Annotated in this window: 52 protein-coding genes (1 of these 52 running past the window's edge); 31 read left to right on the forward strand and 21 right to left on the reverse strand. The window is 71.0% G+C overall.

The window, feature by feature from the left end; all coding sequences use genetic code 11:
- Nucleotides 1–2,717: non-ribosomal peptide synthetase (locus IE267_RS22750; RefSeq protein ID WP_229861377.1), on the reverse strand; the 2,717-nt coding region annotated here is incomplete at its 3' end.
- Nucleotides 2,718–3,373: 656 nt separating this feature from the next.
- Here IE267_RS22750 and coaD point away from each other — a divergent pair.
- From coaD to IE267_RS22780, 6 genes are all read left to right on the forward strand, one after another.
- Complete coding sequence (gene coaD / locus IE267_RS22755; RefSeq protein ID WP_167159887.1) at nucleotides 3,374–3,841, forward strand: pantetheine-phosphate adenylyltransferase; 468 nt, start codon at nucleotides 3,374–3,376, stop codon at nucleotides 3,839–3,841.
- A 41-nt stretch (nucleotides 3,842–3,882) separates the two neighbouring features.
- Nucleotides 3,883–4,809 carry an ornithine carbamoyltransferase gene (locus IE267_RS22760; protein WP_189764492.1) on the forward strand — a complete coding sequence of 309 codons (927 nt, stop codon included), beginning with the start codon at nucleotides 3,883–3,885 and terminating at the stop codon, nucleotides 4,807–4,809.
- A gap of 59 nt (nucleotides 4,810–4,868) precedes the next feature.
- Nucleotides 4,869–5,018, forward strand: coding sequence for a hypothetical protein (locus IE267_RS22765; RefSeq protein ID WP_189764493.1), 150 nt, complete (start codon nucleotides 4,869–4,871; stop codon nucleotides 5,016–5,018).
- Entirely contained in the window at nucleotides 5,008–6,513 is a 1,506-nt protein-coding gene (locus IE267_RS22770; protein WP_189764494.1) for an argininosuccinate lyase, read from the forward strand. The genes IE267_RS22765 and IE267_RS22770 overlap by 11 nt, the downstream gene beginning before the upstream one ends.
- 139 nt (nucleotides 6,514–6,652) lie before the next feature.
- Entirely contained in the window at nucleotides 6,653–7,444 is a 792-nt protein-coding gene (locus IE267_RS22775; RefSeq protein ID WP_229861378.1) for a GHMP family kinase ATP-binding protein, read from the forward strand.
- Nucleotides 7,445–7,446: 2 nt separating this feature from the next.
- Entirely contained in the window at nucleotides 7,447–9,744 is a 2,298-nt protein-coding gene (locus tag IE267_RS22780) for a pyridoxal-phosphate dependent enzyme (RefSeq protein WP_167159882.1), read from the forward strand.
- A gap of 220 nt (nucleotides 9,745–9,964) precedes the next feature.
- Here IE267_RS22780 and IE267_RS22785 read toward each other — a convergent pair whose 3' ends face one another.
- On the reverse strand, nucleotides 9,965–11,194 hold the full coding sequence (locus IE267_RS22785; protein WP_167159879.1) for an MFS transporter: 1,230 nt from the start codon (nucleotides 11,192–11,194) through the stop codon (nucleotides 9,965–9,967).
- A 289-nt stretch (nucleotides 11,195–11,483) separates the two neighbouring features.
- Here IE267_RS22785 and recA point away from each other — a divergent pair, with 289 nt between their 5' ends.
- Together recA and IE267_RS22795 are read left to right on the forward strand one after the other, a co-directional pair.
- Nucleotides 11,484–12,560, forward strand: coding sequence for a recombinase RecA (gene recA, locus IE267_RS22790; RefSeq protein WP_189764495.1), 1,077 nt, complete (start codon nucleotides 11,484–11,486; stop codon nucleotides 12,558–12,560).
- Between the two features lie 436 nt (nucleotides 12,561–12,996).
- Nucleotides 12,997–14,460 carry an NHL repeat-containing protein gene (locus IE267_RS22795; RefSeq protein ID WP_189764496.1) on the forward strand — a complete coding sequence of 488 codons (1,464 nt, stop codon included), beginning with the start codon at nucleotides 12,997–12,999 and terminating at the stop codon, nucleotides 14,458–14,460.
- Nucleotides 14,461–14,490: 30 nt separating this feature from the next.
- On the opposite strand, the gene IE267_RS22800 is transcribed toward IE267_RS22795, so the two are convergent.
- Complete coding sequence (locus tag IE267_RS22800; RefSeq protein WP_189764497.1) at nucleotides 14,491–14,901, reverse strand: winged helix-turn-helix transcriptional regulator; 411 nt, start codon at nucleotides 14,899–14,901, stop codon at nucleotides 14,491–14,493.
- 99 nt (nucleotides 14,902–15,000) lie between these two features.
- On the opposite strand from IE267_RS22800, the gene IE267_RS22805 reads away from it, so the two are divergent.
- The gene (locus tag IE267_RS22805; protein WP_229861380.1) at nucleotides 15,001–15,858 is read left to right on the forward strand and encodes an alpha/beta fold hydrolase; all 858 of its coding nucleotides are present in this window, start codon (nucleotides 15,001–15,003) and stop codon (nucleotides 15,856–15,858) included.
- 306 nt (nucleotides 15,859–16,164) lie between these two features.
- On the forward strand, nucleotides 16,165–16,599 hold the full coding sequence (locus tag IE267_RS22810) for a MarR family transcriptional regulator (protein ID WP_229861381.1): 435 nt from the start codon (nucleotides 16,165–16,167) through the stop codon (nucleotides 16,597–16,599).
- A gap of 83 nt (nucleotides 16,600–16,682) precedes the next feature.
- Here the strand turns inward: IE267_RS22810 and IE267_RS22815 are convergent, their stop codons facing one another.
- The gene (locus IE267_RS22815) at nucleotides 16,683–17,882 is read right to left on the reverse strand and encodes a PP2C family protein-serine/threonine phosphatase (RefSeq protein ID WP_189764499.1); all 1,200 of its coding nucleotides are present in this window, start codon (nucleotides 17,880–17,882) and stop codon (nucleotides 16,683–16,685) included.
- 196 nt (nucleotides 17,883–18,078) lie between these two features.
- A complete protein-coding gene (locus IE267_RS22820) occupies nucleotides 18,079–19,341 on the reverse strand; it encodes a PP2C family protein-serine/threonine phosphatase (protein WP_189764500.1) in 1,263 nt (420 codons plus the stop codon).
- A gap of 824 nt (nucleotides 19,342–20,165) precedes the next feature.
- On the opposite strand from IE267_RS22820, the gene IE267_RS22825 reads away from it, so the two are divergent.
- On the forward strand, nucleotides 20,166–20,372 hold the full coding sequence (locus IE267_RS22825; RefSeq protein ID WP_167155733.1) for a hypothetical protein: 207 nt from the start codon (nucleotides 20,166–20,168) through the stop codon (nucleotides 20,370–20,372).
- A gap of 328 nt (nucleotides 20,373–20,700) precedes the next feature.
- Here IE267_RS22825 and IE267_RS22830 read toward each other — a convergent pair whose 3' ends face one another.
- The gene (locus IE267_RS22830) at nucleotides 20,701–21,204 is read right to left on the reverse strand and encodes a MarR family winged helix-turn-helix transcriptional regulator (RefSeq protein WP_229861382.1); all 504 of its coding nucleotides are present in this window, start codon (nucleotides 21,202–21,204) and stop codon (nucleotides 20,701–20,703) included.
- Between the two features lie 90 nt (nucleotides 21,205–21,294).
- Here IE267_RS22830 and IE267_RS22835 point away from each other — a divergent pair, with 90 nt between their 5' ends.
- The 5 genes from IE267_RS22835 (at nucleotide 21,295) to IE267_RS22855 (ending at nucleotide 25,820) form a co-directional block, all read left to right on the forward strand.
- A complete protein-coding gene (locus IE267_RS22835) occupies nucleotides 21,295–22,467 on the forward strand; it encodes a PP2C family protein-serine/threonine phosphatase (RefSeq protein WP_167155725.1) in 1,173 nt (390 codons plus the stop codon).
- A gap of 135 nt (nucleotides 22,468–22,602) precedes the next feature.
- Complete coding sequence (locus IE267_RS22840) at nucleotides 22,603–22,968, forward strand: VOC family protein (protein WP_189764502.1); 366 nt, start codon at nucleotides 22,603–22,605, stop codon at nucleotides 22,966–22,968.
- Nucleotides 22,969–23,481: 513 nt separating this feature from the next.
- Nucleotides 23,482–23,871, forward strand: a complete 390-nt coding sequence (locus IE267_RS22845; RefSeq protein WP_189764503.1) for an ATP-binding protein — start codon at nucleotides 23,482–23,484, stop codon at nucleotides 23,869–23,871.
- 195 nt (nucleotides 23,872–24,066) lie between these two features.
- Nucleotides 24,067–24,228 (forward strand): hydrophobic protein, encoded by a 162-nt coding sequence (locus tag IE267_RS22850; protein WP_100575597.1) that lies wholly within the window; start codon nucleotides 24,067–24,069, stop codon nucleotides 24,226–24,228.
- A gap of 200 nt (nucleotides 24,229–24,428) precedes the next feature.
- The gene (locus IE267_RS22855) at nucleotides 24,429–25,820 is read left to right on the forward strand and encodes an MFS transporter (RefSeq protein WP_189764504.1); all 1,392 of its coding nucleotides are present in this window, start codon (nucleotides 24,429–24,431) and stop codon (nucleotides 25,818–25,820) included.
- An 89-nt stretch (nucleotides 25,821–25,909) separates the two neighbouring features.
- Here the strand turns inward: IE267_RS22855 and IE267_RS22860 are convergent, their stop codons facing one another.
- From IE267_RS22860 to IE267_RS22885, 6 genes are all read right to left on the reverse strand, one after another.
- On the reverse strand, nucleotides 25,910–27,826 hold the full coding sequence (locus tag IE267_RS22860) for a helix-turn-helix domain-containing protein (RefSeq protein ID WP_189764505.1): 1,917 nt from the start codon (nucleotides 27,824–27,826) through the stop codon (nucleotides 25,910–25,912).
- A gap of 372 nt (nucleotides 27,827–28,198) precedes the next feature.
- Nucleotides 28,199–29,002, reverse strand: a complete 804-nt coding sequence (locus IE267_RS22865) for a 3-hydroxybutyrate dehydrogenase (protein WP_189764506.1) — start codon at nucleotides 29,000–29,002, stop codon at nucleotides 28,199–28,201.
- 56 nt (nucleotides 29,003–29,058) lie between these two features.
- Nucleotides 29,059–29,541, reverse strand: a complete 483-nt coding sequence (locus tag IE267_RS22870) for an NUDIX hydrolase (RefSeq protein ID WP_189764507.1) — start codon at nucleotides 29,539–29,541, stop codon at nucleotides 29,059–29,061.
- A 34-nt stretch (nucleotides 29,542–29,575) separates the two neighbouring features.
- Nucleotides 29,576–31,192 (reverse strand): apolipoprotein N-acyltransferase, encoded by a 1,617-nt coding sequence (lnt, locus tag IE267_RS22875; protein ID WP_189764508.1) that lies wholly within the window; start codon nucleotides 31,190–31,192, stop codon nucleotides 29,576–29,578.
- A 134-nt stretch (nucleotides 31,193–31,326) separates the two neighbouring features.
- Nucleotides 31,327–31,914 carry a hypothetical protein gene (locus tag IE267_RS22880; RefSeq protein WP_189764509.1) on the reverse strand — a complete coding sequence of 196 codons (588 nt, stop codon included), beginning with the start codon at nucleotides 31,912–31,914 and terminating at the stop codon, nucleotides 31,327–31,329.
- Between the two features lie 46 nt (nucleotides 31,915–31,960).
- Complete coding sequence (locus IE267_RS22885; protein WP_189764510.1) at nucleotides 31,961–32,743, reverse strand: glutamate racemase; 783 nt, start codon at nucleotides 32,741–32,743, stop codon at nucleotides 31,961–31,963.
- Between the two features lie 80 nt (nucleotides 32,744–32,823).
- Between IE267_RS22885 and IE267_RS22890 the strand changes: the two genes are divergently transcribed.
- Complete coding sequence (locus IE267_RS22890) at nucleotides 32,824–33,999, forward strand: glycosyltransferase (RefSeq protein ID WP_189764511.1); 1,176 nt, start codon at nucleotides 32,824–32,826, stop codon at nucleotides 33,997–33,999.
- 6 nt (nucleotides 34,000–34,005) lie between these two features.
- Here the strand turns inward: IE267_RS22890 and IE267_RS22895 are convergent, their stop codons facing one another.
- Complete coding sequence (locus IE267_RS22895; RefSeq protein WP_189764512.1) at nucleotides 34,006–35,334, reverse strand: TerD family protein; 1,329 nt, start codon at nucleotides 35,332–35,334, stop codon at nucleotides 34,006–34,008.
- A gap of 280 nt (nucleotides 35,335–35,614) precedes the next feature.
- Between IE267_RS22895 and IE267_RS22900 the strand changes: the two genes are divergently transcribed.
- The 5 genes from IE267_RS22900 (at nucleotide 35,615) to IE267_RS22920 (ending at nucleotide 41,034) form a co-directional block, all read left to right on the forward strand.
- Nucleotides 35,615–35,956 (forward strand): nuclear transport factor 2 family protein, encoded by a 342-nt coding sequence (locus IE267_RS22900; protein WP_205380387.1) that lies wholly within the window; start codon nucleotides 35,615–35,617, stop codon nucleotides 35,954–35,956.
- A 464-nt stretch (nucleotides 35,957–36,420) separates the two neighbouring features.
- Nucleotides 36,421–36,873, forward strand: coding sequence for a DUF6643 family protein (locus IE267_RS22905; protein WP_189764513.1), 453 nt, complete (start codon nucleotides 36,421–36,423; stop codon nucleotides 36,871–36,873).
- A 56-nt stretch (nucleotides 36,874–36,929) separates the two neighbouring features.
- Nucleotides 36,930–37,763 carry an MOSC domain-containing protein gene (locus tag IE267_RS22910; RefSeq protein ID WP_189764514.1) on the forward strand — a complete coding sequence of 278 codons (834 nt, stop codon included), beginning with the start codon at nucleotides 36,930–36,932 and terminating at the stop codon, nucleotides 37,761–37,763.
- A 149-nt stretch (nucleotides 37,764–37,912) separates the two neighbouring features.
- Nucleotides 37,913–38,518 (forward strand): Rv1733c family protein, encoded by a 606-nt coding sequence (locus tag IE267_RS22915; protein WP_189764515.1) that lies wholly within the window; start codon nucleotides 37,913–37,915, stop codon nucleotides 38,516–38,518.
- Nucleotides 38,519–38,631: 113 nt separating this feature from the next.
- A complete protein-coding gene (locus tag IE267_RS22920; RefSeq protein WP_161246358.1) occupies nucleotides 38,632–41,034 on the forward strand; it encodes a right-handed parallel beta-helix repeat-containing protein in 2,403 nt (800 codons plus the stop codon).
- On the opposite strand, the gene IE267_RS22925 is transcribed toward IE267_RS22920, so the two are convergent.
- Complete coding sequence (locus IE267_RS22925) at nucleotides 41,004–43,394, reverse strand: hypothetical protein (RefSeq protein ID WP_373304583.1); 2,391 nt, start codon at nucleotides 43,392–43,394, stop codon at nucleotides 41,004–41,006. The two genes, IE267_RS22920 and IE267_RS22925, sit on opposite strands and share 31 nt — an antisense overlap.
- Before the next feature lie 133 nt (nucleotides 43,395–43,527).
- On the opposite strand from IE267_RS22925, the gene IE267_RS22930 reads away from it, so the two are divergent.
- Nucleotides 43,528–44,388, forward strand: a complete 861-nt coding sequence (locus IE267_RS22930; RefSeq protein WP_189764517.1) for a DeoR/GlpR family DNA-binding transcription regulator — start codon at nucleotides 43,528–43,530, stop codon at nucleotides 44,386–44,388.
- 86 nt (nucleotides 44,389–44,474) lie between these two features.
- On the forward strand, nucleotides 44,475–44,957 hold the full coding sequence (locus tag IE267_RS22935; RefSeq protein WP_189764518.1) for an SRPBCC family protein: 483 nt from the start codon (nucleotides 44,475–44,477) through the stop codon (nucleotides 44,955–44,957).
- Nucleotides 44,958–44,978: 21 nt separating this feature from the next.
- On the opposite strand, the gene IE267_RS22940 is transcribed toward IE267_RS22935, so the two are convergent.
- The 3 genes from IE267_RS22940 to cds1 form a co-directional block, all read right to left on the reverse strand.
- Nucleotides 44,979–46,718: an FAD-dependent monooxygenase gene (locus IE267_RS22940; protein WP_189764519.1), complete on the reverse strand. Its 1,740-nt coding sequence runs from the start codon at nucleotides 46,716–46,718 to the stop codon at nucleotides 44,979–44,981.
- 187 nt (nucleotides 46,719–46,905) lie between these two features.
- The gene (locus IE267_RS22945; RefSeq protein ID WP_189764520.1) at nucleotides 46,906–47,811 is read right to left on the reverse strand and encodes a universal stress protein; all 906 of its coding nucleotides are present in this window, start codon (nucleotides 47,809–47,811) and stop codon (nucleotides 46,906–46,908) included.
- A 61-nt stretch (nucleotides 47,812–47,872) separates the two neighbouring features.
- Nucleotides 47,873–48,973 carry an L-cysteine desulfhydrase Cds1 gene (gene cds1 / locus IE267_RS22950; protein WP_167155666.1) on the reverse strand — a complete coding sequence of 367 codons (1,101 nt, stop codon included), beginning with the start codon at nucleotides 48,971–48,973 and terminating at the stop codon, nucleotides 47,873–47,875.
- A 218-nt stretch (nucleotides 48,974–49,191) separates the two neighbouring features.
- On the opposite strand from cds1, the gene IE267_RS22955 reads away from it, so the two are divergent.
- Together IE267_RS22955 and IE267_RS22960 are read left to right on the forward strand one after the other, a co-directional pair.
- The gene (locus tag IE267_RS22955; protein WP_167155663.1) at nucleotides 49,192–49,521 is read left to right on the forward strand and encodes a hypothetical protein; all 330 of its coding nucleotides are present in this window, start codon (nucleotides 49,192–49,194) and stop codon (nucleotides 49,519–49,521) included.
- A 163-nt stretch (nucleotides 49,522–49,684) separates the two neighbouring features.
- Complete coding sequence (locus tag IE267_RS22960; protein WP_167155660.1) at nucleotides 49,685–50,203, forward strand: ATP-binding protein; 519 nt, start codon at nucleotides 49,685–49,687, stop codon at nucleotides 50,201–50,203.
- A gap of 23 nt (nucleotides 50,204–50,226) precedes the next feature.
- Here IE267_RS22960 and IE267_RS22965 read toward each other — a convergent pair whose 3' ends face one another.
- Nucleotides 50,227–50,529 carry an SHOCT domain-containing protein gene (locus tag IE267_RS22965; RefSeq protein WP_189764521.1) on the reverse strand — a complete coding sequence of 101 codons (303 nt, stop codon included), beginning with the start codon at nucleotides 50,527–50,529 and terminating at the stop codon, nucleotides 50,227–50,229.
- A gap of 153 nt (nucleotides 50,530–50,682) precedes the next feature.
- Between IE267_RS22965 and IE267_RS22970 the strand changes: the two genes are divergently transcribed.
- The 3 genes from IE267_RS22970 to IE267_RS22980 all read left to right on the forward strand — a co-directional run bounded on the left by IE267_RS22970 (nucleotide 50,683) and on the right by IE267_RS22980 (nucleotide 52,817).
- Nucleotides 50,683–51,267, forward strand: a complete 585-nt coding sequence (locus tag IE267_RS22970) for a TetR/AcrR family transcriptional regulator (protein WP_189764522.1) — start codon at nucleotides 50,683–50,685, stop codon at nucleotides 51,265–51,267.
- Between the two features lie 102 nt (nucleotides 51,268–51,369).
- Nucleotides 51,370–51,939 carry a DUF4865 family protein gene (locus tag IE267_RS22975; RefSeq protein ID WP_167155651.1) on the forward strand — a complete coding sequence of 190 codons (570 nt, stop codon included), beginning with the start codon at nucleotides 51,370–51,372 and terminating at the stop codon, nucleotides 51,937–51,939.
- Entirely contained in the window at nucleotides 51,933–52,817 is an 885-nt protein-coding gene (locus IE267_RS22980; protein WP_189764761.1) for a phosphotriesterase family protein, read from the forward strand. Before IE267_RS22975 ends, IE267_RS22980 begins: the two co-directional genes overlap by 7 nt.
- Here the strand turns inward: IE267_RS22980 and IE267_RS22985 are convergent.
- The gene (locus tag IE267_RS22985; protein ID WP_167155648.1) at nucleotides 52,805–54,025 is read right to left on the reverse strand and encodes an ROK family protein; all 1,221 of its coding nucleotides are present in this window, start codon (nucleotides 54,023–54,025) and stop codon (nucleotides 52,805–52,807) included. The genes IE267_RS22980 and IE267_RS22985 overlap by 13 nt on opposite strands.
- Nucleotides 54,026–54,389: 364 nt before the next feature.
- Here IE267_RS22985 and IE267_RS22990 point away from each other — a divergent pair, with 364 nt between their 5' ends.
- Entirely contained in the window at nucleotides 54,390–55,604 is a 1,215-nt protein-coding gene (locus IE267_RS22990; protein WP_189764523.1) for an MFS transporter, read from the forward strand.
- A gap of 58 nt (nucleotides 55,605–55,662) precedes the next feature.
- On the opposite strand, the gene IE267_RS22995 is transcribed toward IE267_RS22990, so the two are convergent.
- Entirely contained in the window at nucleotides 55,663–56,067 is a 405-nt protein-coding gene (locus IE267_RS22995) for a MarR family winged helix-turn-helix transcriptional regulator (RefSeq protein WP_161257170.1), read from the reverse strand.
- A gap of 160 nt (nucleotides 56,068–56,227) precedes the next feature.
- On the opposite strand from IE267_RS22995, the gene IE267_RS23000 reads away from it, so the two are divergent.
- On the forward strand, nucleotides 56,228–56,515 hold the full coding sequence (locus tag IE267_RS23000; protein WP_189764524.1) for a DUF6332 family protein: 288 nt from the start codon (nucleotides 56,228–56,230) through the stop codon (nucleotides 56,513–56,515).
- On the opposite strand, the gene IE267_RS23005 is transcribed toward IE267_RS23000, so the two are convergent.
- Nucleotides 56,476–56,822: the 3' portion of a response regulator gene (locus IE267_RS23005; RefSeq protein ID WP_189764525.1), read on the reverse strand. 319 nt of this gene lie beyond the right edge of the window; the window shows 347 of its 666 coding nt (coding positions 320–666); the start codon falls outside the window, past its right edge; the stop codon is at nucleotides 56,476–56,478. The two genes, IE267_RS23000 and IE267_RS23005, sit on opposite strands and share 40 nt — an antisense overlap.

Raw genomic sequence — 56,822 nt, forward strand, 5'->3', positions numbered from 1 at the left:
ACCTGCGGCGTCACATACGCCACCAAACGCCTGTCCCCCGGCCGATCCTCACGGACCAGCACCACAACCCGCCCCACCCCCACATGCGCCACCAGCGCCGCCTCGACCTCACCCAACTCGATACGGAAACCCCGCACCTTCACCTGGTCATCGACACGGCCCGCGAACACCAACTGCCCGTAACGGTTCCACCGGACCAGGTCACCGGTGCGGTACATCCGCTCCCCAGGCGCCCCGAACGGACAGGCCACGAAGCGCTCGGCCGTCATGCCCGGCCAGTTCAGGTAACCCCGCGCCAGACCCTCGCCCGCCACGTAGAGCTCGCCCGTCACGCCCACCGGCACCGGACGCAGGCCTTCGTCGAGCACGAAGACGCGCTTGTTCACCAACGGCCGCCCCACCGGAACGACGCCGCACTCCACGTCGCGCCGCGTGGCCAGGTGGGTCGTGGAGAGCCCCATGTTCTCAACAGGGCCGTACCCGTTGAGAACCTGCAGTCCCGCGTTCTCCCGCAGTGCCGCGGCCACATGGGCCACGGACGCGGCTTCGCCGGCCGTCATGATGTAACTGAGCTTGTGAAGGACTTCCGGTTGGTGTTCGACCAGAAGGTTGAAGAAGCTGGCCGACACCTGCACGGCAGTCACGCCGTGTCTGTCGACCGCGTCGACGATGCCGGGAACGTCCAGCTTCGGTTGTGGGTAGAGGACGACCGTGGCACCGGCGAGCAGTGGCGCGAGCAGCTCCACGGCGAAGCCGTCCCAGGACACCGGTGAGGTCTGCAGCCACACCTGATCCGGCCGGAAGTCCACATAGTCCTGACCGATGAACGTGCCCACCAGGGCCCGGTGGGGCGTGAGCACTCCCTTGGGCCGGCCGGTCGAGCCCGACGTGAACATCACACACGCCGCGGACTCCGGGCCCCCGGTCGTCACCGGATCGCAGTCCGCCCGCTGCCCGATCCGCTCCGACTCGGAGTCCACCCGGACAAAGCTCACTGCCGGCCAGGCAGCCTGTGCGGCCAGTGCCGAGTCGGCGATCACCACACGGGCACCGGCGTTCTCGGCGACCGAAAGCAACCGGTCGACAGGGAACCCGGTGTCCAGCATCGTGTATGCGGCGCCGGCCTTGAGCACGGCCAGCACCGCGACCACCATCTCCACGCCACGGTTCAGGTGGATGCCCACCACCTCGTCCGGGCCCACTCCGTGGTCGATGAGGTGGTGTGCCAGACGGTTGGCGCGTGTGTTGAGTTCTCCGTAGGAGATCTCCATGTCCTCGAAGACCACGGCGGTGGCCGTGGGAGCACGGCGAACCCGGGCCTCGAACAGTTCGTGGACGCGCTGTCGCGGTACCTGGACCGCGGTGCCGTTCCACTCGACGAGGGTCGTGTGGCGTTCCGTGTCGGACAGCAGGTCGAATCCGGTGATCCGGGACCGTGGTTCGGCCGCCACCAGCTGCAGGACACGCGCCAGATGGTCCCCAAAGGAGTCCGCGGTGGTCTGGTCGAAGACGTCGGTGGCGTACTCGATCTGACCGGTGAGCCCCGCGGGCGCGCCAGTGGTGTCGAACACCTCGCTGAAACTGACCACGAGGTCGAACTTCGCGACCTCTGTGCGGATCTGTTCCCGGGACACGGCCAGATCGGCGGACTGCGGCCAGGCGATCGAGTCGGACTGCAGCACCAGCATCACCTGGAACAGCGGCTGCCGGGCTGCCGACCGGTCCGGAGCCAGATCCTCCACCAACAGGTCGAACGGGACGTCCTCGTTGCGGTACGCGCCGAGATTCGTCTCACGGACCCTGCGCAGCAACTCCTCGAAGGAGGGGTCTCCCGACAGGTCGGTCCGCAACACCAACGTGTTCACGAAGAATCCGACCAGGTCTTCCAGCGCCTCATCGGTACGCCCCGCCACCGCGGTGCCGACCACGACGTCGTCCCCCGCGCCGTGCCGCTGCAGCCAGACCGCCAGCGCGGCCTGCAGCACCATGAACAAGCTGGCGCCCTGCGCTTGCCCCAGGCGCGTCAACGCCCTGTGCAGCTCGGCGTCGAGAGCGAAATGGGCCAGCCCGCCGTGGTGCGTCGGTTCAGCCGGGTACGGCCTGTCGACCGGCAACGTCAACTCCGGTGGCGCTCCCGCCAGCGTGTCGCGCCAGTACGCCAGCTGTTCCGGCCCGACCTGCGCCACCAACTCCTCGTGCCACGCCGTGTAATCGCTGTACTGCACCGGCAACGGCACCCACTCCGGGGCGTTTCCCCTGCACCGCGCCTGGTACGCCTGCCCCAAGTCCCGCGTCAACGGCGCAAGCGACCAGCCATCACAAGCGATGTGATGCATGACCAGCACCAGTACGTGCACCTGGGGCGCCAGCCGGAACAGCCACGCCCGCACCGGGATGTCGCGCTCCAGATCGAAGGGACGCGCCGCCACCTCGCTCATCACCCGCGCCAGCTCTTCGGCGGTCACATCGCTCAGCCGCAACTCGACCCGCGCCTGATCCGGCCGCAGCACTTCCTGTCGCGGCACCCCGTCCCGCTCCGGGAAAACGCACCGCAAGGCCTCGTGCCGCTCCACCACGTCGTTCAGCGCCGCCTGCAGGGCCGGCACGTCCAGGCCCCCGACAAAGCGCAGCCCGAACGGCACGTTGTATGTCGCCCCGGGCCCTTCCAACTGGCCGAGAAACCAAAGCCGCCGCTGAGCGAATGACAACGGGAACACAACAAACCCCCAGATATTCGGCCCAGCCGCGGCCGCGCCGACCCGGCCACGCCCGGCGTGCTGTCCACACCGTTGCGCCAGTGTCGATCTCGAGTAAAGTCGGACAAATTTGCAATGCGTGACGGCTACGCCTCGGGAATCCCTGTCACCCCGGAGGCGTGCATCGGCTGCACGAGGCTGTCCGCAACTCCTCCGGCGCGTGAAAACCCCGTCAGCCGCACCGCGTCATGATGGGAAGGCGCACATTCCAGCGCTACCGTTTCGCAGGATGCCAATCATCGACGGCTCTGTCCAGGCATAAAATGATGCGCCTGTCGAACGCGGCGGAAGAATGCCGTAAAGCGCGCGAACGTTCCCCGGTCGCCCATCCGGCTCAAGCCGTCGTCGACGGACTCCGTGAATGGCCCGGTATCGCGGTATCGCGTGGGCGAGATGCCGCGCGTGAGCGCTGTGCATACACAGCGAAATCGCCGACCGCAAGCTGCAGCCGGCCCGTAACACCCCCCGTTCCCTGCGGAACATTAATCACAAGCAAGTGAAATCTTTTTACGCCGAGCTCGATGGCGAGCACAAGCAAGTCTCACGTGACTTGGGTCACTCCGGCCTCCAGGGGGGTCCAGTCCACAGGCGCATCGCCTTTGATATCGTCCGGCACCATGAAACGTGTGGTCTACCCAGGGTCATTCGATCCAGTCACAAATGGACATCTCGACATAATCGGGCGGGCAGCTGCCACATACGACCATGTCGTGGTGAGCGTGCTGGTCAACATCAACAAGAAGTGCCGGTTCACGTCGGAAGAACGCTTGGACATGCTCCGCGAAGTGACCGCGGACCTGGACAATGTGAGTGTGGACTCATTTTCTGGACTTCTCGTGGATTACTGTGAGAGAGAGAAGTTCGCCCTGGTCGTCAGGGGGCTGCGCACAATTAACGACTTCCAAAGTGAGTTGCAGATGGCGCAGATGAACTATAGTCTCGCCGCGGTGGACACTGCATTTTTCATGATGAATCAGAAATACAGCGTCTCATCCACCCTGGTCAGGGAAATCCTTGAACTGGGTGGGGATGTGTCCAGCCTGATCCCGCCGAAGCTGCTGGAAAGGATGCAGCACAGCGGGTGAATGCGTGGCATGACGCTTCTCTAGGGGGACGAAACACCGTAATGCGCAATCTGATCTCTCTGTCCGATCTCGCCCCGGACGACCTGGCGCGCATCGTCGGACGCGCTGTGCAATTCGGTCGCGACGGTGTCGCAGAGCCGACGCTCACCGGGCGCAGGGTCGGCATCTATTTCAGCAAGTCGTCGACCCGCACCCGGACGTCCTTCTGGTCGGGGGCGACCCGCCTCGGCGCGGACACCATCACCTACGGCCCGGACGACCTTCAACTGGTCACCGGAGAGACCCCCGAGGACACGGCGCGGGTGCTCGGTCAGTACCTTGACGCCCTGGTCGTCCGAACCAACGGCCCGCTCGACGAGATGCGCAGACTCGGTTCGAGCAACCGCCTCGCCGTCGTCAACGCGCTCAGCATCGAAGAGCACCCCACGCAGGCCATCGCCGATCTCGCCACGCTCACCGAGGAATTCGGTGACCTGGAGGGACGCCATGTCCTGTGCGTCGGCGAGGGCAACAGCTCCGGCTCGGCCCTGGCACTCGCCGCCGCTCTCACGCCGGGATTGCGACTCACCTTGCTGTGCCCTCCCGGATACGAGGTTCCGGACGAGGTCTTCGCCACCGTCGACCGGCTCGGCAAGGGGTCCGCCAAGGTCGAACAGATCACCGAGCCGGCAGACGTGAAGGGGCCGGTCGACGCCGTCTACACCAGCCGCTGGCAAACCATGGGGGTGGCCAAGAAGGACCCGAATTGGCTCGCCGCATTCGACGGCTTCCGCATCGACGGCGAATTCCTGGACCGGGTCGGTGCGCGGCACACCGTTTTCCTGCACGACCTTCCCGCCGTGCGCGGTCAGGAGGTCACCGACGAGGTCCTCGACGGCGCCCAGAGCCGGGCGTGGCGCCAGGCACATCACAAGATGACCGCGGCCATGGCCGTACTGGAATGGTGCATGACGAGCGACGTTCGCTGAACCCGTTCGAATGATCGCCCAGGAGTGATCCAGGGGGCCGGTGCCGGTGAGGTCGACCCGTGCAGCCGATGGGCGTCGTGAACGGCCCGGCGGGAGTGTTCTCCGGGACCGAGATCGTCGACATGGCGTTGAGGAACTCGGCCGCCGGCCGGCTTCCCGCAATCGCGGCCATCGAGATCGAGGTAGGAATGGACCGCCATGCCTGTTGAAAAAGCACGGCCGACTCGACTGAGCGGGCGCGTGAGTTCGGGGCCGAGTCATCTGCTGCGCGCAGAGGTGCTGGACCCGCAGTTCGACGCAGAGGTGAACACTCTGCTGCCGCACTACGTGGCGATTGAGAAAGCCCTGGTCGCGGAGTATGTCCGCATGGGACTTCTCGCCGAGGGAAGTGCCCACGAGATCAACGCCCTCCTGGACTCGGTCGATCGGGACTCGATGATCGAGCGGAGCGCGACGGCCATGAGTGACATGGCCTTCACCCTGGAACAGCACGTCGAGGCCGGTCTCGGCGAACCGGTTGCGGCCTGGCACGTCGACCGCAGCCGCAACGACTACCAGGCGTGCGCCCAGCTGCTCTTCGGACGTTCCCGCTTGCTCGACGCCGCTGCCACGCTGTTGGAGTTCGGCCGTGCGGCGCACCGGCTCGCCGGACGTCATACCGAACACCCGATGCCCGGCTACACGCATCTACAAGCAGCACAAATCATCTCGCCGGGCTTCTACCTGGCCGCTCTGTCCGAACAGGCGCAGCACTCAGCACGCCGGCTCCTGTCCACCTACGACAGCATCGACGCCTGCCCTCTGGGGGCGGGAGCGATGTCGGGTCAGACCCTGCCGTGGGATCGACGGCGCCTTGCGCGCCTGCTGGGATTCCAACGGATACAGCCGCTCGCGCTGACCTCTGTCGCACATCGGGGCTGGACCGTCGAGATCACCGCCGAATTCGAGATCGTCGGCGTGCAGTTGAGCCGGTTCGTCACCGACCTGATGACCTGGGGCAGCAGTGCCTATGGGTTCCTGGATCTGCCGGACGAGCTGTCCGGGATTTCCTCCGCCATGCCGCAGAAGAAGAACTTCCCCATCCTGGAACGCATTCGCGGACGCCTGGCACATCTGTCCTCGACGCACCTCGACACGGTGCTCGGACAGCGCAACACCGCATTCTCCAACTCCGTCGAAGTCTCCAAAGAGGCCGGCACGGAAATGCCGAAAGCGTTCGATACGTTCGAAAGCGCGCTGCGGCTTTTCACGGTGGTGCTGGACAACGCCCGATTCGACGTCGACCGGATGGCCCGCGCATGCGAGAAGGAGTTTTTGGGCGGCTTCGCACTGGCGAATCGCCTGACCCTCCACGAAGGCGTGCCCTGGCGGCTCGCACAGGTGATCGCGGGACGGTACATCGTGATGGCCATGGATGCCGGCCTCAAGCCGGTACAGATAAACCCTGATCTGCTGATCCAAGCCGCAGCGGAAAACGGTTGCCAGCTCCAGGATCCGCGCGCACTGCTGCACGACGTTTTCGACGTCGCGGGCGCTCTGTGGTCGATGAATTCTTCGGGATCGACCCATCCCGAGGCGGTCGGTGAAGTGCTCGCGGATCAGGAGCGAGAATTCGAGCGACTTGCGCGGGAGTGGAATCGTCGGAGATCCCAGAGCCAAGAGGGAGGCAACGGAGTTGTCCAGTTCGGACACGAGAGGGGTTGAGTGGCCCGCCGATGCGGCCCAGGGTACGGGCAGATCGTTCGGCACATTTGGAGAGCTGCTCCAGGGAACTGTCCCCTCTGGTCAGCATTTCATGGTGACCTGCCCTTTGGCGGCGTGGAGCACGGCGACCTTCCGGCACGTGCCCGGCACCACCCATGTCGATGTGCACCCCGCGCACAAATGGAAGGCCGCCCGCATCGCGAGGTCGGCCCTGCGCGCCGCGGGCGTGCTCGACGGCGGCCACTTGACCGTCCACAGTGAATTGCCGGAGGGAAAGGGACTGGCCAGCTCGTCGGCGGATCTGGTCGCCACCGCCCGCGCCGTCGCGGCCGCGTTCGGAACCCATTTCCACGCCGAGGACATCGAATCCCTGATGCGGGAGATCGAACCGTCCGACGGCGTCATGTATGACGAGATCGTCAGCTTCGACCACCGCAATGTGCGTATGCGGGAGAGGCTGGGCGCCTTGCCCTCAATGATCATTGTGGCGCACGACGAAGGCGGCCAGATCGATACGGTGCACTACAACGAGGCGGCGGGGGCCCACACCGACGAGGAACGCCACGAGTACGCCCGCCTGCTGATGACGCTCGGCGGCGCGGTACGTGACGGTGACCTGGCGGAGGTCGGGCGGGTCGCCACCCGCAGCGCCGAGCTCAACGCCCGCCGCAATCCACGCCGTTACCTGGGTGAGCTGCGGCGACTCACCAAAGAAATCGGCGCCCTGGGCGTCGTGTGCGCACACAGCGGAACGGTGCTCGGCATCCTCATCGACCACGCCGACCCCGATGCCGCAGCCAAGACCGAAGCGGCTCTGGCCGGCTGCGCGGCCCTGCCGGGCAGAACCGCCGTCCACCGATCACTCGGGCATGAGGACGACGACTGGAGTCGCCTGGGCGCTCTCCACCTCACCCATCACCAGAGGATGTGACGATGCTCTTCCAGTCCGCTCGCGACATGATCGGGCACACCCCGCTAGTGCGCCTCGCGCTCGACGTACCCGACGGCACCGAGGTGTACGCGAAGCTGGAACTCGCCAACCCGTTCGCCATGAAGGACCGGGTGGCCAAGAGCATGGTGGAGGAGGCTCTCCGCACCGGGGCGCTCCAGCCCGGGGCTCCCATCGTGGAGAGCTCGTCCGGGACTTTGGCCCTCGGCGTGGCCCTGGTGGGGCGAACCCTGGGACACCCGGTCCACATCGTGACCGATCCCAGGATCGATCCCATCACCCTGGCGAAACTGCGCGCCTTGGACGCACACGTCCATATGGTGGCGTCGATGACGGGCCAGGGCTGGCAGTCCGCCAGACTGGAACGTCTCTCCGAGTTGCTACGGGACCTGCCCGGGGCCTTCTGGCCGCGTCAGTACACCAACCCGGACAACCCGCGCGCCTACCGGGCACTCGTGCGGGAATTGATCGATGACCTCGCAACCGTCGACGTCCTGGTGGGTGCGGTCGGTTCGGGCGGCTCCCTGTGCGGTTCGACCCGGGAGTTGCGCAAGACCTTCCCGAGCCTGCGATCCGTCGGCGTCGACTGCGTCGGGAGCGCGCTGTTCGAGCAGCCGGACTTTCCCCGCCGGCTGCAGAGCGGCCTGGGCAACAGCCTGTCCCCGAACAATCTGGACCGCGACGTCATCGACGAGGTGCACTGGCTCAATGATCACGAGGCATTTGCCGCGACCAGGGCTCTGGTGCGGGAACAGGGCATCTTCGCGGGCAACACGTCCGGCTCGGTGTACCGCGTCCTGACCGAGATCGCCACGCGCGCGACGCCGGGCAGCCGCATCGTCGGCATCTTCCCCGACCGGGGCGATCGCTACGTCGACACCGTCTACAGCGACGAGTACTGGGCCGAACAGCGCGTGCGTGACCTCCCTCTGGCCACCGAGCCCGGACTCGTCGCATACGGCACCGCGGTGACCCAATGGTCGCGTGCGGCTCTTCCGCGGGCCGACAAGGGCGGCAAGTACCTGATCTTCGTCGAGTCCAACACGAGCGGCACGGGAATGGACGCGCTGCGCACCGCGCGCGAACTGGGGCTGCGTCCGGTGCTGATCACCGGTAGGCCCGAGCGGTATGCCGGACTCGACGAGACCGGCAGCGAGATCGTCGTCTGCGACACGAACTCGCCCGCGGAGCTGCGCACCGTGATCCAGGAGCGCTTCCCCCGCCAGAGCATCGCCGGGCTCACCACCACCAGCGACTTCTACGTACCCGTCACCGCGGAGCTGACCGAGTGGCTCGACCTGCCCGGCAACTCGGCCGACGCGGTCGCCGCCTGCCGGAACAAGGACGTGACCCGCGGTGTCCTTTGGGCTGCGGGAATCGGTCAGCCCGACTACGCCGTGGTCACTGACGTCGACGAGGTCGCCAAGGCCGTCGCCGAAACGGGCCTGCCCTGTGTGGTCAAGCCGTCCGACGACTCGGGCTCGAACAACGTCAAGCTGTGCGCCGACGTCGACGAGGCCAGGGAAATGGTCTCGCGCATCCTCGCGGTGCGCACGAACGTCCGCGGCCAGGCGGCCGCGCGGACCGTGCTGGTGGAGGAGTTCGTCCAGGGCGACGAGTACAGCGTGGAGACGTTCACCCACGACGGCGTGACCACGTGCATCGGTGTGACCGCCAAGTCCGTGACGGCCGGGCCCCACTTCGTCGAGACCGGGCACGTCTTCCCCGCTCCGCTGCCCACCGGCGCCGCGGCCGAGTTGGCCGAGACCGTGATCGCCGCACTCGATGCGGTGGGGTGGCGCTCGGGCCCCGCCCACACCGAAGTCAAGCTCACCGCGAGCGGTCCACGCATCCTGGAGATCAACCCGCGACTGGCAGGTGGCATGATCCCCGAGCTGATCCGGCAGGCGATCGGTGCCGATCTGCTGGAGCAGCAACTCCGCGCCGCGACGGGCCTGCCGGTGGACCTCACGGCCACGCGCGAGGGTTACGCCGCGATCCGGTTCCTGTTGTCGGACCGTGCGGGCGTGCTGAGCGGCGTGGAGGGCGTCGAGGAGGCGTCGGCCACACCCGGTGTCACCAAAGTTGCCGTGTCGGCGCGCTCTGGAACCGCGGTGGAACCGGCCGAGAATGCCTACGGGCGCATCGGCCACCTCATCGCCGCGGGCGATACCGCCGCCATGGTCACACGGACGCTCGATGCAGCGCATGACCGCATGCGCATATGTGTCGACACCAAGCCGCCCCACGACGGGAGTTGCGGTGATCGACCTGCGCGGTGACATCCTTGCTCCGCCCGCGGAGGGGTCGTAGCAGGGCAGTGAGCGAGACGCCGTGGCGCGCACCCGCGTGACACCCCGACAGTCGCGAGCCGGGCGCCCAGCCCGGCGACAGCCGCTGTGCAGATCGTCACCGGCACGGCTGTCCCGAGGGACGGTCGTGCCGGTCCGCTGCTGGTGCCGACCGTCGGCACGGCCTCCGACTCGTCCTTCGATCGCCGGGTCAGTGAACCGGCTGGGCCGAGGGCACGTTCTCCACCGCACGAACGGATCGCGAACCGACCATCGCGGCCGTCGCGATCACGTGGATCGCCGCGCAGCCGAGCAGGGTCGCGGTGATCCCTGCGATCTGCGACAGCGGGCCGACCACGAGCTGGGCCAGTGGAACCGCGGCGATCGATCCGAGCATGTCGTAGGAGTAGACCCGCGCCAGCCGGTCCTCCGGGACGTGGTGCTGCAATGACGTCTCCCACGCCACGCCGAACTGCTCAAGACACAGCCCCGCCACGAAAGCGGTGATCATGAGCAGCCACGGCTCCGGGTACACGGCGAGAGCCAACGGCAGGCCCGCGAACGCCGCCACGCACGCCACGCCGAGCAGCAGCAGCCTGCGCACCTTGATTCGCAACGCGACGAAGGCACCGGCGACCATGCCCACGGTCTGAGCGGCCAGCACGAAGCCCCACGCCTCACGTCCGATCACGGTGTCCGCCATGACCGGGCCGAGGACCATCGTGCCGCCCGCATGTGCCGCGTTGACGAAGACGAAAGCCACGACCACGCCCCAGATCCAGGTCCGCGAGACGAACTCCGTCCAGCCGACCCGCAGTTCGGACAGCACTCCCGGCCTGCGCCCGGCGGCGACCCCGGCCGCCGGTACACGTACGAACGAGAAGCACAGGCCCGCCAGGACGAACGACAGCGCGTCCGCCGCCAGGCCCCAGCCGGGGCCGGTGAACGCGATCAGCATGCCGCCCAGCGAGGCGCCCGCGATCATCGACGAGTTCTGCCCGAGGCGCAGCAACGCGTTGGCGCGCTGACGCTGTTCGGCGGGCACCGTCTGCGGCGCGAGCGCCGAGGAGGCGGGGAACGAGAAGGCGCTCGACATGCCGTTCACGGCCGCAAGCACCACGAACGCCGGCACGGACACCGTCCCGGTCAGCACCAGGACGGCCAGAAGCCCCTGGCTGCCCGCCGACACCGCGGACGACCCCACGAGCACGAGCTGGCGGGGCAGCCGGTCCGCGACGACACCGCCCCACAGCAGGAACACCAAGTTCGCAAGCGAGCGCGCCGCCACCACGACACCGAGCGTCGTGACCGATTCCGTCACGTCCCGCACAGCGAATACGAGGGCGATCTGCGCCATCGCGTTGCCGGCTATGGACGTCACGCGGGCACTGAGCAGCCAACGAAAATTCGGATACGCCAACGGCGCGAGTGATCCCCCCATGAGCGGCACCGTACCAAGTGGGCAACTCCTCAAATCCTCGGGGGTTTGATCACCCCGGGGCTCGCATGTGACCGTCATCAGGGGTTCGTCGTCGCTCACGTGGCGCGATCTGCCGCCGGAGTCGTTGGGCGCGCACTCTGCCCCGCTCGCTCCGTTTTGGTACCGTTCATAGGACACGAAAATCGATCGGATGTTCGTTTACTGGGATCTCCGAGACGTCCGTTGTCGGTCTAGACGCTCACGTCCTCCGACGTGCGGCGCGCCACACAATCGGACCGGGTGAAAGCTCATGGCAGGAACCGATCAGGACAAGGCGCTGGACACCGCGCTCGCACAGATCGAGCAGAAATTCGGCAGGGGCGCGGTGATGCGCCTGGGCGAGCGGCCGAACGAGCCCATCGAGGTCATCCCCACCGGGTCGACCGCGCTGGACGTCGCGCTCGGCGTCGGCGGCCTGCCGCGCGGCCGCGTGGTGGAGGTGTACGGCCCGGAGTCGTCCGGCAAGACGACCCTGACCCTGCACGCCGTGGCCAACGCGCAGAAGGCCGGCGGAGCCGTCGCGTTCGTCGACGCCGAGCACGCCCTCGACCCCGAGTACGCCAAGAAGCTCGGCGTCGACATCGACAACCTCATCCTGTCCCAGCCCGACAACGGCGAGCAGGCCCTGGAAATCGTCGACATCCTGATCCGCTCCGGCGCGATCGACCTGATCGTGATCGACTCCGTTGCCGCCCTCGTGCCGCGCGCCGAAATCGAGGGCGAGATGGGTGACTCCCACATGGGTCTGCAGGCCCGGCTCATGAGCCAGGCCCTGCGGAAGATCACCAGCGCGCTCAGTCGGACGAGTACGACGGCGATCTTCATCAACCAGCTGCGCGAGAAGATCGGCGTGATGTTCGGCTCCCCCGAGACCACCACCGGTGGCCGGGCCCTGAAGTTCTACGCCTCCGTACGCCTCGACATCCGCCGCATCGAAACGCTGAAGGACGGCACCGACGCGGTCGGCAACCGCACCCGCGTCAAGGTCGTCAAGAACAAGGTCGCCCCGCCCTTCAAGCAGGCCGAGTTCGACATCCTCTACGGCCAGGGCATCAGCCGCGAAGGCGGCCTGATCGACATGGGCGTCGAGCACGGCTTCGTCCGCAAGGCCGGCGCCTGGTACACCTACGAAGGCGACCAGCTCGGCCAGGGCAAGGAGAACGCCCGCAACTTCCTCAAGGACAACCCCGACCTCGCCAACGAGATCGAGCGGAAGATCCTCGCGAAGCTCGGAATCGGGGCACCGGCGAAGGCCGCCGTCATCGAGGACCCGGGCGCCGTCCCGGTCCCCGATGCCACCCGGGCCTCGGCGGGAAACCCGGCCTGACGGGAACGGGTTGAGGCCCGGCCGGATCGGTCCTGCAACAGGCACGGCATCACGGCGTGCTCCTCGGACCGGTTACGCCCGCGCGCCCGCCCCTTGCCCGAGTGCGCTCGGGGGGCGGCTCGTCGAGGCCTGTGTTGCGCGGCTGATGCGGGAGCGTGAACTGCGTGAACAGACTGTTGCCTGCTGCGGCGGAAGGTCCCGGACCGTGGAGGTGGCGGCTAACGTCTGCGTCGGAGCAGTTCCGAGGAGCAACCGCCAACCGGAACACGGGCCCAGCCGCGTCGTCGGCAGCCGACGAGCCGGTTGAACCCGCCGCGTCGGCCGTCCCGTAGTGCCGCGGCGCCCGGCACCCCCGTGGCGTCCGCCGGTCCCGCACCGCACATCACCTTGTCCGCGGCCCTCCGCTGCCGCCGTCCCCCTCCTCGAAGGACCCCCGATGCCGTTCACCCTGCCCGCGGGCGGGCGCTTCGCCGCGCTCGCCTTCTCCCTCGCCGTGGCGTTGAGCGCCGCCGGTCTCGGCGGATCGCCCGCGGCTGCGGCGGATCCTGCCGCACAGTTCGGTCCGCAGCCGCCGCAGAATCCGGCCACCGCCGCCAGTGGCGCCGCGACCATGCACGGCGACAGCGCCTCCAGCGGGACCACGCCCTACCAGGGGCCCGGGACAGCCCCCGTCAACTACTCCCGCACGGCGCTGGCTTCGGCCTGCCCGACCGTGGTCGTGGGCAGCGACGGCTACGTGATCAGCCTGTGCACCACCATCTTCGGACAGACCCCGACCGTGCACCTGCTCGACCCCGCCACCGGAGCCGACCTCGCCTCGCTCGCCCTGCCCAAGGGCAGCCTCTTCGGCGGCGTCTACGCCTACCTCGACCACAACAACCGACTGGTCGCCGTCGACGGGAACAACAACCTCCTCCGCATCGGCCACCTCCGCACCGCGAACGGATGGGCCCTGCGCGTCGAGCAGTCCACACCCCTGGGTTCCGCCGTACCCGCAGGCGACAACATTGTCGGCCTGACGCCCGACTGGGACGGCAGGGTCTGGTTCGCCACCAGCGGCGGGGTGATCGGGACCGTCGACACCTCCACCGGTGCGGTCCACGGCATCAGCACCGGCGAGGGCGTCCAGAACAGCATCTCCACCGTCCCCGGCCACACCGCCGTCGCCACCGACCACGCCCTCTACCTCCTGTCGGCCGCCCCCGACGGCACGCCCACCATCAACTGGCGCGCCCCCTACGACCGCGGCCCCGCACGGAAACCCGGTCAGCTCAGCTGGGGCACCGGCACCACCCCGAGCTTCTTCGGGCCCGGCAACGGCACCGAGTACGTCACCATCGTCGACAACGCCGACCCGCACGGAAACCTGCTCGTCTACCGGGCCGACGGCGGCCCGGACCCGATCTGCCGGATACCCGTGCTCACCCAGAACACCCGGAGCGGCACCGAGGACGCCGTCATCGCCTCCGGCCGCAGCGTCTTCGTCACCAACACCTACGGCTACCCGTACCCCGCCCTGCCCGAAGGCGCGCCGGCAAGCCGGCCCTCCTCCGCCGACTTCGACGGCGGCCTCACCCGCATCGACGTCAACGCCCAGGGAGCGGGCTGCGCGGTGGTGTGGAACAGCCCGGTGAGATCGGCCGGGTTGCCCCGGCTGTCGCTGGCCGACGGAAAGATCTACACGGTGTCGGTGACCGGACCGACCGGCAGCGCCGGACTGAACACCTTCGCCCAGTACCACCACACCGTCATCGACCCGGCCACCGGCGCCCAACTCGGCAGCACCTACCTGGGCATCGGGCTCGTCTACAACCCGCTCCAGATGCGGGGCACGACCGCCCCGGACGGCACGCTCTACCAAGGCACCGAGACCGGAGTGGTCCGCATCTCCAAGCGCTGACAAGAAGCACCCGGCGCGGAACGGGCCGGCCTATCCCCCGTCGCTCTCCCGGTCGGCGGCTTCGTTGGCGCGGTCGATCTCGGGCATGTGCTCCTCCGCCCAGCCGCGCAGCCCCGCGAGTGCGGTTTCCAGCGACAGCCCGAGTCCGGTGAGCCGGTAGAAGACCCGCGGCGGCACGGTCGGTTCGACCCGGCGGGACACCAGCCCGTCGCGGGTCAGGTTTCGCAGCGTCACGGACAGCATCTTCTGCGAGACGCCGGGCATCCGGCGCTTCAGCTCCGCGAAGCGCACCTCGTCCGGCGCGGCATCGGCGAGCGTCTTGACGGCCATGGACGTCCACTTCGTACCGATGCGGTCCAGCAACTGCCGCGTAGGGCACTGGGGATCGAACAGATCGCCGCGCACTCCACGACCGGCGGCCCGGGCTCCTCGGGTGGTCACCTGTGGCTCACCACCTTCCCCGAAAGTGCCGTCTAGGAAGCGGCCGGACGGTTACCTATCGTTCTGTGGTCACCAATGGTAACCACCCGGGAGCCCATCATGTCCGCCACCGCCCCGCGCCAACTCCGCCGCATCACCACGAACGGCGTCCAGCTCAACGTCGCCATCGCCGGGGAGGGACCTGCGGTACTCCTCCTGCACGGCTTCCCGCACACCTGGCGACTCTGGAGCGGCATCATGGACCGACTGGCCGGGCAGTACCGGGTCATCGCCCCGGACCTGCGGGGTCTCGGTGCCAGTACGCGAGCCGTCGAGGGGTACGACGCGAGCACCCTCGCCGCCGACGCCGAAGGCCTGCTCGACGCGCTCGGCGAACCCTCCGCCGCGCTGGTCGCCATCGACGCGGGCGCCGCCCCCGCCGTCCTCCTCGCGCTGCGCCGCCCCGGGCTCGTCCGGCGCCTGGTCGTGATGGAAGCGCTGCTCGGCCGCCTGCCCGGAGCAGAACACATGGTCGCGGGCGGCGCCCCGTGGTGGTTCGGATTCCACGCGGTCCCCGGCCTCGCCGAGACGGTCCTGGCCGGCAACGAGGCCCCCTACATCGACTTCTTCCTCGACGCGGGGACGCTCGGGCGCGGCGTACCCGACGACATCCGTGCGGCCTTCCTCCACGCGTACACCGGGAGCGAGGCCCTGCGCTGCGCGTTCTCCCACTACCGGGCCCTGCCCAGCAGCGCGCAGCAGATCCAGGACGCCGTCGCGACGGCTCGACTGACCGTGCCCACCATGGCCGTCGGCTCCCATCCCGTCGGTACCGGGCTCGAACGCCAACTCCGTCCCATCGCGGACGACCTGGTCGGACACCACCTCCAGGACTGCGGCCACATCATCCCCCTCGACCGCCCCGACGCTTTGGTCGCGCTGCTTGCTCCCTTCCTCGCCGCCGACCTGACGAAGTGAGCCGACGCGGAGCCGAAGGTTCACGACCGGTGGCTCCGACGTCCGGTTCAGCGGCTCGGGGAGGGCGGGCGTTGCTGGTCAACCCCTTGGCGCCCTGGCGTGCCGCGAGAAGGCCGGGGTCGGTCGCGTACTTCCCGCACGGAAGATGACGTGGACAGGCATAGATTGGTCAGTGAGGGCATATTAGGTGGAGACCGTTCGGGGACCCGTAGTGCGACGGTGGGATCTGAAGGGGATGTGCACCAGCTCAGTGGGAGAGACGGCCATATGGACCGCGCGGGGTCTTCGGATGACGATTCTGTGCGTGTGCTCGCCCGGCAGGTGTCCGAAGCCGCCGAGGCACTGATCGTGACCTGGAACGCCGCGGCACAAAGTGCGGTGCCACGCCTGTCCAGCCTTCAGCTGGAGGCCCTCCTGATTGCCCATCGGTCGCCGGGCATCAATCTCACCGGCATGGCGGAACGCATAGGTGCCGCACCTCCCGCGGCCAGCAGGCTGTGCGACAGGCTGGAGGCGGCGGGGCTCCTTGAGCGTCGGCGCACGTCGACCAATCGTCGTGAGATCGAGCTGAAGCTGACTCCGCACGGCCAGCACATGTTGGAGGCCTTGGCCGAGCGTCGGCTCGTCGCGATCAGCCAGGTTCTGCTGCAGGTGCCCGCAGCCCAGGGCGAGGCGCTCCTCGTCGGCCTGCGCGCCTTTACCGAGGCCGTCAACGTCGAGAAGACGATCCCCGAGCCCTGAGGTCCCGGGTTCCCTTGGGGGCCTGTCGTCCTGCCGTCCTGAAAACGGTCAGCGGCGCTTTTTCGGTGTCGCGGCCGGACCGCCTAGTGCTCCGACGGCTGTGCGCCCCTCCAGTCGAGGCAGAGGACCGCCGCGTCGGCAGAGAGCTCTTCGCCCCCGTGGTACTGCATCAGCCCGTCCACCACGGCACGGGCCGTTTCGTGCGTCGACGCGCCGCGTGCGGCAGCGATGGTCTCCCGGAGCGCCAGTTCGCCGAAGGAGCTGCCCGCCTCGTTCCGGGAGGCGTGGACACCGCTGCTCACAATGATCAGACGGTCACCGGGCTCAAGGCTGAACTGCTCCTCGTTGTACTGGGTCTCCTCGAACATGCCGAGCGGCAGTTGGGCATCGAGCTCGACACGCTCCACCGTGCCCTCGCGGTGGCGAAACAGTTGGGGGGACCCTGCGTCCACGGCGCAGGTCCGGCCCGTCGCCAATTCGATGCGCAGCAACAGACTGGGGGCCGACAGTCGGCCGCCGTACTCGCCGTAGACCGCCTGATCGGCGAGGCATGCCTGGTCGGCGAGGGAGATGCCGGCGCGGCGGGCGTTGCGCAGGGCATTGACGGTGAGGCTGGTCAGGAGGGCTGCCTGAATGCCGTGGCCTTGGCCGTCGGTGACGGTGATGGTGAGGGAGTCGTCGGTGACGCTCCAGTCGAAGTTGTCGCCGCCTACCGCATAGGCGGGTTCGAGGTGGGCGCCAAGGGTGAATGCGTCACTCTCGAAGCCACGCCCGGGCAGGAGCTGCCACTGCATCTCGGCCGCGAGGGTGAGGCGCCTGCGCCGCCGGGCCTGGAGGTACAGGTCCGTGTCGCGCTCGGCCACGAGCAGTTCATGGCCCAGGGCTGTCGCGAAGGTGGCAAGGTCCAGCACGCCCGACGGGTCCTTGACCGCCGTCTCGGGAAGATCTACCGAAAGGACCCCGAGCCGGTCGCCTCTCACCGTGATCGGGAGGTGCGTCCTGACGGCGCCGGGCTCGTCGGTGACTTCCACGACGGGGGCTTGACCGGTGAACGCCCGGCCCGCGGGACTGCCGTCGTGGACACCCGTCGCGTCCCCCGTATGCGGAAGATGGGTCACGGGCTGGAGGACGCTCAATCCGTAGTCCGCCAGCAGGAGCGTCACGTCACGGGCCTGTACGTACTCCGCCAGCAGTGAGCGTGCGGTGGACAGCAGTGCTGTGGGAGGTGTCAGTCGCAGGGTGCTTTCCGCGACACCGAGCCAGCCTGTCGAGTGCCTGTCCACGGCCTTCTTCCCTCATCATCCGGACGAATCCGCTCCGACGGGTCGGAGCGGTGCCGCGTGTCATCAGCCGCGCCCATTCTTCCCCAATCTCAGCGGGAATGCACCGCTCTGGGAATCCTGGGAAGCATCCGTCAGACACCCATATCCGCGGCTTGGTTGCCTTCTCCTGCATGGTTGCCGTGGGCTCTCGGACTCCTTACGGGGACGTTTGGGGGGCCGGGCCGGGGATGCGGACGGCCAGGGCCAGGGTGTCGTCGGGGTGGAGGACCTGGCTGCGCATGTCGGCGGCGATCGCGCCGGGGATGCCGGTCAGCGGCTTCGACGCGTGCCGCCGGGCCGACTCGATGAGGCGGACTTCACCTTCGAGAGGGTCTCTACGGCTCTCGGTCAGGCCGTCGGTGTACAGGACGATCAGGTCACCGGGGCCGATGCGGGTACGCAGCAGCCGCTCGCTGCCGGGCAGGGGGAAGCCGATGCCCCTGCCGGGGACTTCCAGGTAGCCGGCGTCCCCGTTGGCCTGGAGCAGCATGGCCGGCGGGTGGCTTCCGTTGGCGATCTGCACGTCGCCCGTAGAGGGGTCTATGCGGGCGAGCAGCGCGGTGGCCATCAGTCCTGGGGCGAGGGGCATGAGCAGTTCGTGCGCGCGGGCCACGATGGACTGCAGCGGATGCCCTTCGAGGGCGAGGGTGCGAACGGCGTGGGTCACGTCGAGGGCGCTTCGGGTGCTGCGCACCCCGTGGCCCAGTGCGTCGACGATGGTGATGTGGAGCGTGCCGTCCGGCAGCAGGAACCAGTCGTAGAGGTCGCCCCCGGTGGGAGCGAGCGGGTCGGCCGGCTCGTAGTGCACGGCGAGTTCCAGGCCGTCGACGTGCAGCGGGGCGGGGCGCAGTGCGTCTTCGAGTTCTTGGAGCATGACGCCGTGCGCCTTGCGCAACTGCTCGTCGCGCTCTTCGAGTTGTACGTAGAGGGCGAGGACGCCGCCGTTGGTTTCGGCCAGTTCGTGTTCGAGGAGCCGGTGGTCCGCCGTCAGGGCGTCCGCGTGCGCGAGGGCGGCGCGAAGCTCCTCCTCCACGGCGTCCGCTTCGCTGGCAAGGCTGCTGTCCGTGCGGACGCGGCTGCCGGTGTCGGCTGCGGCGCCGTCTTCGGTGAGGGGGATGTGCCAGGTCGCGGAGGTGACTGACGTCGCAGGGGCGACAGGCAGGGGCAGGCCGGTGGTGAGCAGCGGTCCGACGGCCTGTGGTGCGGTCAGCGTGGCGGACATGGTGGACGCGCCGGCGTCCGGGTCTGTCTGGACGTCGGCGGTAAAGGTGACCGGCCTGCGGGCGGTGAACTCCGCGGCGGCCAGGTCACAGACGGACAGGACGAGACGGGATCGGGTCTCGACGGCCAGTCCGTGGTGCTGGGCGACGCGGCGCACTGCGCCGCGCAGGGCGGGCAGGGCATAGAAGGTGCCGTTCATGAGTGCCTTTGCTGGGGTCTGAGCGCAAGGAGCGTCGCGTCGTCGCGGGTGCTGCGGGCGCGGTGCGTCACTGATGCGGCGAGCAGTTGCGGGGGCAGGCGCAACATGGACAGCGATGGGGTGTGGACCCTCCGGGTGGCAATGCCGTCGGAGCGCGGGACGGTGGTGGCCGCCGTCGGGAGAGCGGCGGTGCGGGTGTTCGGGGCTGCCGTGGCGGCTCTCCGACGCAGTGCCTCGACTGCACGCCTGCGCGCCGTGGCCTCGCTGACACTCACCTGGATCCCTTTCACTGGCCTCCGCGCGGGGCTGTCCGGCACTGGTGCACCGCACATGCTGCCCCCACCGTAACTGTTGTCACGTGGCAAATATATTCACGGGTGAAGTGCACACGAAAGCTCCACCCGTCCACGATCCGCCGAAGCGCGACCCGTAGAACAGATGGACGCCGACGGGAGGGGAAGCCGGCACGACAGGGCCCGCGACCAGGGCCCGGGGTGCGGCATCCAGGCGGCCGACCACCTGCGCGGCCCAGGGGCCCACCCCGCACCATGACACAGGTCGCAGCGGGCGCACAGAGGTGAGGATCACATGACCGCAGCGCCGATCCGGGGCCGTGGCCGCCCCACACCGACCATGCGTGCCGAGAGACGGCCGGAAGAGCGGCCGGAGAGGAACGCCGACGGTGACCGCCGCAGCGTACCGATGAAAAACATGACGAGGAGCACTCCCGCCGCCTGCGCAGTCCCAGGGCTTTCCAGTCGCAGGGCAGCGGCGCAACTCCCGGACTGCCGGAGAGTCCGGACGGGGCATGGCATCATCCGCGCATGGAACTGGTTTCGCTGGATCTGGCCGTCCACCGCCTGCGCGACGCCGAGGCAGCACTGGACGCCGCGCGCGCCGATGCCGAACTCGAAGCGGTCGCAGCCCTGCGCCGGGGAGGCGACGTGGAAGCCATCTGCGCCCTGTCCGGACTCAACCCCCACGACCTGCTGCGCCTGGAGAAGCTGACGGGCGACATCCCGGCGGGCTGACCCGGCGAAGCCTGCCGCTTCCCCCGGCCTCGCAGCCACGGCACGGAGACGGCCCGGGGGCACCCCTCGGGCCCGTCGACCGCGTTGTCGGCCGTCGGCCGGGGGCACCTTCCGCGCCACTCCGCAGGGACGCATCCACCGGCGATACGGGGGTAAAAGTGCGGCAGAACTCGGACACAGCGGGACTTCGGAGATAAACACTTGCCGCTTGACAACTATGCCGTGCGGTCGCACTCTGGACCCTGCTCACGGGCAACGTGCGCACAGAACATTGGCACGGGAGGACTGACGACGGTGAACCGGTTGGCGCACCGGCCGCGAGACGGGGTCAAGCCGTACCCGCTGCCTCCCCGCGTACGGAGCCGACGGCGCCCTTCTCGCGCAGCACCGCCGATCGGAAACACGCCAGCCCCTGCGCGAAGGTGGCCTGCTCCGCAGGCGTCATGCCGGCCACCACGTCGGCCAGTGACTCTTCGCGGCGCGCCCTCAGCTCTCTGAGGTAACGCAGCCCCTTGCCGGACAGACGCAGTTCGACTTCTCGCCGACTGGCCGAACTGGGAGCCCGCTCGATGAAATCGAGAGCGTGCAGGCGGTCGCACATGCGGCTCACCGACGGCGGGGTCGAACCCAGTTCCTCGCCCAGTGCGCGCAGGTTGATGCCGTCATTGTCCGCGAGAATGTAGAGAACCCGCAGCTGAGAGATCGAGACGGGGGCGGTCGGCGCCAGCTCCCTGCTCTGGCCCCACAACACCTCCAGCACCTCGATGGCCTCGCGGGCCGCGTGCGCAGCCGCTCGCCGGTCGGCGTCGGAGTCTGCACGTCCAACAGTCACGGTCTTCAACCGTCTCGGCTGTCGCTGAGGCACAACAAAGACCCTCCCGCTCCTCTGCTTTCAACTTCCCGAACAGGCGGTATCCGAACGGTGGACAGATTCACGGCTACGGAACGCGCGTTGCGCCAAGCGGCACCGCACGCTCTGTTGCAAGCGGTGCAGAAGGCTCTCGCCGCGCACTACGGAGCCTCTTCCGTGGACCTGCTCATGGCGGACTACGCGATGACCATACTGCAACCGGTCAGCGAGCTTCCCTACACCGCCGAACCGATCCCTGTCCACGACAGCTCCCCCGGGCGAGCGTTCGGCGCACAGCGACCGCATGTGGTGGCGGACGACCGGACCGGCAGGCTGACCGCCCATCTGCCCGTCAGCGTCCGTGGCGACCGGATCGGCGTGCTGTCCGTGGTCCTGGCCCAGGAGACGTACGACGCCGCCGCGGAACGGGAACTGCGGGACATCGCCGAGGTGCTCGGGCACAGCATCGTCGTCGCCGAGCGCGACACCGACGTCTATCTCCAGGCGAGACGTGCCAACCGACTGACCCTGGCTGCCGAGATGCAATGGCAACTGCTGCCCGGCCGGTCCTCTTCCCGGCCGGAATACGAAATCGGCGCCCAACTCGAACCCGCCTACGCCATCTACGGCGACAACTTCGACTGGTCCACCTCCGCCGACCACCTCACGCTCGTCGTCACCAACGGCATGGGCGAGGGCATCGAAGCCGCCCTCCTCACCAACCTGGCCGTCAACGCTCTGCGCAACGCACGTCGCGCCGGCCTGTCCCTGTCGGACCAAGCCTGCCTCGCCGACCAGGCCGTCTACGGCCACTACCGGGGCGACGCCTACCTGTCCACGCTGCTCCTCCGCTTCGACCTCGACACCGGGCGGACCCAGATCGTCGATGCCGGGTCCCCCCGGATGTGGCGCCTGCGGCACGGGAAGGCCGAACAGATTCACCCCGAGGCCCAAATGCCGCTCGGCATGTTCGAGGACACCCCCTACACGACCGAGCACTTCGAGGTGCGGCCCGGAGACCGCCTCGTCTTCGTCAGCGACGGCGTCTACAACGTGGCCTCGCCCGTCGGCGAGCGATACAGCGAGAAGGCCCTGATGCGGGCCCTCACCAACACCCGCCTGCTCCCCGCCTCCCAGGTCCCCCGCGCCGTACTGCAAGAACTCGCGGGCCACCGCGGCCCCATCGACGCCGACGACGACGCCATGGTCGTCTGCCTCGACTGGCACGGCCGACAGAACGACTGATCCCACGGCAGGGCATGTGCGGGCGGCAGCCTGCGGTGGAACCCGTCCGGTGTGGTGATGGTGCCGATGGCGCCGATGAGTCCACCGTCCCCGAACGGTCTACCCACTGATACGACCGTTCTCGACAGGAGTGCCATGTCCACCATCCAGCCAGTGATCGTGACTCCCCACCTGGATGTACTGTTCGGCTTCTATACGAGGCTGTTCGGCGCCGAGGAGATCTTCCGCGTGCCGGAGGAAGGCCCGGTCTTCTACCTCGGCCTGCGCATCGGCGACACCGACCTCGGGCTGGTGGCCGAGGACCCGGGAACCGAGGCTCCCTCGCGCATCCTGCTCAGCATCGGCGTCGACGACGTCGACGAGACGCTCGGCCGGGTGGAGGCGCTGGGCGGTTCGGTCCGCGGTGGCCCCAACGACATGCCGTGGGGGCAGCGCGTCGCCCACGTCCAGGACCCCGACGGCAACCCGGTGAACCTCACACAGCCGATCCCGTCCCGGTGACGTCCGCGTCGCCTGCTGTCGTTGCACCTCTCTCGCGGAACACGCTTGAGGGGCCCAGGTGCCATGTGGCACCCGGGCCCCGAAGGAACTTGCTACACCATCTGCCGGCCCTGATGTCGCACCGGCCTTCTGTGTCCGCATGTCCACCCGAGCGAGGGCGGGAGATGCGGGGATCGCGGTTGCTCGACCGGAGACCACCTCACTATCGATGTCCTGCGGTACCCGGACTCGTGACAGTGTCCGGGCGATCCTGATGGCGTTTTGGCTCCCGGCAGTTCGTCTCTGCCAGGCCTGCGGTCCTTCTTGGCTACGACAGGAACCATACGCACACCACAACCCAATGTCTACTCTCGCCAACATAGATTTTTGTGTGTTCGGATGTGAGGCAATCGCCATCGAGGGCAACGGGGCGGGGGACGAAACGGACGCTTCGGGGGTTGACGGGCCAGGGCGCGGGCACAAGGCCTGCCAAGCAGGACTCGGGCATGGCCGATCCAGAGATCAGGTGAACCAATGGACACGATGAGCCTCAGCGCCGCAACCGTCCGCTCCCCGGCCCCCGTCGCCGACGCACGCGACAGCACTTGGGATTTCCTCGAAGGGCTCGCCTTTCCCCTCGCGGCGGACGCGGCCGACACGGTGGTCCTGGTCGTTTCGGAGCTCGTCACCAACTCCCTGCGCCACGGCGGCGGCACCTGCACCCTTGACGTGACCGTGCACCCGGACAGCATCGAGGTGGCCGTGCACGACCGCAGCACCCGGGCTCCACAGATGCGCACCCCCGACCTGCACGGTGACACGGGCGGCTTCGGCTGGCCGATGGTCAACCGCCTCGCCCACGCCACCTATGTCACCCACAGCAGCGCCGGCGGCAAGACCGTCAGCGCCCTTCTGCCCCGCTAGCCCGGCAGGTGCGCGCCGGAGGGCCGACGGCGTGACACGGGTTGGCCGGGACCGCGAACAACCTTCGCTCCGGCATGCTCCTCGAAGGCGAAAGAGGGAAGCACGAATGCCCGGTTAATAATTTTATAAACAGTCGCCTGAATGCGGTGTTGCCCAGCCGCAGCGGGGCATTCGGTGGCTCGGAGGTTGATAACTATGGTTCCCCTGCTTCTCGTTCTTCTGCTGGCTCTGATCCTCTTCGGCGCGGGTTTCGCACTGAAGGCCCTGTGGTGGATCGCGATCATCGTGCTCGTCGTATGGCTGGTCGGCTTCGTCGCCCGCCCCAAGGGAGGAAGCGGCCGCTGGTACCGCTGGTAGGCGCCAGTCGCTGCATGTACACGTATGGGGCTCCCCGCCCGAGAGATGGCGGGGAGCCCCATACGTGTGCGCCCCCGGGGCCGCCACGCCCACGACTGCGCCCCGAACTATGGTGCCCCACCACATACGCCCCTGACCTGCGCGTTCCTACGGTGTGGCGACACGTAGTCGTCCCCGTCGAACACCGGGAAGTGGTGCCGATGTCCTCCCCCGCAACCGTTGCCCCGCCCCCCGCCAACCTCCCCCGCATCGTGGCCGCCAGCCTCATCGGGACCACCATCGAGTGGTACGACTTCTTCCTCTACGGGTCGGCCGCGGCGCTCGTCTTCAACAAGCTGTTCTTCCCCGAGTCCGCCCCGCTCGTCGGCACGTTGCTCTCGTTCCTCACGTACGCCGTCGGGTTCGCGGCGCGGCCGCTCGGGGCGCTGGTGTTCGGGCACTTCGGGGACCGGCTCGGACGGAAGCGACTCCTTGTGGTGAGTCTGCTCATGATGGGCGGGGCCACCTTCGGCATCGGGCTGCTGCCCACCCACGCCACCGTGGGGTCGGCGGCCCCCGTCCTGCTCACCGCGCTGCGTCTGGTGCAGGGCTTCGCGCTCGGCGGTGAGTGGGGCGGGGCCGTGCTGCTCGTGTCGGAACACGGGGACGCGCGGCGGCGCGGATTCTGGTCGTCCTGGCCCCAGACCGGAGCCCCCGCGGGGCAGTTGCTCGCCGCCGGGGTCCTGTCCGCGCTCACCGCTCTGCTCAGCGATGCCGCGTTCACCGCATGGGGCTGGCGCATACCGTTCCTGCTGTCGGGTGTGCTGGTGCTCGTCGGCCTGTGGATCCGGCTGTCCGTCGATGAATCGCCGGTGTTCAAGGCCGCGTTGGCGCAGGCCGAGGCCCGCCGGTCGGACGACGTGACCGAGAAGCCGCCCTTGGTCGCCGTCCTGCGGGACCACTGGCGCGACGTACTGGTCGCCATGGGGGCCCGGATGGCGGAGAACATCAGCTACTACGTCATCACCGCCTTCATCCTGGTGTACGCGACCACGTCCGCCGGAATGGCCAAGCAGACCGCGCTCAACTCCGTACTCATCGCCTCCGCCGCGCACTTCGTGGTGATCCCGGCTTGGGGCGCGCTCTCGGACCGGATCGGACGCAGGCCCGTGTACCTGATCGGCGCCCTTGGTGTCGGCGCCTGGATGTTCCCGTTCTTCGCACTGGTCGACGCCGGCGGGTTCGGCAACCTGGTCCTCGCCGTCACGGTCGGCCTGTTCTTCCACGGGGCGATGTACGCACCGCAGGCGGCGTTCTTCTCGGAGATGTTCGCGACCCGGATGCGTTACTCGGGGGCCTCCATCGGAGCGCAGTTCTCGTCCGTCGCGGCCGGTGCGCCCGCGCCGCTCATCGCCACGGCGCTGCTCTCCGACTACGGCACGTCGACGCCGATCTCCCTCTACGTCATCGCGGCCGTCCTGCTGACCGTCGTCGCCATCGGGTGTGCGAAGGAGACGCGCGAGCGGGATCTGGAGCGGGTGGGAGGCGGCGCGGGAAAGGCTGCCGGAATGAGGACGGTGGCACGCGGGAGCGGTGCGGCGACGGGCAGTTGAGGCGGACCGGGACGGCGCCCCCTTGAAGTGGGCTGCGGAGGCGGGCAACTGTGGCCGGGACGGGCGACCATGTGGTGGCACCCCACCCTTCAGGGAGTCATGGCCGGTGCCGCCACATGGAGGCGCAGGGCCAGTTGGATTTCCAGGGCACGGGCCGGACACTGCCAGTCGGGTCCGAGGAGGCGGCCGATCCGCTCCATGCGCTGGGCCACGGTGTTCACGTGGACGTGCAGATGTTCCTTGGTCCGGGCCGGGCTCATCCCGTTCGCGAAATACGCGTCGAGGGTGCGGACCAGGTCGGTGCCGCGCCTTCTGTCGTACGCCACTACCGCACCGATCGTGCGCTCGACGAAACCGGCGATGTCCCGGGTGTCCGCGAGCAGCAGCCCGAGGAAGCCGAGGTCCTGGGCTGCGGCGCCTTCCCCGGAACGCCCGAGCAGCCGCAGCGCCTCAAGGCAGCGACGGGCCTCTGCATAGGCGGTGGCGATCGCGGGCGGCGTCGCGGCCGGGGCCGCCACGACGGCCGAGGCACCGACCGTGACCGGCTCGCGCAGGGCGGTGCCCAGCTGTTTCGCGACCCCCCGGGCGACCTCGGCCGGGGTGTCCCCCGGGCCGAGCGGTAGCAGCAGCACCGTACCGCCGTCGCGGGTGGAGGCGAGGCCGTGCCGGGTCGTGGCCAGGTATGCCGCGGCGGAGCCGATGCGGCGGCCCTCCGCGGTACGGCGCGCGGCGCTGCTCGCGTCGGGGCCGTCGATGCGGGCGGCCAGCACCACGTGCGGGGCTTCGAGGTCGGCCCGCAGCCGGGCGGCACGCTCGCGCAGCAGAAGGGGGTCGCGGCCGGGCGCGTCGAGGAGGTCGTCCAACAGCTCGCCGCGCACCCGCTGTTCGGCCTCGCCGGCCGACCGCCGGGCCAGCAGGAGCAGGGAGGTGACCATGGCGGCCCTCTCCAGGGTGCGCCGGTCGACGGGGTCGAGGCCGGGCTGCCCGTGCAGGACGAGTGCGCCCAGGAGTTCGCCTCCGGCCGAGACTCCGGCGAGCCAGTCCGCGCCGTGACGCAGGGCGTGCCCGTCGCTGCCGCTGAGCTGGAGCACCGCGGCCTGCGCCGAGTCCGCGTCGGCGAACTCGACCGTACCGTCGAGGACTTCGGACACCGCGTCGGCCACTTCGCGTACTCCACCGCCGCGCAGGACCAGTTCGGTGAGCCGGTCGTGCACCTCGGAGGCCCGTTCCAGGACCGCGCTGTGGTTCCGGATGGTCTCGTTCGCCTTCTCCAACTCGGCCAGGGCGGACCGGGTTTCGGCCAGCAGGTTGGCGGTGTCGATGGCGACGGCGGCATGTGCGGCGAAGGAGCCGAGGAGGGCGATCTCCTCGCGGGCGAACACCCGCGGGTGGCGGTCGGCCGCGAAGAGCACCCCGATGACGGTGCTGCCGAGCATCAAGGGCACCCCGAGAATGGCGACGAGTCCTTCGTCGCGCACGCCGGAGTCGATGGTGCTGGTGTGCTGGAAGCGTTCGTCGTCGAAGTAGCTCGCGGTGACGTACGGCCGGGCGGTCTGCGCCACGAGCCCGCCGAGCCCCTCGCCCATGCCGAGCCGGAGCTGCTGGAAGCGGGCGGCGACCGACCCCTCGGTGACCCGCATGTAAGTGTCGCCCGCCGTCGGGTCGTTGAGGCTGAGATAGGCGACCTCGGTGCCGAGCAGTGAGCGGGCGCGCTGCACGATGGCGCGCAGCACCGCGTCCAGATCGCGCAGGCCCGCCAGGTCGTGCGCGGTCTCGAAGAGGGCGGACAGTTCGGCCTCGCGGCGCCTGCGCCCTTCGAGGTCGGCCCGGACCCGCAGGGCGAGCCGCTTCGCCGCGTCCAGGCGGGCCAGCGCCTCGGGCCGCGCGCCGTCGGCGCGGGCCAGGAGCGCCGGGCGGTCGTACGCCTCGGCCGGCGCACCACGGGCGAGGAGGGCCAGGTAGGGGGCTTCCGGGTGGTCGCTGAGCTGCGGGTGGTCGTGGGACATGGTCACAGGGATACCTGCCGGACGGGCGGCCTCGCCAGGCCTGTGGACAACTCTTGAGCGGTGCAGAACAAGGGAGGGATCGGTGCGTTGGCCGGTTCCGCCCGGTGGCCGGTTCGGTGGCGGGTGCGACAGCCGGTTCGGCCGGGCGACCCGGTGGCCGGTGCACGGCGGCGTCGAACCCGGTGACGGGTTCAAGTCGGCTGCCCGGTGGGTCATTTCGGGGCGGCGCCAGAGCCGGTGACGGGTTCGAGTCGGCGGCCGGGTGGGCGGTTCGGGGTGGGGCCAAACCCGGTGACGCGGTCAAGTCGGCTGCCCGGTGGGCCGTTTCGGGGCGGGGCCCACCCGTCGGGGGCGAGTGGTTGTCGGGCCGGTTCAGTGGGCGGTCCAGCCGCCGTCGAGGGCGAGGGAGGTGCCGGTGATGAAGGACGCCTGTGGAGTGCAGAGGTAGGCCACTGCCTCGGCGACCTCGTGCGGCTCGACGAGCCGCTTGAGCGCGGCGTCCTTCAGAAGGATCTCGGCGAGGACCCGGTCCTCGGGGATGCCGTGCACCGCGGCCTGGTCCGCTATCTGACGTTCCACCAGTGGCGTCCGCACATACCCGGGGTTGACGCAGTTCGATGTCACCCCACGCGCTGCCCCTTCGAGAGCGGCAGTCTTGGAGAGGCCTTCCAGACCATGTTTGGCGGCCACATAGGCCGACTTGAAAGCAGAGGCCCGCAACCCATGTACCGATGACAGATTCACGATGCGGCCCCACCCCTGCCCGTACATATGGGGCAGCGCCCCCCTGATCAGCCGGAACGGGGCTTCGAGCATCACGGTGAGGACGGTGTGGAAGGCCTCGGGCGGGAACTCCTCGATGGGGCGCACCAGTTGGAGACCGGCATTGTTCACCAGGATGTCCGCTCCGGCCGCGGCCCGTTCGGCGGCGTCCAGGTCGGTCAGGTCGAGGACGACCGGCTGGACCGTGCCGCTCAGCCCGTTGGCACGCAGGGTGAGTCGCTTGAGGCCCGTCGTGTCCCGGTCCACCGCCCTGACCGCGGCGCCCGCCGCGGCGAGCCGGAGCGCGCAGGCGCGGCCGATGCCGCCCGCGGCGCCGGTGACCAGCGCGGTGCGGCCTGCCAGATCGAGGGTGACGGAGTGCGGGAGGGGTGCGGGGGCGAAGGGCGCGGTCATGTTCCCGACCCTAGGCAGCCGGTCCCTCACCCACCCATGTGGTCAGCCCACATACTTCAGAGCCCAGCACTGGGTTGGAACCATGTGGGGCCGTTCGACTGCGCCTGCTTGATGCGGAACAGCCCGAAGTCGCTGAGCTGCGGCAGGGTGTCCATGGCGAACCAGCCCACTTCCAGGGACTCGTCGTCGTTCACGCGTGCTTCGCCGCCGGTGGCTCGACAACGGAAGGTGATGTCCATGAACTGGCACACGTCCCCGTTGGGATAGGTGATCGGGGTGGCCGCGGCCTCCACCAGGACGACCCGCTCGGCCACGCAGCGTACGCCGGTCTCCTCGTACACCTCGCGGACCGCGGTGTGGGCGGGCTCCTCCCCCGGCTCGGGGATGCCTCCGATCGTCGACCACAGTCCGTTGTCCGCGCGACGGCCGAGCAGGACCCGGCCGCCGTCGTCGAAGACGATCGCGCTCACGCCCGGCAGCAGGAGCAACTGATGGCCGGCGAGGGCCCGGATGTCTCGGATGAAGTCAGGAGTTGCCATGACCCGACCCTAACGGCCGCCGGGAACCGGCCCGTCAGCCCTCGGTGCCGCGACGGCCGCGCACGGTCCGGGTGACCGCCCAGGCCAGGCCCGCGGCGGCGACCGCGACGAGCGCCCACTCGGGCAGGGTGCCCAGCTTGGTCGCGGGTGTCTGCGAGGAGCGCAGCGGGACCTTGGCGACGAGCGAGGCGGGCGTGAACATGGCGGTCTTCTGCACGACCTTGCCGTCGGGCATGATCACGGCGCTGACACCGCTGGTGACCGGGACGGTGACGGTCCTGCTGTGCTCGACCGCCCGCACCCGGGACATGGCGAGCTGCTGGTAGGTCATCTCACTGCGGTCGAAGGTGGCGTTGTTGCTCGGCACGGAGATGAGCTGGGCGCCCCCGGTGACGGTGTCGCGGACCGCCCAGTCGAAGGCGGCCTCGTAACAGGTGGCGATGCCGACCTTGGTGCCGGACATGGTGAACACACCCGCCTTGGTGCCCCGGTTGAAGTCCTCGCGGACCATGGAGGTGTAGCCGGGGGCGAAGGTGCTGATGAAGCCGCGCAACGGGATGTACTCGCCGAACGGCTGGATCTGCCGCTTGTCGTACGTCGCGACGGGGCCCAGCTTCGGGTCCCACTGCACCTGCTCGTTGTAGAGCTTGGTGCCGTAGCCGCCGACGACCGCGCCGACGGAGATGGGTGCGCCGATGGCCTTGGCGGCCTGGTCGATGATGGCGCGCGCGTCGTCGTCCACGAAGGGGTCGACGTCGGAGGAGTTCTCCGGCCACAGGACGAAGTCGGGCTGCGGCTCCTTGCCCGCCTTGACCCGGTCGGCGAGCCGCAGGGTCTCGCGCACGTGGTAGTCGAGCACGGCCCGGCGCTGGGAGTTGAAGTCGAGACCGAGCCGGGGCACATTGCCCTGGATCACGGCGACGGTCGCGGTGCCGTCCTCGGCCGCATCGCTGACCAGGCCGCGCGCCCCGAAGGACGCGGCGACCGGCACGACGACCGTGAGCAGGGCCGCCGCCGCGGCCCCCTTGCGGACGGTTGCGGTGCCGCGCAGCCGCAGGGCTTGGCGCAGGCACTCGTACAGACCGAAACCGCACAGCGCCACACCGAAGCCGAGGACGGGCGTACCGCCGAGGGCAGCGAGCGGCAGGAAGGTTCCGTCGGCCTGGCCGAAGGCGACCTTGCCCCAGGGGAAGCCGCCGAACGGCGCTCGGGCGCGGGCGGCCTCGGCGGCGATCCACAGCGCGGCGGACCACACGGGCCACAGCGGAAGCCTGGAGACCACGGCCGTGCCGGCTCCGGCCGCCCCGATGAACAGTGCCTCGATGGCGGCGAGCCCCAGCCAGGGGCCGGGCCCGACCTCCACTCCGGTCCACACGAGGAGGGGCAGCAGGAAGCCGAGGCCGAAGAGGTAGCCGAGGCCGAGGCCGGCCTTCCAGGTCCGGCCGCGCAGCACCCAGCCGAGGACGGCGAAGGCGACGGGTGCCAGCCACCACAGGGGGCGCGGCGGGAAGCTCAGATACAGGAGCACTCCACCCAGCGCGGCCACGGCGGGCCGGACGAGACGGTGCAGCAGCGCCCGCAGCCGTGAAGGCGCGGGCGGCCGGGGTCCGAGCTGTTCCGGCTCGGTGGTGGGGGTTTCGGTGGTGCTCACCCGGCGGAGTCTACGGCCGGTCCCTGTGTTCGCGGGAGTCCGTGCTTCGGGGTGCTCGGGGCCTCTGTCCCGGGGTCTTGTGCGAAGGTCCGGCACCAGGGACGTGGACCAGGACTGGGGGCGGGGACCGGGGGTCAGGCCCCGGCGGGCTTCTTGGTGCCGAGCAGCCGCAGCCGGTCGCGGATGACCCGCACGCCGGCTTCCGCGTCGTCGACGGTCACCGTGAAGACGCGTCCGTCGCCCAGCTTGATCGCGACGCCCTCGCCTCGGCGTACGACGACGGCGGTGCCGATCTCGGGCCGCCAGCGGTATCCCCAGCCGCCCCACTGGCGCGGGGTGACGCGGGGGACGAAGTCGGCTCCGACCACCAGGTCGAGCGGGATGGTGCGACGAGGCAGCCCGATGTGGCCGCAGCGCACTTCGAGGCAGTCGCCGTCCACCTTGACCGCCACGTGAACGAAGGCGAGGGTGCCGAACAGGACGAGGACTCCGGCCGCCAGGCAGCCGATCACGGACATCAGGAGCGGCAGGATGCCCGACGTCCAGGTCGAGTCGACGGCCAGCTCGACGCCGAGCGCGATGCAGGCCGCGCCGCCGATCGCGAGCAGCCACTGGACGCGGTTGGTCGCCCGGCCGGTCCAGACCTCTGGCAGCTGCTCCGCGGCGCTTGATCCAGAGTGGAGCTCGGGGGGCGTGGGGTACTCCGGGGACGGTTCCCTCATGTTCAGCAGCGTACTCAGGTTCCGCCGTTTAGGCACCGCTCCACTGTCAGTGAGCGGTGCTGACGGCCTGCAGCAGGCGGCCTTCGGGGTAGGCGAGCGCCACGTCGGGAAGGGCGCCCGTGCGCCCGCTCAGCAGCACGGTCAGGCCTCCCACCTGGCCCGCTTCGGGTGCGGGCAGGATCCCGGCGCGGCGCAGTCCCTGGGCGGCCACCGCTTCGGCGCTGCCGAAGAAGGTGAGGGGGCCGCCTTCGGGGCGCAGGGCCGTACGGATGCGTTCGGCGACCAGCTCGTAATGGGTGCAGCCCAGGACGACGGTGCTTACCTCGGGCGGGGTGAGGGCGGCCGCCATCGCGACGGCCCGGTCGATGGCGGCGTCGTCGGCGTGCTCGACGGCCTCGGCGAGACCGGGGCAGGGCACCTCCGTGACGGGAACGCCGTCGGCGAATTCGCGGATCAGCCCGCGCTGGTACGGGCTGCCCGTGGTGGCGGGGGTCGCCCAGATGGCGAAGGGTTCCCGGCCGGCCGCGGCGGGCTTGATCGCGGGCACGGTGCCGATCACCGGGATGCCGGGCTCCAGTGCGGCCCGGATCGCGGGCAGGGCGTGCACGGACGCGGTGTTGCAGGCGATGATCAGGGCGTCCGGATGCAGGGACGCCGCCGCCCGGGCCACGGCGAGGGCACGCTCCGTGACGCTCTCGGGGGTCCGGGGGCCCCAGGGCATGCCGTCGGGGTCGGACGAGATCACGAGTTCGGCGTCGGGCCGTAGCCGGCGTACGGCGGCGGCCGCGGCGAGCAGGCCGATTCCGGAGTCCATGAGCGCGATCTTCACCCGGTCACCATAGTCGACGGCCTCGGCGAAACCGCCCGAGGTCCCGTGCGCGGCACGGGTTGTGGGGCAGACTGCGGCGGATGAGCGCCCTTGTGTGGATCGCCCTGCTGTCCTTGGTCGTCTGGCTCTGGCTGCTGCTCGGCCAGGGCTTCTTCTGGCGCACCGACCAGCGGCTGCCGCCGCGCGCGGAGCTCGCGGATTGGCCGGATGTCGCGGTCGTGGTGCCGGCCCGCGACGAGGCGCACGTGCTGCCGCTGAGCCTTCCGTCGCTGCTCGCCCAGGACTATCCGGGCCGCGCGCGGATCTTCCTGGTCGACGACGGGAGCTCGGACGGCACCGGAGACCTGGCCCGCTCGCTCGCCGACGAGCACCGGGGTCTGCCGCTCACCGTCGTCACACCGGGTGAGCCGGAGCCCGGCTGGACCGGCAAGCTGTGGGCGCTGCGGCAGGGCATGGCGCTCGCACGGGCGGACGGTCCGGAGTACCTGCTGCTCACCGACGCCGACATCGCGCACCGGCCGGACAGCCTGCGCGAGCTGGTGGCCGCGGCGCGCGGCGGCGGTTTCGACCTGGTGTCGCAGATGGCCCGGCTGCGGGTGGCGAGCGGCTGGGAGCGGCTGATCGTCCCGGCGTTCGTGTACTTCTTCGCCCAGCTGTATCCGTTCCGCTGGATCAACGCCCGCAGGCCGCGTGCCACCGCCGCGGCCGGCGGCTGCGTCCTGCTGCGTACGGAGGCGGCCGAGCGGGCGCGGATTCCGCAGGCGGTGCACCAGGCGGTGATCGACGACGTGTCCGTGGCGCGTGCGGTACGCAGGTCCGGCGGGCGGGTCTGGCTGGGCCTCGCGGACCGGGTGGACAGCGTGCGCCCCTACCCGGCGCTGGCGGACCTGTGGCGGATGGTCTCGCGCAGCGCGTACGCACAGCTGCGGCACAACCCGCTGGTGCTGTTCGGCACGGTCGGCGGCCTCACGCTCGTCTATCTGGCCCCGCCGCTCACGTTCGCCGCGGGCCTGGTGAGCGGCAGTTCGGCGGCCGCCTGGGCGGGCGGGCTCGCCTGGCTGGTGATGGCCGGCACGTATCTGCCGATGCTGCGCTACTACCGTCAGCCGCTCGCGCTCGCGCCCACGCTGCCGTTCACGGCGCTGCTGTACCTGCTGATGACGGTCGACTCGGCGGTGCAGCACTACCGCGGCCGGGGCGCAGCCTGGAAGGGGCGTACCTACGCCCGTCCCGAGGCCGCGCCCGAACAACGCTGAGGGGTGCTACTTGCGGCCGGGCGTCCAGTTCATGCCCCAGCCGTAGGCCTGGTCTATGGTCCGCTGCGGGCTGACGCCGCGTGCGGGCACCAGATAGCGGGCCTCGCGCTGGACGACGAGGTCGCCGCCGTTGTTGGTGATCAGGGCGAGTGCGCAGACCGTGGAGGGGACGGTGCACTCGTCGAGGAAGAACTCGATGGGCGCCCCGAACTGCGGCTGGAGCGTCACCGTGGCGTGCAGGTCGGCGAAGCTGCGGGCGCCCTCGTAGATGGTGACGAAGATCAGAAGGCGGCGGAACTTGTCCTTCTGGTCGAGGTTGACGGTGAGGTTCTCGCCCGATTCGACGGCGCCGGTGCGGTCGTCGCCGTCGAGGTGGACGTAAGGGGGCTGGTGGAGCGCGCCGAAGGCGTTGCCCAGGGCCTGGACCACGCCCTTGCGGCCGTCGGCGAGTTCGTACAGCGCGCACAGGTCGAGGTCGAGGTCGGAGTGGTTGGCGGCCGCGCGGCCCAACTTGGCTCCCCAGCCGCTGAACTGCTTGCGGCTCTGCCAGTTGAGGTTGACCCGCATCGCGCCCGAGGTGCCGCCCTGCTTGGCGAGCGAGACCCTGGGCGCTTCCTTGGTGAGCGTGACTTTGGACAGCCGCACCGGCGCCGGCGGGGCCGTGGGGGGCACCGGGACCTGGACGGTCGGCGGCTGGACCGAGGGGGTGAAGGGCGCGGTCGGCGGCACGTAGGGGGACCGGGGCGCGGCGGGCTGCTGGGGCGCCGTGTAGGAGGCTTGCGGGGCGGCCGGCTGCTGGGGCTTGTCGACGCTGATGCCGAAGTCCGTCGCCAGTCCTTCGAGTCCGCTGTCGTAGCCCTGGCCGACCGCGCGGAACTTCCAGGCGCCCTGGCGGCGGTAGAGCTCGCCGAGGATGAAGGCGGTCTCGACGGTGGCGTCCTGGCTGTCGAAGTGGGCGAGTTCCGCGCCGCCCGCGGCGTCCAGGACGCGGATGCCGAGCCCGGGGACCCGGCCGAACGTGCCGCCGTCGGCCGAGGCCGCGAGCACGACGCGCTCGACCGCGGGCTCGATCCGCGACAGGTCGACGAAGAGGGTGTCCGTCACCGCGTCCGGCCCGGACCGCTTCCCTTCGTGGCGTACCGCGCCGGAGGAGTGGGCCGGCTGGTTGTAGAACACGAAGTCGGCGTCGGAGCGGACCCGGCCGCCGGTCAGGAGCAGCGCCGAGGCGTCGACGTCGGGGACGCCGGGGCCGGTTCGCCAGGCCAGCTCGATGCGCACCGAGTGCGCAGGCACCGGGACATTGGCTCCTTTAAGCATGGACATGCTCTCCCCCATCACTCCTGGCGGTGCCCGCACGTTTCTGCCCGCCAACCTAACGCGCGATCGACCGCCGGGCACCTACCCCGGCCGGGGGCCGTCGGCCCGGACGGCGTGGCCCGCGCGGGCGGGGCGTCGCGCCGCATGCGCGAGCCGCCGGAATACGCGCCCCGGTACCGGTACTCGTACCCGGCCGCACCCGAGGTCATTTTCGAAACCAACTACCTTACAGGTGAGGCCCGTTGGCGAATTCCCTGCCCGGTCGACAAGGTAGCCTTCCGTCATGAATAAGGATGCCGTGACCGAGCTGGTCGAAAAGTATTTCGCGATATGGAACGAATCCGATGACGCGACCCGGGCCGCTTCGATTGACGAAGTATTCACGCCGGACGCCACCTACACCGATCCGACCGTCGCCGCTGAAGGCGTGGTGGCCATAGGCGAATACATCGCCGACGCGCGGACGAACTTCGCCGGAATGCTGTTCACCTACGACGCGCTGCTGACCCACCACGACGCCGTCCACTTCTCGTGGGGGGTCGGCCCCACGGGCGGCGCCCCGGTGGTGACCGGGTTCGACGTCGCACGGTTCGACGGCGGCCGGATCGCGGACCTGTACGGATTCTTCAACGGCTTCTGACCCGGCGCCCCGCAACCCGGATTCCTTCCATCGCGTCCGGCGCACATGAATTCTTCCTTGAATCCGGGCCACCGGCCGACGCCCGTCGTCCGTCACCGTGTCGGCGTTCCGCTTGCCGGGCAGTTCGACGGCGTCCGGCGGCCGGGACCCGCGGTATCCGTGAACACCCCGTCAACCACCGCCACCAGCAAGGACGTTGGGAGAATCGGCCACCTCCCGGGACTGCCACCCCGACCGGCCCCCGCGCACAGTCGGCGACGCCGGTTCGGCGGGCAACGGGAAGACGTCACCCTTCGTGGGCACTCCGTCGCTTCGCGTCAAGCGGAGAGCTCCCCCGGGACCCTTGTCGGCCATGGCGTCATCCGCGGCGTTTCAGCAGGTCAGATTGTCTAAACCTGCGCAAATGGGATGACCCCGAGATGGGGGCTCCCCAACGGCCACATCGTGGGCTTAACTTATGTGCCATGACCTCCCCCCGCTCCACCTATGGCGGCGGTTACTACTCCGCGCCGTTCTTCCCGGACACCCCCATCTACGACTCCCTCGTCGCAGAGCGGGGCACGCCTCAGATCGCCCCGATCCGAGTGCCCGCCCTCTACGACACGAGCAGCAACTACCTGCCGGCGCTTCCGTCGGCACTGCCCGCGCTGCCGGCCGCCCCCTCCCAGCCGAGCCCGTCCTACGCGGCGTCGTACGGATACCAGCAGCCGACGCAGCAGCCCGTGCCGCTCCAGCAGGCGCCCGCCCCGTACATCCCCCAGCAGCCCTCGGCCCCGCGCGGCTACCAGGGCCAGCAGACGATGCCGCAGCGCCCGATGGGTACCGGGTATGAGGCCATGCGGCCCGCCGCGCCCCGGCCGGCGCCCACGCCGTACGAGGATCCGTACAACCGGCCGTATCAGGGCACCGGGTACTGATCGAGGGCGGGACCGGCCGCCCGGACGCCGGTCCGGGCCGCTGTCAGGATGTGTTCATGAACAACGGCCTTTCCGCTGTCGTCGACGGGATCCGCATTCATCCCGTCAAGTCGGTCGGGGGATACGACACGGCACAAGCGGTGGTCGAGCCATGGGGGCTCGCCGGGGACCGCCGCTGGATGCTGGTGGACGCGGACGGCACGGCCGTCACGCAGCGCGAGCGGCCTGCCCTCGCCCTGAGCAGTGCCGCCACACTGCCGGGCGGCGGCGTACGCCTGTCCGCCCCCGGGTGCGCCGGTCTGAGCGTCGAGCCGCCGGAGCCACGGGCCACGACGACCGTCACGCTGTTCGGCACCAAGTTCGAGGCGGTGGCCGCCGCCGACGCGGCCCATGCGTGGTTCAGCGAGCGGCTGGGCACCGAGGTCCGCCTGATGCACCTCGACGACCCGGCCTCGCGAAGAACGATCGATCCGCAGTACGCGCCCGACGGCGAGACGGTCAGCTTCGCCGACGGCTTTCCGCTCCAGATCGCCACCCGCGCGTCGCTGGACGCCCTCAACTCGCTGATCGCCCGGGGCGACCGTCCCGGCGAGGGCCCGCTGCCCATGGACCGGTTCCGGCCCAATGTGGTCCTCGACGGGACCGCGGCCTGGGCGGAGGACGGCTGGTCGCGGATCTCGATCGGCGATGTCTCCTTCCTCCTCGCGAAGCCCTGCGGCCGCTGCCTCATCACCACCACCGACCAGGCCACCGCCGAGCGCGGCAAGGAACCGCTGCGCGCCCTGGCCCGGCACCGCAGGATCGGAAACGCGCTGGCGTTCGGCGTGCTGGTGATCCCGGAGAACACCGGCAGCATCCGCGTCGGCGACCCGATGAGAGTCCTCGCATAGCTCTGCGCCACGCGGGAACTCCTGTGGGTAGCAGATGCGTTGAACAGTCGAGCCGGGTGGATCGGGTGGGTCGGGTCCCTGTTCGCGTCACCCGCGCGCATGCCGCCCCGGCCCGGGGCGGCCCGGAGGCGGAAGGGGGTGCGTGGCCCGTGCGAGTGCTTCCGGGAGTGTGGCGCTGGCGGCACAATCCGCTGCGCCGCCGGACGGACCTCGCGGAGGCCTGGCTGGCGCTCGTGACGCTGCTCGTCATGGTGCTCGCCGTGCCGGCGGTGGGGGCGCTGTGCGGTTCGCTCAGCAACGCCTCGCTGCGCCAGGCCGTCGCCGAGCAGCGGCGGCACCGGCACATCACCGAGGCCGTCGTGGTGGCCCGGGCCGAGCGCCGGACGGCGCCCGCCCAGCCGGACGGCTCGATGGGCCGCGTCACCCGTACCAGGGTCGTGGCCAACTGGACGGCGCACGACGGCAGTTCACACAGCGGCACTCTTGGCACACCGCTGAAGTCCCCGGCGCCCGGCGCCACTTTCCGGCTGTGGACCGACGATCACGGCAGGCCGGTGCCCCGGCCGATGACCACGGGGGCGGCGGCGACGCACGCCGTGTTCTCGGGGATCTGTGCGGCCGCCGCGGCCGCCGCACTCATCGAGGGCATGCGGCGGCTGATCGTATGGCGGCTGATACGCCGGCGGTATGAACGACTGGACCGCGCGTGGGCCCGATACGGTCCGGACTGGGGCCGGACCGGCGCAGGCAGCTGACCGGTCAACTCACCGGCCCCGCGCGCGCTACGGTGGACCATCAGCCGCACATACGAGGCCACGGCCGAGGTGTGCGCGAGGACGCACGCACGAGGTGGGGGCACGGCAGCACGATGGCTCAGGGCACGGTCCAGGTGACGCACACGGGCACGTCGAGGTGGCGCCGCCGCACGGGTGAGTACGCCTCCTTGGCCGCGGCCCTGGAGGCCGCGGGCGACGGCGACGTCCTGACCATCGCCCCCGGCACCTACCGGGAGAACCTGGTGCTGCGCCGCGCGGTCACCCTGCGCGGCCCCGAGGGCGCCGTCGGTTCGGTCCGGATCGCCCCCGTCGACGGAGTGGCGCTGACCGTACGGGCCTCGGCGACCGTGCGGGACCTGTATCTGGAGGGCCAGGACGGGGCGGCGCCCGCGCTCCTCGTGGAGGACGGCGCGCCCGAGCTCGTCGATCTGCGGGTGGTGACGCGCTCCGCGGTGGGCATCGAAGTGCGCGGCGGAGCGCGGCCCACGGTGCGGCGCTGCACCGTCGACAATCCCGGCGGCGTCGGCATCGGCGTCTTCGACGGCGCGGGCGGGGTGTTCGAGGAGTGCGAGGTCGTCGCGGCCGGGCAGTCCGGGGTCTCGGTGCACAGCGCCGGCCACCCCCGCCTGGAGCGCTGCCGGGTGCACCACTCCAGCGGTGCCGGGCTCTCCGTCAGCGGCGAGGGCAGCGGTCTGGAAGCCCTCGGCTGCGAGGTGTACGAGATCAAGGGCGCCGGCGTGCTGATCGCCTCGCGCGCCGCGGCCCACCTCACCGACTGCACGGTGCACCGCACCTCGGCGGACGGCATCACCCTCGACACGGACGCGGTGCTGACGCTCGCGGACTGCGACATCCACGACATCCCGGAGAACGCGGTCGACCTGCGCTCGCGCTCGGTGCTCACGCTGACCCGCACCAAGGTCCGCCGCTTCGGGCGCAACGGCCTGTCGGTGTGGGACCCGGGCACCCGGGTGGACGCCAACCAGTGCGAGATCCACGACAGTACGGGCGACTATCCCGCGGTCTGGGTCAGCGACGGCGCCACCGCGGTCCTGGAGGGCTGCCGCGTCCATGACGTACCGGACGCGATCTTCGTGCTCGACCGGGGTTCGCGCGCCGATGTCGTGGACAGCGATCTCACCCAGGTGCGCAACACCGCGGTGTCGGTGAGCGACGGCGCGACCGCCCAGCTCGACGACTGCCGGATCAAGGAGGCCGCCACCGGCGCGTGGTTCCGCGACCACGGCAGCGGCGGCACGCTCGCGGGCTGCACCATCGACGGCGCCCAGACCGGTGTCATCGTGACCAAGGGCGCCGACCCCCGCATCGAGCGCGTCACGGTCACCTCGCCGGCCGAAGCCGGTTTCTACGTCTCCGCCGAGGGCCGGGGCACCTTCCACGCCTGCCGGGTGACCGGCAGCGGCGGCTTCGGCTTCCACGTCATCGACGGCTGCCGTACGACGCTGACGCGCTGCCGCACCGAGCGCTGCGCGCGCCGGGGCTACGAGTTCTCCGAGGACGGCGCCGTGGTCGAGGACTGCACCAGCGACGAGAGCGGTGCGGCGGCCGGCACCCCCGAGCCGCCCGCCGTGCAGAGCGCGACACAGACCATGGGCCTGCTCTCCGCCGTGCCCGACCAGCGCGCCGTCGAGCCCGCCCCGCCGCAGCCCGCGGCGGAGCCCGCGCGGAGCTCCGGCGCGGTCCTCGGCGAACTGGACACACTGGTGGGCCTGGAGAGCGTCAAACGCGAGGTGCGGGCCCTCACCGACATGATCGAGGTCGGCCGCAAGCGGCAGCAGGCCGGCCTCAAGGCCGCCTCGGTCCGCCGCCACCTGGTGTTCACCGGCTCCCCCGGCACCGGCAAGACCACGGTGGCGCGTCTGTACGGCGAGATCCTGGCCTCCCTCGGCGTCCTGGAGCGCGGCCACCTGGTCGAGGTGTCCCGCGTCGATCTGGTCGGCGAGCACATCGGCTCGACCGCGATCCGCACCCAGGAGGCCTTCGACCGGGCGCGCGGCGGTGTGCTGTTCATCGACGAGGCGTACGCGCTCTCCCCCGAGGACTCGGGGCGCGACTTCGGCCGGGAGGCCATCGACACCCTGGTGAAGCTGATGGAGGACCACCGGGAGGCGGTGGTGGTCATCGTCGCCGGGTACACGGCCGAGATGGAGCGCTTCCTGAGCGTCAACCCCGGTGTGGCGTCCCGCTTCTCACGGACCATCAGGTTCTCGGACTACTCGGCCGACGAGCTGCTGCGCATCGTGGAGCAGCAGGCGGACGAGCACGAGTACCGGCTCGGCACGGGCACCTCGGAGAGCCTGTTGAAGTACTTCACGGTGCTGCCCCGGGGTGCCGCCTTCGGCAACGGGCGCACCGCGCGGCAGACGTTCGAGTCGATGGTGGAGCGCCATGCGGGCCGGGTCGCCCAGCTGGCCGACGCCAGCACCGACGATCTGACCCTGCTCTACCCGGACGACCTGCCCGAACTGCCCTGATCGGCACGCTGCTTGGGCACACCGTGCGCCAACTCGGCCAGGAGCAGCGCGCGTTCATGGGCGAACACGGGATTCGCCTGGTAGTCGGAGTGGCCCAGGATCGGCGCGGGCAGCGGGTGCAGATCGGTCCGGCCGTAGGCGACGGGGTCGAGCAGCGGCCCCCTGTCGACGTCGCCGTTCACCCGGACCGGGCCTCCGATCGGGTCGGTGGCCCGCCACAGGTTGCGCCAGCAGTGCACCTCCTGGTGCAGGCCCTCCAGCTGCGCCGGGCCGAAGTACGCGGGGAACCAGCGTCCGTACAGCCGCTCCACCGGGCAGCCGTAGGTGAGCAGGGCGACCCGGCGCCGGGTGCCGGCGGGCAGTTGCCACACGGCGGCCGCGGCGAGCACGCTGCCCTGGGAGTGGCCGGAGATCACCAGGCGCCCGCCGGTGCGCCCGGTCCAGGTGTTCATCCGCCAGGCGAGGTCCGGCACGGCGCGCTCGGCGTAGCACGGGGGCGCGAAGGGGTGGGCGGCGCGCGGCCAGAAGGTGCCGACGTCCCACAGGATGCCGACGGTGCGGCGGGCCGCGGCGTCCTTGTAGGCGCGCCTGCCCCACGTGACGAAGAGCAGGAAGCCGAAGCCCGTGCACCAGGAGCCGAGCGACTGGGCGGCGTCGGCGCCGAAGGCGACCGGGGCGGGCGCCGCGTCGGCCGCCCTGGCCGGCACCTGGCTGGTCCACCAGGCGCCCGCGAGCGCCGCGGCGCCGAGCAGCAACGAGGCGCCGGAGACGATCCCGAGGAACAGCGGCGCCCGGTCGGTGAGCCGGGCCATGGCGCGGGCGGCGGCGATGCGGCGGGTACGGCCGTCGTCGGGCCGCTCGGTGGGGTAGTCCGCGACGACGCGGGGCGCGTCCGCCCGGGCGGCACGCCAGGTGCGTACGGCGAAGTACAGCATCACCGGGATCAGCACGGCGATCAGGGCGGGGATCACCGAGGCCTGCCAAGTCAGCAGCGGGGGCGGCCCGTTGGGCGCCGAGCCGGCCATGCCGGGGGTGGCGCCGCGGTCCACCCAGTCGGCGACGCGCTGGGCGACGCCGCCGGTCATCACACCGCCGAGCGCACAGGCGAGCATCGCGACGGCGGGACCGCCCAGGCCCCGTAGCGCGGTGCGTTCACCGGGTGCCCGGCGGCGCAGGTGCCAGGCCACGGCGGCGAGCGCCACCACGAGCATCCCCTGGGCGAAAGTGAGGAAGCCGAAGGCGCGGTCACCGGGCAGGGTGCCGGACGAGGCCCAGTCGGCGCGGTCCCAGGCCGCGTACAGCACGGCGAGCGCGAGCAGAGCGAGCGACAGGAGGGGCAGCCAGGCGGTGACGGCCCTGTCCAGGCGCTCGTCGAGATGCGTCTCGGTCCGTCCGCGACGGCACACCACCCACACCACGACCAGCCCGGCGACGGCGAGCGCCGCCTCGACGAGGAGGCCGAGCGTCGCGAACACGGCGCTGGTGGAGGCGCGGTCGTAGCGGGCGGCGGCGGCCGTGACGGCCGCGGCGGTGGTCAGGAACCCGGCGGCGGTGTGGGCGGCGCGCAGCCGGGCCACCAGGCGCCTGCCGTACCAGAATCCGGGCCTGCTGAAGGCCGGCCGTAAGGCCTCGGTGGCGTCCGCGGCGGGGTCGGCGTTGAGCGGCTGCTGGGACTCGTAGGCGCTCCAGGTCCGGTTGGAGAGGTACCAGAGCAGCACGGTGAGAGCGGCGGGAGCGAGCGCGGCGAGGGCCAGGCGGCGCCCCGGCTGGGCCCACCAGCCGTGGTGGGCCACCGAGGTGAAGCCCAGCCAGTACCAGGAGCGCGAGCAGCCGGCCGAGCCCGCGCACTGCCAGGCGGTGAGGTCGAGCGCGACCTCGCAGGCGGCGGCCACGAGCAGCACGGTGAGGCTGAGCGCGACGAGCCGCACGAGCACCCCGTACAGGCGGATCGCCCAGCGCGGCTCCTTGGCGGGCGGCCGCATCCAGTGCGCGAGGTTGATCACCATGAAGGGCAGCAGGAGCAGCCACAGGGCGCGGGCGCTGTTGCCGGAGGTGAGGTTGCACCAGACGTAGGCCTCGGGCACCGGGCGGTCGCGGTAGCGCTCCGGGTGCGCCTCGGCGTCGACGTCGTCGGCACAGCGGTGGATCGCGGCGGTGTCGTCGCCGGTGACGCGCACGGTGCGCGGGTCGCCGAGCATCGCCTCCGGTGTGGTGCCGCCGACGCCGTGGACCAGCAGTTCGAGGGCCGGCCCGGCGCTTTCGGCGGCGGCGGCACCGGGTGGGACGGCGGCGGTGGCACGGGACACTTCTGCGGCTCGCTCTCGTGGGGCGGGATCGCCGGCGCGGGTGGCACGGAACATCAGGATCTCGGATCGGGACGCCTTGGTGCAGTGCTCTCACCGAATCTCCCCGTGACAGGATGGGTGTCCGTAGGCCGGGGGTGCGGTTGTGCCCGGCGAGGTGTTCGACGATGTGGAAGGGGTCGGCCCGGCAGTGAGCGACCACCAGAATCTGCTCGCGGAGCAGCGTCGCGCGCTGATCCTCGATGAGGTCAGACGGCGTGGCGGGGTCCGGGTCAACGAACTCACCCGGAAACTCAACGTCTCGGACATGACGGTCCGCCGGGATCTGGACGCGCTCGCGCGCCAGGGCGTGATCGAGAAGGTGCACGGCGGGGCGGTGCCGGTCGCGGAGGCCACGGCGCACGAGCCGGGCTTCGAGGCGAAGTCGACGCTCGAACTGAGCGCCAAGCAGGACATCGCGCGGGAGGCGGCCCGGATGGCCGTGCCGGGCAGTGCCATCGCGCTGGCCGGCGGCACGACGGCGTACGCGCTGGCCCAGCAGCTGGTGGACGTACCGGACCTGACGGTGGTGACCAACTCGGTGCAGGTCGCCGATGTGTTCCACGCCGCGCAGCGCGCCTCGGCCGCCTCGTCGCCGCGGCCCGGGGCGGCGACCGTGGTCCTCACGGGCGGGGTGCGGACGCTCTCCGACACCCTGGTGGGGCCGGTCGCGGACGCGGCGATCGGTTCGCTCCACTTCGATGTGCTGTTCATCGGGGTGCACGGCATCTCGGTGGAGGCCGGGCTCTCCACGCCCAACCTCGCCGAGGCGGAGACCAATCGGCGGTTCGTGCAGTCGGCACGGCGGGTCGTGGTGATCGCGGACCACACCAAGTGGGGGACGGTGGGGCTGAGTTCGTTCGCCTCGCTCGACCAGGTCGACTCCCTGGTGACGGACGCCGGTCTTTCGCCGGGGTCCCGCGAGGAGATGACCGAGCATCTGCGCGATCTCGTGGTGGCGGGCGAAGGCGCGGACAATGGCGGCGACAGCGGCGGGGCCGCAGACATCTGACGGCCCGCCAGCTATGGTGTGCGGGCCTCCCGCCCGGGCTCGTCCCGGGCGGGAGGCCCGCACCCGATCGCCCGGAGGTATGCGTCATGGCTCGCCGACTCAGGCCCGTGGAGCTCGACTTCGCCGACTGCGCGCCGGTAAGCCTGGTGTACGCGGCCCGGGTCTCGGCCGCTCCCGCGGTCGTCCACCGGGCGCTCGCCGAGGAGGTGTCGGACACCCCGGCCTGGTTCTCCTCGGTCGTCGCGGCCCGGCCGCTGGACGGCGGGGCCGGGCGCGAGGTCCGGCTGCGTGGCGGGGTGTACTTCCGCGAGACGATCATGGCGAAGGACCCGGGCGAGCGGTACGCCTACCGCATCGACGAGACCAACACCCCCGGCGTGGCAGCCATGTTGGAGGACTGGCGGCTCACTCCGGACGGCTCGGGCACCAGGGTCCGCTGGACGATGGCGATCGACGGGCCCGCGCTGTTCCGCCTGACGATGCGTGCGGCGCGGCCCGGGATCGGCCAGTCGTTCAGGGGCGCGATGCGCGGCCTCGACCGCCGGCTCGCGGGGAGAGCCACGACCTGACCGGTCTCAACTCCCCGCGTCTCAGCGCCCCATGAGGGATCGCCAGATCTCCGCCAGCGTGCCCGGTTCGAGCCCCTCGTCGGAGCGGGCGGCGACGAAGCCGTCCGGGCGGACCAGGAGTGCGCCCTGCGGGGGCAGCCCGACCAGGCCCGACCAGGCGTCCTCGCTGTCGCACAGGACACTCCCCGGCAGAACCCCCCGCGCATCGCCCGGAACGTGGCCCGGGACGCCCTCGTCGAGGGGCGATCCTGCTTTCCCGCCCCGGATGTGATGCACCGTCACGGGAACTCCCCCAGCCGCGTCCGTCCACTCCGCGGCCGCCCCCGCGTCCCCGCCGGTGAGGAGGGCGAAGCCCGGGCCGCCGAGGTCGAGGGTGGACACGCGGTCGCCGTCGCGCTCCAGCCACAGATGCGGGACGCGGGTGCCGCTCTGCCCCGCGAGCCGGTCGACCGTCTCCCCGGCGTCGGCCGAACCCCCGGCGCAGTCCGTGGCCCCGGCGCCGACGGCTGCCGCGTTGTCGCCCGGGCCCTCCGAGTTCCGGGCCGAGGCCGCGTGGACGGCGGCTGACGCGTACCGGTAGCGCGTCATGATCTCGCCGGTGCCGAGCTGGCGGTCCAGCGCCTCGGCGTTGCCGGGCGTACGGATGGCGTACCGGGCGAGGAAGTCGGTGCGCAGCCGGGCCTGTTCGGCGACGAGGAGGCCGCGCGGACGGCGCTCGGATTCATAGGTGTCCAGAAGCGCGTCCGGCGCCCGCCCATCGAGCACCGCGGCCAGCTTCCAGGCCAGGTTGTGCACGTCGGCGATGCCGGTGTTGGCGCCGAAGCCGCCCCAGGGGGCGTGCCGGTGGGCCGCGTCCCCGGCCAGCAGGACCCGTTCGCGCCGGTAGGCGTCGGCGACCGCGGTGCCGGTGTCCCAGGCACCGCGGGCCAGGAGTTCGATGCGCGGTGCGGGGTCCGCGCCGATGGCGGTGCGCAGCAGGGCCAGGCACCGCTCGTCGGGGTAGTCGGCGGGACTTTCGCGGTCCGGGTCGTAGGCGAGGTGGAAGGACCACTCGTCGGTGTTGTTCTTGGCCAGGAAGAGGCCGCGGACTTCGGGCCCGTCGATCTCGCACTGGCTGAAGGTGCGGTCGCGCACGAGGTCGGTGAGGTCGGCCCGGAAGAAGAGGTTGAGGTAGTGGTGGGTGGCGGGGCGGGTGGTGCTGGTGATTCCGAGCGCGGTGCGGACGGGGCTGCCGCCGCCGTCGGCGGCGAGCAGGTAGTCGGCGTTCAGGGTGCTGGTGCGGCCGGTGGCGCGGTCGGTGAGGGTGGCCGTGACGCGCTCGGAGTCCTGGGTGAACGCGGTCAGTTCTGTGCCGAAGCGGATGTCGCCGCCGCGCTGCCGGGCCAGGTCGCGCAGGACCGGTTCGAGCAGGACCTGGGGGCAGAAGCAGAACGCGGAGGGGCTCTCGTCGGCGCCGACCATGGCGCCGGTCGCGAAGACATGGCTCAGGTCGAGCGCCTCGGATTCGGCGATGCTCCGCCCGGTACGGGCGCCGCCGAACCTGCCCATCTTCAGGGCGGAGGCGCTCGCGGCCTGGACGGCGTCCTCGACGCCGAGCTGCCGGAAGATCTCCACGGCGCGGGTGTGCATGCCGCGGGAGCGGGGCAGCACCGTCGGCCCGGTGTTGCGCTCCACGAGGACGTAGTCGACCCCGTGGTGGTCCAGACACAGGGCGGCGGTCAGGCCGACCAGTCCCCCGCCGACGATCAGTACAGATGGCATTGCAAACTCCCCGTGTTTCCCCGTGCCGTTCAGTCGATCTTTCCTACCGTAGACAGCACGGCCGCCGTCGGGGGCAAACTACGGGTCAACGCTATGGTTGGCTCAACCTCGCCCCGAAGGGCGGCAGTTGGGGTACGCGCCGGATGAGGGCGGTTCGACCGGGAGGCCGGGCGGGACGGCGTACGCGTCAGTCGGTGTCCCGTACCGGCACCACGGCCACCGGGCACTCCGCGTGGTGCAGCACCGCGTGGGCCACCGAGCCCATCAGGAGGGAGCCCGGCTTCAGGCGCCTGCGGTGGCGGCCCACCACGATCAGGGCGGCGGACGCCGAGGCGTCGACGAGATGGCCCGCGGCGTCGGCGGGCGCGATCACGGCGTCCACCTCGACTTCGGGGAAGCGCTCCTGGAACGGGCGCAGCCGGTCGGCCTGTTCGCGCCGCTCGTCCCCCTCGGTGGGTTCGTACTGGTCGACGTCGAGCCGCCCCGGCGGGAACTCGCCCGCGACCATCAGGGCGGCCGGGGGCGGTGCGGGGTAGGCGGACAGCACCTGGAGCGGGACGCCTCGCGACCCGGCCTCCTCGAAGGCGAACTCGACCACGTCGTCCACGGTGTCGGCCAGGTTGAGCCCGAGCACGACCCGGCCGTTGGACCGCTCGTCCTCGCCCGTGCGGGCAAGTCGCGGCACCACGACGACCGGGCAGGGCGCCCGGGTCGCCACGGCCAGGCTGTTGGAGCCGAGGAGCAGGCTGGCGAAGCCGCCGCGCCCGCGCGAGCCCATCACCAGCATGCGGGCGCCGGCGGCCAGGCCGTGCAGCGCGTCGGCCACCTCGCCCTCCAGGGAGTCGAACCGTACCGACGGCAGCCGGTCGCGCCCCGACAGGGCGGCGCGGACCCGGTCGGTCACCGGGTCGTTGAGCTCGGGGCCGGGCCCCAGGGCCGCGCGCCGGGCCACCCAGAGCTGGGTGTGGTCGGGCAGGACGTGCGCGATGACCAGCTCGGCGTCCAGTCGGCGGGCGGTGGGAATGGCCCACTCCAGAGCCCGCAGACTGTGGTCGGATCCGTCTACGGCGACAACTACCGGGCGCGTGTCCATGACGTCACATTGGCACGCGTTCCGGGCTCCCGCACGGGCAGAAGGTCCCGTTCCGGCCGGTTCAGCCGGCGGGCCAGACCCCGGTCTCCAGGAAGGTGTCGAGCGTCCTGGCGTAGGGCGCGATGTCCAGGCCCTGCTCGGCGAGCCAGGTGTCCGAGTAGTACTTGTCGAGGTAGCGGTCGCCCGGGTCGCAGAGCAGGGTGACGATGCTGCCGGTGCGGCCCTCGGCGACCATTTCGGCGACGATCCGCAGCGCGCTCCACAGGCCGGTACCGGTCGAGCCGCCCGCCTTGCGGCCGATCGCCTTCTCCAGGGCGCGCACCGCCGCGACGCTCGCCGCGTCCGGCACCTTCATCATCCGGTCGATGGCACCGGGAACGAAGCTGGGCTCCATGCGGGGGCGGCCGATGCCCTCGATGCGCGAGCCGCAGTCGCTGGAGGCGAGCATGTCGCCCTTGGTCCAGCCGTCGAAGAAACAGGAGTTCTCCGGGTCGGGCACGCAGATCATCGTGTCGTGCTGCATGTAGTGCACATAGCGCGCGATGGTCGCCGATGTGCCGCCGGTACCGGCCGTGGCGACGATCCAGGTCGGTTCGGGGTAGCGCTCCAACTTGAGCTGCTGGTAGATGGATTCGGCGATGTTGTTGTTGCCGCGCCAGTCGGTGGCGCGTTCCGCGTACGTGAACTGGTCCATGTAGTGGCCGCCGCTCTCGGCGGCGAGCGCGGCGGACTCCTCGTACATCTTCATCGAGTCGTCGACGAAGTGGCACTGGCCGCCGTGGAACTCGATCAGGCGGCACTTCTCGGCGCTGGTGGTCCGGGGCATCACCGCGATGAACGGCACGCCGATCAGCTTGGCGAAATATGCCTCGGACACAGCGGTCGAGCCGCTGGACGCCTCGATGACCGGCTTGCCCGGCCGGATCCAGCCATTGCACAGGCCGTAGAGGAACAGCGAGCGCGCGAGGCGGTGCTTGAGGCTGCCGGTGGGATGCGTCGACTCGTCCTTCAGGTACAGGTCGATGCCCCAGGCCTCGGGGAGCGGAAAGCGCAGGAGATGGGTGTCGGCGGAGCGGTTGGCGTCGGCCTGGACCTTGCGCACGGCCTCCTTCAGCCAGGCCCGGTACGCCGGGTCACTGCGGTCCACATCGATGGTTTCCATGCCACTCCTCCGTCGTTCCCAGCCCTGCCCCCGCGTTCGACAATACCCCTCCCACCTGCACAAACGTTCTCTTTGGGCATCCATAGGAGTGGCTTGTGGGACGTCTGGTGAGCACTGGACGGCACTGGCCCGGACCCGATCCCCGCCGCGCCCTGGTGCGTAGGCTCGACGTTGTGCAGACTTCCCACCAGGAGCGATGCGAAGGGGGCCGGACGGTCATGGCAGAACCCGAGTTCAGCGCGAAGGGTGTACGGATCGAGCGGTGGACCCGTTCGCTGACCAGAGCCGGCCAGGTGCTCATCAAGGACGGCCGGCTCGCCCTCCTCACCAGCAACGGACGCGAGATCGACAGCGCGCCCGTCGACGCCGTCAGCGCGGCGCGGCCCTGGCTGCCCTGGCTCGCCAAGGAGGACCGGACGGTGGCTCGCCTGAACGGTACCCGCTACCGGCTGACGATGGGCGAGGAGCCGGACCGCTCGCGCGGCTCCGAACTGACGCAGCGGTTCCTGCAGGCCATCGGCCAGACGACGCACGGCGCGCACGGCTGAGACGCGTGGGCTCCAGGTCGTGCGAGTTGCGGAGTGTCAGCCCCTGGGCCACGCTGGTACCACATCACTGAGGGTTCACCGGCGGTGACGCTCCGAGCAGGACTGCGGGCGCGGCCGCCGGACCAGACAGCTACTTCCGGACCACATTCGGGGAGTCGCAACCGTGATCAGCCAGCCAAGCAGGCAGTGCACGGTGGAGCTCCAAGCCCTGCCGTCGCGGATCGGCCAGGTCCGCAGAATCGTATCGGCGCAGTTGCGCTACTGGCATCTGGATCCGCTGATAGACCAAGCGGCGCTCGGCGTCACCGAGTTGCTCACCAATGTCCACCGGCACGCCGAGCCGGACAAGATGTGCTCGGTGGCCATCGAGCTGCTGCTCGACCGGCTCACCATCTCCGTCCACGACCACGACCCGACGCTGCCCGCCCTGCGGGACGCCGAGCCCCTGGCCACCAACGGCCGCGGCCTCGCGCTGATAGCGGCGGTGAGTGAGAGCTGGGGAGTGCGCCCGGTAGGCGAGTCCGGCAAGACCGTGTGGTTCACGCTCGCCGCACCCTCTCCCGCCGTGTCGCTGCCGCCGTACGCGCTGTACGAGACGACGGCGGGCGGCCCCTTCCGCGAGGCGCGGCCCCAGCACGCGGGCCACGGACGTGCCGCGGCCCGGTCGCCCGTCGCGGGCTGAGCGGGCCGCGCCCGACGCGGAGTTCAGGCCGCACCGGTCCTTCCGCCGGGGCCCGGACCCACGCGCCCGAAGTGCTCCTCCAGGACGGAGATGCGGCGCCAGTACTCCTCCTCGTCGATCTCGCCGGAGGCGAACCTGCGGCCGAGTACGGCGATGGGCGAGCGGTCGTCCGCGGCAGCGCGCTCGGTCGGCGGCCGCCACGGTCCCCGGCGGCCCCGCCATCCGGCACGGCGCAGCAAGGTCACCGCGGTGAAGATCACGGCCGCCCAGACCAGCGGAACGAAGAGGATCCAGGGTCCGGGTCCTGCGTAGGCCAGGGTGTTCATATCGGTCAGCTCCCTCGGTGGGACGGGTGGTTCATCCTTCGAGCCTCCCGCCGCGAGGGGGTGCGCGTCGTCGTACGGCCGGCGGCAGTCGCCGTACCCCAGGGGAAGTAGACCGGGCCTCCGCCGTCCGCCCTGGATTCTGTACCTACTGGTATGTACAGTGACGGCATGAGCACATCGGAGCGTCTGGTCGAAGCCACCCGTGAGCTGCTGTGGGAGCGGGGCTACGTGGGCACCAGCCCGAAGGCCATCCAGCAGCGGGCCGGCGCCGGGCAGGGCAGCATGTACCACCACTTCACCGGCAAGCCCGATCTGGCCCTCGCCGCGATCCGGCGCACGGCGGCGGACCTGCGGGCCGCGGCCGAGGCCGCCTTCGCGGGGGACGGCACGGCGTACGAGCGGATCGCGGCGTACCTGCTGCGCGAGCGCGACGTGCTGCGCGGCTGCCCGGTCGGACGTCTCACGATGGACCCCGAGATCATCGCCGACGACGAGCTGCGCGCACCCGTCGACGAGACGCTCGACTGGCTGCGCGGACGGCTCGCCGGCATCGTCCAGGAGGGCCTGGACCAGGGCGAGTTCGCGGCACACGTGGTGCCCGGCGAGATCGCCTCGGCCGTGGTCGCCACCGTCCAGGGCGGCTATGTGCTGGCCCGCGCCACGGGTTCCCCCGAGGCGTTCGACGCGGGCGTACGGGGCCTGCTCTCGCTGCTCTCCCCGCCCGCCGGAGCCCGCTGAACCGACCCCTCCCCATCTCCCCTTCCATACAACGGCGCCACTCCAACTCCCTCCGCGGTCAAGGGAGTACACGCCCCCAGCCCGTCGCCCGAGGAGTACGCGATGCATGTCATGCAGTACGAGATCACCCTGCCGGCCGACTACGACATGAAGATCATCCGCGAGCGGGTCGCCACCCGGGGCCACCTTCTGGACACCTTCCCCGGCCTGGGCCTCAAGGCCTACCTGATGCGCGAGCGCGGGGCCGGATCGCCGGTCAACTCCTATGCCCCGTTCTATCTTTGGGCCACTCCCGAAGGCATGAACTCCTTCCTGTGGGGCCCCGGTTTCCAGGGCGTCGTCGACGACTTCGGGCGCCCCCGGGTAAGGCACTGGGCGGGTCTCGCCCACACCGAGGGGCCCGCGTCCGCCGCCACGCCCACCACCGCGACCGTGCGGCGCACGCTCGTGCCGCACGGAGTGGAGCCGGCCCGGTTCGTGGCGGACGCGGCCGCCGAGGAGGCGGCGCCCGGAGTGGTGGCGAGCGCGGCGGGCATCGACCCGAGCCGCTGGGAGGTGGTCCGCTTCACGCTCTGGGAGGGGCCCGCCCCGGCGGACGGGGGAGACCGGTACGAGGTGCTGCACCTGTCGGCGCCCGGGCGTGCGGGGCTGCGGGCGGGGCGGCACTGGTGAGCGCGGCGCACACCGTGCTCGGCGAGGTGACGGCCGACCGGCTCGGCGTCGTCGACGCCCACGACCATCTCTTCATCCGGAGCCCCCGGCTGCCCGGCCAGGAGATGGACGACGTCGAGGACGCGGCGGCGCGACTCTCCGCGTTCGGCTCGCTCGGCGGCGGCACGGTGGTCCAGTGGACGCCATACGGCATGGGGCGGCGCATCGCCGAACTCCCCGCACTGTCAAGGGAGTCGGGGGTGCACATCATCGCCGCCACCGGACTCCACCAAGCCGCCCACTACCCGGACACGCTGCTCGCCTCCGTGCGCGACCGCCTCGCCGAGCTGTTCTTCGCCGAGCTGACCGAAGGCATCGGCGACACCGGGGTACGGGCCGGACTGATCAAGGTGGCGGGAGGATTCCACGGGCTCGACGCACACGCCGCGCTCACCCTGCGCGGGGCCGCCGAGGCCCACCGGCACAGCGGCGCGCCGATCGCCGTCCATCTGGAGCTGGGCACCGGCGCGCTCGACGTACTCGACCTGCTGTGCGGGGAGTTGGGGGTGGCACCGGGCTCGGTGATCCTGGGGCACCTGAACCGCTCCCCCGACTTCACCGTGCACCGCCTGGCCGCCGAGGCCGGGGCCCACCTCGCCTTCGACGGGCCGTCCCGGGCCAACCACGCCACGGACTGGCGGATGCCCGATGCGCTGAGGGCACTCGCGGACGCGGGGTTCGCCGACCGGCTGCTGCTCGGCGGCGACACCGTCACCCCGGACACGCCGGGCATGCCGCATCTTTTGCGCCGAGTGGTTCCCCGGCTCGAACTCGACCTGGGCAGAGGCCTGTTGGAACAGATCCTGGTCACCAACCCGGCGCGCGTCTACACCTGGTGAGACAGCGCTCCCAGCGGATCGTCGAGCACCGGCTGCCAGGCCAGCTCGGCGGCGCCGACCAGGCTGTTGTGGTCGAGGGAGCAGGCGAGGATGGGTACGCCGCCGCTGCGGCCCCACAGGCTGCGGTCGGCGACGACCGCGCGCAGCCGGTCCGGGTCCGCCTCCAGGAGCGCCTTGTGCAGGCCGCCCAGGATGATCCGGTCCGGGTTGAGGATGTTGACGAGCCCGGCGAGGCCCAGGCCGAGCCGGTCGACGAGTTCCTCCGCGGCGCGGCGCACCGGGGCGTCCGCGTACTCGTGGCGCAGCAGCGCCCGCGACTGTTCGAGGAGCGACACCTCCGGACCGGGGGCGCGGCCCGCCGCCGTGAGGAACGCGAGCGGGTCCGCCTCGACGTCGAGGCAGCCGCGGCTGCCGCAGTAGCAGGGCCGTCCGTCCGGGTTCACGGTGAGGTGGCCGACCTCCAGGGCCAGGCCCGAACTCCCGCTGTGCAGGCGGCCGTCGAGGACCAGAGCGCCGCCGACGCCGCGGTGTCCGGTGGCGACGCAGAGCAGGTCCTTGGCCCCGCGCCCGGCGCCGTGCCGGTGCTCGGCGAGGGCCGCGAGGTTGACGTCGTTGCCGGTGAAGGCGGGGCCCGTGATGCCGGCGGCGCGGACGCGTTCGGCGAAGATCTCGCGTACCGGGGACCCGGCGGGCCAGGCCAGGTGCAGCGGGTTGAGCGCGGTGCCTTCCGGTTCGGCGACGGCCGAGGGCACCGCGAGGCCCGCGCCCACACAGCGGCGGCCGCTGCCCTTGAGCAGCGCCGCGCCCGCGTCGACGACCGCGCCGAGCACCTGGGCCGGATCGGCGGAGACCGTGACGCAGCCGGGGTCGGTGGCGACGATCTCTCCGCCCAGGCCGACGAGCGCGGCCCGGAAGCCGTCCGCGTGCACTTGAGCGGCGAGCGCCACGGGGCCGGAGTCGTTGACCGCGAGCCGGTGCGAGGGGCGGCCCTGGGAGCCGGCCGCGGCGGGCCGCGAGTCCACCTGGATCAGGCCGAGCGCTTCGAGTTCGGCGGCGACCGCGCCCGCGGTGGCGCGGGTGACACCCAGCTCGGAGGTGAGCACGGCACGGGTCGGCGCGCGGCCGGTGTGCACCAGCTCAAGGGCGGGTCCGAGCGCGCTGCGGCCCCTGTCCAGCCTGGTCCGGGTGGTCGTCGCCTTGCCGTTCATGGGGGCGAGTCTCCCATGATCCCGGGCGGCGTCCGGCCCGCTTGGCACAGTGACGGGTTGCCGGGCAGGGGGCAGGCGCCGGGCGGCGTCCGGCCCGCTCGGCACAGTGACGGGCTGCCGGGCGCGGGGCAGGCGCCGGGCGGCGTCCGGCCCGCTCGGCACAGTGCCGGGCTGCCGGGCAGGGGGCAGGCGCCGGGCGGTGTCCGGCCCGCTTGGCACAGTGACGGGTTGCCGGGCGCGGGGCAGGCGCCGGGGCGCGGGCACCGGACCGGGGCCCGCGACCGGAGCGGCCCGCCGACCGCCTCCGGGGTGCCGCCGCGCCCGCCGCTTGATGGGCCGCCCGCTCTCCCCCTATCCTGACTTTGTGCCGCTACTAAACAAAGTACGGACGGCCGCTCCGGGGGGTCCTGGCAACGACACCGCCACCGCTTCCCTGTCCCGCCTCCGCTCCGCCCTGACCGTGTTCTTCGCCCTCGACGGCTTCCTGTTCGCAGGGTGGGTCGTCCGCATCCCCGCGATCAAGCAGCAGACCGGCGCCTCGGCCGGCGAGCTGGGCCTGGCGCTGCTCGGCGTCTCGGCCGGGGCGGTGGTGACGATGGTGCTGACCGGCCGGCTCTGCCGGCGCTTCGGCAGCCATCCGGTCACCGTCGTGTGCGGTGCGCTGATGGCCCTGGCCATCGCGCTGCCCGCGCAGACCCACTCGGCACTCGCGCTCGGCCTGGTGTTGCTCGTGTTCGGCGCCCCGTACGGCGGACTCAACGTGGCGATGAACAGCGCGGCCGTGGACCTGGTGGCCGCGCTGCGGCGCCCGGTGATGCCGAGTTTCCACGCCGCGTTCAGCCTCGGCGGCATGGTCGGCGCGGGCGTCGGAGCGCTGGTCGCCGCCGGACTCTCCCCCACCGCACACCTGCTGGCGCTGACCGGGGTCGGGCTCGTGGTGACCGCGCTCGCGGGGCGGGTACTGCTGCGCCACCCGGCACCGGTGCGGCCCAGCGCGCCGCGCGCCAAGGGGCGCGGGCTCGACGGCCGGGCCCGGCGTCTGGTGCTGCTCTTCGGCCTGATCGCGCTGTGCACCGCGTACGGAGAGGGCGCCATGGCGGACTGGGGCGCGCTCCACCTGGAGCAGGACCTGGCAGCGGCGCCGGGCGTCGCGGCGGCGGGCTACTCGCTGTTCGCGCTGGCCATGACGGCCGGACGGCTCTCGGGGACCGCGCTCCTGGAACGCCTCGGCCAGACCCGCACCCTGGTCGCGGGCGGGCTCACGGCGTCGGCCGGCATGCTGCTCGGCGCACTGGCCCCGACGACCTGGCTCGCCCTGGCCGGCTTCGCCGTGATGGGCCTCGGCCTCGCCAACATCTTCCCCGTCGCCATCGCGCGGGCGGGGGCGCTCGCCGGGCCGGGCGGGGTGGCCGCCGCCTCCACGCTCGGTTACGGCGGCATGCTGCTCGGGCCGCCCGCGATCGGGCTGCTCGCCGAATGGTCCTCGCTGCCGCTCGCCCTGACCACGGTCGCCGTACTGGCCGCGGGCGCCGCGCTCATCGGCTGGACCGCACGCAACGCCACCGCGTCCCCGTCCTGAGCCCGCTTCCCGGCGAGGCCGACTCGCCTGTCCCGTAAGCCGGTTGCCTACGGAGGCGCTAGGGCTTCGGCCTCTCTCCCAGCATGCGGGTGAGCACCGCGCGCTGGACCGGCAGCACCTCCGCGTGCCGGGTGCGGCCGGCGTCGGTGATCTCCACGCTCACCCCGCGCCGGTCCTCGCTGCACATCCACCGCGCGACCAGGCCGTCCTTCTCCAGGCGGCCGATCAGGCGGGACAGCGCGCTCTGGCTGAGGTGGATACGTGACGCCAGCTCCTGGACGCGGAACGCTCCGCCCGGGTCCTCGTCGCGCCCGCGGGCCAGAACGTCCAGTACCTCGAAGTCACTCGCCCCGAGCCCGAACGCGTGGAGTTCCCGGTCGAGTTCGCACGTGGTGCGGGCGTGAACCTCAAGTATGTCCCGCCACTCCTCCACGAGCAGGCGCTCGGGCTTCTCAGCTGCCATGGCCGCACGCTAGCAGAACCCGCCCGTTTTGTTGCACCAGAATTAAATGCAGCCGCACTCTATGCGCACACATGTAATGTCGTGGTGCGGGCGATCGGGGGGAGGGACGGCCGACGGGCGGCGTTTGCCCGTCGGCCGTCCCTGCTGTGAGACTTCGCGCATGGGGACACGCAGCCGGGCCGAGCGGGACGCCGTCACGGTCGAGATCGGATACGCCCTGGCCGGCGCGCTGTTCGCGGCCGGTGTGGTGTTCGGCGCGATCGCCGGTTCCGGCTACGCCCTCGAACTGCCGCACCCGCTGCGGCGGGTGCTTCTCCTCCTCGGCGGCGGCTGCGCCCTCGTCGTGTTCGTCTGGCGGACCGTGCACGTGCTGTGGCGCTTTCCCCACGGGTACGAGCGGGGCCCCCGTCAGCCCAGCCAGCCGGGCCGCACCAGCCCCGACTCATAGGCCAGCACGACCAGTTGGGCCCGGTCGCGGGCGCCGAGCTTCACCATCGTCCGGCTCACATGCGTCTTCGCCGTCAACGGGCTGACCACCAGACGGCGGGCGATCTCCTCGTTGGACAGGCCGATGCCGACGAGCGCCATCACCTCCCGCTCCCGCTCGGTGAGCCGGGCGAGGTCCTCGGCGGCGGCCGGCTCCTTGGAACGTGCCGCGAACTCGGCGATCAGCCTCCGCGTCACCCCGGGCGACAGCAGCGCGTCGCCGTCGACCACCGCCCGGACCGCGCGCAGCAGTTCCTCCGGCTCGGTGT

The organism is Streptomyces xanthochromogenes (genome assembly GCF_014650455.1).
In the GTDB taxonomy this organism is placed as follows: domain Bacteria; phylum Actinomycetota; class Actinomycetes; order Streptomycetales; family Streptomycetaceae; genus Streptomyces; species Streptomyces xanthochromogenes.

Coding starts and splice junctions, on each gene's coding strand:
- coaD (WP_167159887.1), top strand. CDS start 3,374: ATGAAACGTGTGGTCTACCCAGGGTCATTCGATCCAGTCACAAATGGA.
- IE267_RS22760 (WP_189764492.1), top strand. CDS start 3,883: ATGCGCAATCTGATCTCTCTGTCCGATCTCGCCCCGGACGACCTGGCG.
- IE267_RS22770 (WP_189764494.1), top strand. CDS start 5,008: ATGCCTGTTGAAAAAGCACGGCCGACTCGACTGAGCGGGCGCGTGAGT.
- IE267_RS22780 (WP_167159882.1), top strand. CDS start 7,447: ATGCTCTTCCAGTCCGCTCGCGACATGATCGGGCACACCCCGCTAGTG.
- IE267_RS22785 (WP_167159879.1), bottom strand. CDS start 11,194: ATGGGGGGATCACTCGCGCCGTTGGCGTATCCGAATTTTCGTTGGCTG.
- recA (WP_189764495.1), top strand. CDS start 11,484: ATGGCAGGAACCGATCAGGACAAGGCGCTGGACACCGCGCTCGCACAG.
- IE267_RS22795 (WP_189764496.1), top strand. CDS start 12,997: ATGCCGTTCACCCTGCCCGCGGGCGGGCGCTTCGCCGCGCTCGCCTTC.
- IE267_RS22805 (WP_229861380.1), top strand. CDS start 15,001: ATGTCCGCCACCGCCCCGCGCCAACTCCGCCGCATCACCACGAACGGC.
- IE267_RS22820 (WP_189764500.1), bottom strand. CDS start 19,341: ATGAACGGCACCTTCTATGCCCTGCCCGCCCTGCGCGGCGCAGTGCGC.
- IE267_RS22825 (WP_167155733.1), top strand. CDS start 20,166: ATGGAACTGGTTTCGCTGGATCTGGCCGTCCACCGCCTGCGCGACGCC.
- IE267_RS22840 (WP_189764502.1), top strand. CDS start 22,603: ATGTCCACCATCCAGCCAGTGATCGTGACTCCCCACCTGGATGTACTG.
- IE267_RS22845 (WP_189764503.1), top strand. CDS start 23,482: ATGGACACGATGAGCCTCAGCGCCGCAACCGTCCGCTCCCCGGCCCCC.
- IE267_RS22850 (WP_100575597.1), top strand. CDS start 24,067: ATGGTTCCCCTGCTTCTCGTTCTTCTGCTGGCTCTGATCCTCTTCGGC.
- IE267_RS22855 (WP_189764504.1), top strand. CDS start 24,429: ATGTCCTCCCCCGCAACCGTTGCCCCGCCCCCCGCCAACCTCCCCCGC.
- IE267_RS22860 (WP_189764505.1), bottom strand. CDS start 27,826: ATGTCCCACGACCACCCGCAGCTCAGCGACCACCCGGAAGCCCCCTAC.
- IE267_RS22865 (WP_189764506.1), bottom strand. CDS start 29,002: ATGACCGCGCCCTTCGCCCCCGCACCCCTCCCGCACTCCGTCACCCTC.
- IE267_RS22870 (WP_189764507.1), bottom strand. CDS start 29,541: ATGGCAACTCCTGACTTCATCCGAGACATCCGGGCCCTCGCCGGCCAT.
- IE267_RS22880 (WP_189764509.1), bottom strand. CDS start 31,914: ATGAGGGAACCGTCCCCGGAGTACCCCACGCCCCCCGAGCTCCACTCT.
- IE267_RS22890 (WP_189764511.1), top strand. CDS start 32,824: ATGAGCGCCCTTGTGTGGATCGCCCTGCTGTCCTTGGTCGTCTGGCTC.
- IE267_RS22895 (WP_189764512.1), bottom strand. CDS start 35,334: ATGGGGGAGAGCATGTCCATGCTTAAAGGAGCCAATGTCCCGGTGCCT.
- IE267_RS22905 (WP_189764513.1), top strand. CDS start 36,421: ATGACCTCCCCCCGCTCCACCTATGGCGGCGGTTACTACTCCGCGCCG.
- IE267_RS22910 (WP_189764514.1), top strand. CDS start 36,930: ATGAACAACGGCCTTTCCGCTGTCGTCGACGGGATCCGCATTCATCCC.
- IE267_RS22920 (WP_161246358.1), top strand. CDS start 38,632: ATGGCTCAGGGCACGGTCCAGGTGACGCACACGGGCACGTCGAGGTGG.
- IE267_RS22925 (WP_373304583.1), bottom strand. CDS start 43,394: ATGTTCCGTGCCACCCGCGCCGGCGATCCCGCCCCACGAGAGCGAGCC.
- IE267_RS22935 (WP_189764518.1), top strand. CDS start 44,475: ATGGCTCGCCGACTCAGGCCCGTGGAGCTCGACTTCGCCGACTGCGCG.
- IE267_RS22940 (WP_189764519.1), bottom strand. CDS start 46,718: ATGCCATCTGTACTGATCGTCGGCGGGGGACTGGTCGGCCTGACCGCC.
- IE267_RS22945 (WP_189764520.1), bottom strand. CDS start 47,811: ATGGACACGCGCCCGGTAGTTGTCGCCGTAGACGGATCCGACCACAGT.
- cds1 (WP_167155666.1), bottom strand. CDS start 48,973: ATGGAAACCATCGATGTGGACCGCAGTGACCCGGCGTACCGGGCCTGG.
- IE267_RS22955 (WP_167155663.1), top strand. CDS start 49,192: ATGGCAGAACCCGAGTTCAGCGCGAAGGGTGTACGGATCGAGCGGTGG.
- IE267_RS22965 (WP_189764521.1), bottom strand. CDS start 50,529: ATGAACACCCTGGCCTACGCAGGACCCGGACCCTGGATCCTCTTCGTT.
- IE267_RS22970 (WP_189764522.1), top strand. CDS start 50,683: ATGTACAGTGACGGCATGAGCACATCGGAGCGTCTGGTCGAAGCCACC.
- IE267_RS22975 (WP_167155651.1), top strand. CDS start 51,370: ATGCATGTCATGCAGTACGAGATCACCCTGCCGGCCGACTACGACATG.
- IE267_RS22985 (WP_167155648.1), bottom strand. CDS start 54,025: ATGAACGGCAAGGCGACGACCACCCGGACCAGGCTGGACAGGGGCCGC.
- IE267_RS22995 (WP_161257170.1), bottom strand. CDS start 56,067: ATGGCAGCTGAGAAGCCCGAGCGCCTGCTCGTGGAGGAGTGGCGGGAC.
- IE267_RS23000 (WP_189764524.1), top strand. CDS start 56,228: ATGGGGACACGCAGCCGGGCCGAGCGGGACGCCGTCACGGTCGAGATC.